A 55795-nucleotide genomic window follows, 5' to 3' on the forward strand; every position below is an offset into this window, starting at 1 on the left:
CAACGAACCCCAGTGACGCGGGCGCACGCAAACTCCTCGGTGAAGCCGACACAAACGCGAGGAGCCTACGCGACGAACCGGATCATGAGGACGAAAAATTCGAGAATTTTTCACACGGGAACCGGGTGATCATGGTTGGGAATTATCCCGCCACCAGGCGATCGTCTACAGTGGACAACAGTGGTACGGACAATCACCCGAAGGGGCGGGAATCATTTCCGGGGGCGCCCTCCCGCAATTCTCGTCCGCGCTCCCACCAGCGCAAACCGCACCTTCAAGGATAGGCTCACCTAAATCCCGCCGAATTGCCGCGCACGCCCGGCGGTGGCATTGTCCGGGGTACCGGACGATGTCCCACCACCCTGTCGTGAGGAGCGGTTATGACCAGCACCGAGATGCCCGCTGTGGCCGAGTGCACCGTCACCGGGTGCTCGTACAACCACGACGGATGCCACGCCTTCGCCATCACCGTCATGGGCGAGAACGGCTCGGCGGACTGCGGCACCTTCGTGCCGCTGAACACCAAGGGCGGCCTGGACCGGGTCGTCGCGCAGGTCGGCGCCTGCTCGCGCACCGACTGCACGTACAACTCCTCGCTCGAGTGCACCGCCTCGGGCGTCCGGGTCGGGCCGGGTACCGGCGGTCACGCCGCCAACTGCCTCACCTACACCCCGCGCTGAGCGCCCGGGACGACGAGGGCACGGCCGCCGCGCGCGGCCGTGCCCTCGTGCTTTTCCCGCGCGCCCGGGCGAGAATCTCCCGGCGGGCTGTCGAGTCAGGGGCATCCCGTTCGTCATCTTCGGATGAGGACGACGGGGAGGACGGATGCGCTACCTGCTGATGATCTACAACTGCGAGCGGCCGCAACCGCCGGATCCGGGCTTCGCCGAAGCCCTGGCCCGGGTGACGGCGTTCGCCGACGAGCTGCGGCGGCGTGGCGTGCTGGTCGCCGGCGACCCGGTGCAGGACGTGCACACCGCGACGACGGTGGCCGTGCGCGAGGGGCGGACGCTGATCACCGACGGGCCGTTCGTGGAGACGCACGAGCACCTGGGCGGCTACTACGTGCTGGACTGCCGGGACCTCGACGAGGCGCTGGAGCTGGCCGCGCTGTGCCCGTTCGCCGAGAGCGGCACCATCGAGGTCCGGCCGCTGGCGCACGTGCCCGGTGTCGGCCACAGCCCCGCGCCCTCCGGTGCCGGCTGAGGCGGTCGGGCGCGTCTACCGCGAGCACCGCGCACGGATGCTGGCCGCGCTGGTCCGGGTGCTCGGCGATTTCGAGCTGGCCGAGGACGCGCTGCAGGACGCGTGCGCGCTGGCGTTGCGCGCGTGGCGGGAGACGGTGCCCGGCGATCCGGTCGCGTGGCTGCTCACCACCGCCCGGAACCGGGCCATCGACCGGCTGCGGCGGGAGCGGGCGGGCCGGGAGAAGGAGGAGCGGGCCGGCGCCGGGTGGCCCGCGATGAGCGAGCCCGGCGCGGAACGCCTGCTCGCCATCGGTGACGAGCGGCTGAGCCTGATCTTCACCTGCTGCCACCCGGCACTGGCGCCCGAGGCCCGCGTCGCGCTCACGCTGCAGGCCGTGGCCGGGCTGACCGCGGCGGAGATCGCGCGCGTGTTCCTGGTGCCGGAGGCGACGCTGGCGCAGCGGCTGGTGCGGGCCAAGCGCAAGATCCGCGACGCCGGGATCAGCTTCGCCGTGCCGGCCGACCACCTGCTGCCGGAGCGGCTGTCCGGGGTGCTGGCGGTGGTGTACCTGATCTTCACGCAGGGCTACACGGCCGCGCCCGCGGAGGCGGGCACGCTGCGCGCCGAGGCGATCCGCCTCGCCAAGCTGATCGCCGCCCTCATGCCGGACGAGCCGGAAGCACTCGGGCTGGTCGCGCTGCTCCTGCTGCACGACTCGCGGGCCGCCGCGCGGCACTCCCCCACCGGCGAGGTGGTCCTGCTGGCCGACCAGGACCGCGGCCGCTGGGACCGGGCCGCGATCGCGGAGGCCGTCGGGGTGCTGGACCGCGCGCTGCGACACGGCACGCCCGGCCCGTACCAGCTGCAGGCGGCGATCGCGGCGCTGCACGCGCAGGCGCGCTCGGCCGGCGAGACCGACTGGCCGCGGATCGCCGCGCTCTACGCCGAACTGCTGCGGGTCGCGCCGTCGCCGGTGGTGGCGCTCAACCACGCGGTCGCCGTCGCGATGACCGACGGGCCCGCGGCCGGGCTGGCGCTGCTGGAGCGGATCGACGGCCTGGACCGCTACCACCTGTTCCACGCCGCCCGCGCGGACCTGCTGCGCCGGCTCGGCCGCGCCACCGAGGCCGCCACGGCCTACCGGCGGGCGCACGACCTGGCCGCGAACCCCGCCGACCGCCGCTTCCTGGCCGCCCGCCTGACCGCCCTCGGCGAGCCGGAGTCCACCTGAGACCGTCCATTCTCGGCCACCGGCCGGGGCTGCCCGGACATCGGCGGCGCCTGCCGTGCCGGCCGGATCCGCGCCGTCCCGGACCGGAGCCGCGGCCGCGCTGAGCACGGTCACCAGCGGCCCGCGTGCGCTCGCCGACGGTTAGGCCGCCGGCGGCCGGGAAGCCACCCCGGTGAACCGACTTCCGGGAGGCAGGACCATGTCGCACACCCCCACCGCCGCGGGCACCGCCCGCACCGTCACCCAGATCCTCGCCGCGGTCGTCGCCGTGGTGTTCCTGCTGGTCGGCATCGCCGGGTTCATCCCGGGGCTCACCACGAACTACGACCAGCTCACCTTCGCCGGCCACCACTCGGGCGCGATGCTGCTCGGCGTGTTCGCCGTGTCGGTGCTGCACAACCTGGTGCACCTGCTGTTCGGCGTCGCCGGGCTGGTGCTGGCCCGCACCGCGCGCGGCGCCCGCGCCTTCCTCATCGGCGGCGGGCTCGTCTACCTCGTGCTGTGGCTCTACGGCCTGCTCATCGACCACGGCTCGGCGGCCAACTTCGTGCCGGTCAACGACGCCGACAACTGGCTGCACCTGGGCCTGGGCGTCGGGATGATCGTGCTCGGCCTGTTCCCGCTCTCGGCGGGCCGTCCCCGCGCCGACACGCGCTGAACCGCGCGGGTGGCACGATGAGGCCATGAGCAATGTCGAGGCGGACCCCGCCGAGCTGGTGTGCGGGGACCGGCCCGCCGCGGCGCGCACCGTGACCGTCCTGACGCCGCGCGATGTCCCGCTGGGCGGGCCACGCGCGATGCGGGTCCGCCGGACACTGCCGCAGCGGCAGCGGTCGCTGATCGGCGCGTGGTGCTTCGCCGACCACTACGGCCCGGAGGACGTCGCCGCGGGCGGCGGCATGGACGTCGCGCCACACCCGCACACCGGGTTGCAGACCGCGAGCTGGCTGTTCAGCGGCCAGATCGAGCATCGCGACAGCCTCGGCACGCACGCGCTGGTCCGGCCCGGCGAGCTGAACCTGATGACCGGCGGGCACGGCATCGCGCACTCGGAGGTGTCCACACCGGACACCACGACGCTGCACGGTGTCCAGCTGTGGATCGCGCTGCCGGACGAGCACCGGCACACCGCGCGGGACTTCCACCACCACGCGCCGCCGGTGGCCGAGCTGCCCGGCGCGGCCGTGCGGGTCTTCCTGGGCAGCCTCGCCGGCAGCACCTCGCCGGTCCCGTCATTCACTCCCCTGCTCGGCGCCGAACTCACGCTCGGCCCCGGCGCGCGCGTCGTGCTGGACGTCGACCCGGCCTTCGAGCACGGCGTGCTGCAGGACCTCGGCGGGGTCACCGTCGCGGGCAGGAAGCTGAGCAACGGCGACCTCGCCTGCCTCGCGCCCGGCGCGGGTGAGCTGGAGCTGGTGAACGACGGCAGCGGCCCGGCGCGGGTCCTCCTGCTCGGCGGCGCCCCGTTCGCCGAGGAGATCGTGATGTGGTGGAACTTCGTGGGCCGCAGCCACGAGGAGATCGCCGCCTACCGGGCGGCCTGGCAGGCGGGGTCGGAGCAGTTCGGCCGGGTCGAGGGCTACCGGGGAGCGGTGTCCCGGCTGCCGGCGCCGGAGCTGCCGCACGCGCGCATCAAGGCGCGCCGCAACCCGCCTGCGCCGGGGTAGTTCCGGCCCGCGGATGGACGGCACACTGGTGACGGGGCGGCCCGCGACCGGGTGCGGAGGTGCGGATGGCTGTGCTCGACGATGTTCGCGCGCTGGGCTCGGAGCTCGAGCGCTCGTATCCGGTGTACGTGCGCGGCCGGTTGAAGTTCCGGGTCCGGCAGATCGTCTACGTCGCGTTCTCCCCCGACGAAACGGTGATGGAGTTCGCGTTCCCCAAGGAGGAGCGCGCCGCGCTCGTCGCCGGCGAGCCGCACAAGTTCCGGCTGCCGTCGGCGCCGGACATGCGGTTCAACTGGGTTCGCGCCGAGCTCGCCGCGCTGGACCCGGCCGAGGCCCGCGAGCTCGTCGTGGACGCGTGGCGGATGGTGGTCCCCCGGAAGCTCTCCCGCGCCTACGACCTCGCCCATCCCGGCGGCCCGGGATGACGGTCGCGCCGGATAACCTGGACGCCATGACGGAAGCCGCGGTCACCCCGGACCCCGACGTCGTCCGCGCGCTGCGGGCGCTGTCCAATCCGGTGCGCCTGCAGCTGCTGTCCTGGCTGCGCGAACCCGAGCGGCACTTCCCGATGGACCAGGCGATCGCCGATCCGGCCGAGGTCGGGGTGTGCGTGAGCCACATCCAGGCCAAGGCGGGGCTCGCCCAGTCCACGGTGTCGGCGTACCTGGCCGAGCTGCAGCGCGCCGGCCTCGTGCGCGCCACCCGCGTGGGCAAGTGGACCCACTACAAGCGCGACGAGCAACGCATCGCCGAGCTGGTCGCGGTGCTCGGCCAGACCCTCTGACGCCCCCCGCTCCCCTGGACGGGAGGCCCACGCACGCGGTCATATCGAGAATCTGCGATACTTCGATACATGGATGACCTGGGCACGTTCGGGATCTACACGTTCGACTTCGAACACCAGCCGGCGGCGCTGATGCGGGAGTCGGTCCGGGAACTGGAGGAGCAGGGCTGGCGCGCCTTCTGGTTCCCCGAGGTCGGCGGCCGCGAGGCGTTCACGCAGGCCGCCGTCCTCCTCGCGGCCACCGAGCGGCTGCGCGTCGTCAACGGCATCGCGCAGATCTGGCCGCACCCGGCGGCCTCGGCACACGGCGCGGCCGCCCTGCTGGCCGACGCCTACCCCGGCCGGCACGTCCTCGGCCTCGGGTTCGGCGGCACGCCCCACCCGGGCGTGAAACCGCTGGCCGCCCTGCGCACCTACCTCGACGAGCTGGACGCGCGGGAGTCCGCGGCTCCGATCCGCCGCATCCTGGCCGCCTACGGGCCGAAGATGCTCGAACTCGCGCGGGACCGGGCCGCGGGCGCGCAGACCTACCACGTCAACGTCGAGCACACCGCCCAGGCACGCGGGATCCTCGGCCCGGACGCGTTCCTCGCCGTCGAGCACGCGGTGCTGTTCGAGACCGACCCGGCGAAGGCGCGGGCGGTCGCGCGGGAGCACCTGCACACCTACCTGACCACGCCGTACAACGTCGCCAAGTTCCGGCGGCTGGGCTACACCGAGGACGACCTCGCCGGCGGCGGCAGCGACCGGATCGTCGACGACCTGGTGTTCTGGGGCGACACCGCGACCATCGCCGAGAAGCTTCGCCGGCACGTGGCGGCGGGCGCGGATCACGTCGCCGTGCAGGTCATCGGCATCCCGCCGGGCTCGACCGCGCGGCCGCGCTGGCGCGAACTCGGCGAGGCGCTCCTGCCCTGACCGGTTTTCCTGTGGACTCTCTCAGGATGGATAGCGTAGCTTCCCGTAGTGGATAGTTACGCTATCCGACTGGGAGGAGAAACCATGACAACCCTGCTCGGCCGGGTCCCGGCCTGGCACCGCCCGATGATGTGGACCGCCGGGCTCATGGCCGGCATGACCGTGGTGTCGCTCGCCGGCCTGGCGCTCGACGACCGGGTCCTGCTCGGCGCGCCGATCTGGCTCAAGCCGCTCAAGTTCGCGATCTCGATCGCGGTGTACTGCGTGACCTGGGCGTGGTTGCTCACGCTGCTGCGCCGGGGACAGCGCCTGGCCGCCGGGGTGTCCACCGCGATCGCGGTGATCGTGGTGGTCGAGTACGCGATCATCGTGCTGCAGGTGGTGCGCGGCCGGGCGAGCCACTTCAACGCCGCGACCGCGTTCGACGCCGCCCTGTTCGCGATCATGGGCGTGTCGATCGCGGCGCTGTGGACGGGCACGCTCGTGCTCACGATCCTGCTGCTGCGCACGGAGATCGCCGATCCGGCGGCGCGGTGGGCGATCCGGCTCGGCGCGGTCGTGTCGCTGGCCGGGATCGGGCTCGGCGCGCTGATGGTCGGACCGACCGAGGAGCAGTCGCGGTCGCTGCGGGACGGCACGTTCGAAGGTCTCATCGGCGCGCACAGCGTGGGCGTGGCCGACGGCGGGCCGGGCATGCCGCTCACCGGGTGGAGCACGACCGGCGGCGACCTGCGGATCCCGCACTTCGTGGGCATGCACGCGCTGCAGGTGCTGCCGCTGTTCGCGCTCCTGCTGACCGTGCTGGCCCGGAGGTTCGCGCGCCTGGAGTCCGGTGTCGTGCGGGCGCGGCTGGTGGCGGTGGCCGGGTTCGGCTACGCCGGCGTGGTCGCGCTGGTGACCTGGCAGGCATTGCGCGGGCAGCCGCTGATCCGCCCCGACGCCTGGACGTCGCTGGCGCTGGCCGGGCTGGTCGTCGCCGTCGCGGCGGGCGCGTCCTGGGCGCTGGCCGCCTCGCGCGACCGCGTGGAAGCGGGGGTCTCGTGAGCACGACGAGCCTGTTCCAGATCACCTTCTACCTGGCCGCGCCGTTCTGGGCGCTGATGATCCTCGCGCCGGGATGGTCCGGCACGCGGCGGGTCATCGCCTCGCCGTGGATCGTCCTGCCGCCCCTGGTGATCTACACCGTGTTCGCGATCGGCGACTTCGGCACGCTGTGGGCGGTGGTGAGCCGCCCGGACCTGGAGACGCTGCGGGCGTTCCTGGGCACCCCCGAGGGCGCGGCGGCGATCTGGGCGCACCTGATCGCCTTCGACCTGTTCATCGGCCGCTGGATGTACTTCGACGCACGGGAGCGGGACGTGCGTCACGCGTTCCTGGCGCCGATCCTGGTGCTGACGATCCTGCTGTCGCCGTTCGGGTTGCTGGCGTACCTGGCGGTCCGCTCGGCGCGAAGTCCACAGAGGACACTTTCGGCGCGGCGATGACGCCCTGGAAGGGCGGGTCCAGCGCTGCTGGCTTCGGGGTGGTGGCCACGTTCGCGGGGATCACCCGCCACCACGACCCCGATCCGGACGAGAACCCGTGGGTGCACGGCCCGCCCGCGCCGGTGACCGTGCGGATCGTGCCCCACGACCCGGCCTGGCCGCGCCGCTACCGGGAACTGGCATCGGGAATCCGCGCGGCGCTCGGGGCGGCCGTCCTGGATCTGGAGCACGTCGGCTCGACCTCGGTGCCCGGGCTGGCCGCGAAGGACGTCATCGACATCGACCTCACCGTCGCCGACCCGCGCGCCGAGGAGGCCTACGTGCCCGCGCTGGAGCGGCGGGGGTACGTGCTCACGATCCGGGAGCCGTCCTTCCACGAGCACCGCTGCCTGACCCTGGCCGAGCCGCGGGTGAACCTGCACGTGTTCGGGCCGGACTGCCCGGAGACCATCCGGCACCGCCTCTTCCGCGACTGGCTGCGCGCCCATCCCGGCGACCGCGTGCGCTACCAGGAGGCGAAGCTGGCCGCGATCCCCGGCGGCGGCACCGTGATGGACTACAACGCCCGCAAGCAGGCCACGATCCGCGAGATCCACGACCGGCTGTTCCGCGCCCACGGGATGCTCTAGATCCCGGCGGTGCTCACGCCACGGGAGCGCCGCCGAAGCCGATCTCGTTGCCGTCGGGGTCGCGGAAGGTGATCTTGCGGACGCCGTTGTCGTAGATCTCGCGCTGGGCCGGTTCCAGCCCGCGTTCGGCGATTCCGGCGACCACCGCGTCCAGGTCGTCGACGAAGATCGTGTGCTGCGCGTGGCCCGCGTGCCCGGGCCGGTGCTCGATGTAGACGTAGCGGTGCTCGGCCAGCTCCCACACCGCCTCGACGTCGTTCGGCTCGAAGGTGATCGGTCCCAGCAGCCGCTCGTACCACTCGCGCGCGGCGGCGTAATCGCTGACCGGGATCCCGGCGAAGAGGTCCATGCGCCGCAGCCTAACCACGACCGGCCGAAAACCGGGTGCCCTCACCCTCCCCGGTGGTGTGTGATCGGCGGTATGACGATCAAACCAGCCGCCGGCGACCTGGCCGGGGCCGTGGCCGCACTGCGGGAGTGGCAGCGCGACGACGCGCCGGTGCAGCTGCATCCGGGCGACGTCGGCTGGTTCTGGCGCTCCGGCGCGGAGGCCACGGCCGCGGCGGTCCGGACCTGGCGCCGGGACGGGCGGATCGTCGCCGCCGGGCTGCTGGACGGACCCGATCTGCTGCGGCTGGCGGTCGCACCGGGCGCGCTCCGGGACGAGGAGCTGGCCCGGCAGCTGGCCGGCGACCTCGCCGACCCGGCGCGTGGTGTCCTGCCGCCGGGCAAGGTGTTCCTGGAAGCCCCTCCCGGCGCGCTGGTCCGGGACCTGCTCGCCGAGGACGGCTGGCGCGCCGGCGAGGCGTGGACGCCGCTGGTCCGCGACCTGACCGAGCCGGTGGCGGACCCGGGCCTGCGGATCGAGGTGACCGGGCCGGAGCAGGCTCCCGCGTGGAGCGCCGTGCTGCGCGCGTCCTTCGACGGCTCGACGTTCACCGAGCAGCGCTGGCACGCGATGGCGGCGGGCGCCCCGTTCGCCGACGCCCGCTGCCTGCTCGCCTACGACCGGGGCACGGCGGTGGCGGCGGTGGCGGTCTGGTCGGCCGGCCCGGGCAGGCGCGGGTTGCTGGAGCCGGTGGGCGTGCACCCCGGCCACCGGCGGCACGGCCACGGCCGGGCGATCACCCTCGCCGCGGCGGCCGCACTCCGCGAACTGGGCTCGTCGAGCGCGCTGGTCTCCACCCCGAGCACCAACGTCGCCGCGGTGGCCACCTACCGCTCGGCCGGCTTCCGGCAGCTGCCCGAGCGCCTGGACCTCTACCGCGACGCCTAGGGAGTCTTCTCAGCACACTGCCGGGCGCGGAAAAAGGGGGGCTGCACGGCCGCTTCCGCGGCCCGGCCACCCGCCGAGCGCGCCGCCTACCACCGCGACGCCTAGGGCCGCCGCAGGCCCCAGCCGACCAGGTCCGCCGCCAGCGCCAGCAGGCCGGCCAGTCCGCGTTCGTCCTCGCGCAGCTCGTCCGGGCGCCAGGCCAGGCTGATCACGCCGTTCCAGCTCGACCACAGGACCTTCGCCGCCTTGCGCGCGTCCAGCGAGCGGATCGTGCCGTCGGCGATGCCCCGTTCGATCGCGTCGATCATGCGCGCGTTCTGCTCGTCCACCCGGCGCGCCAGCCGCGCGGCGGTCTCGGCGGCGGCGTCGTAGTTGCCCAGCGGCGCGGGGAAGGCCAGCATCCGGAAGAACTCCGGCTGCTCCAGGTAGAACCGCAGGTACTGCTCGGCGGCGGCCTCCAGCTGCTCGACCGGCGAGCGGTCCGGCGTGTAGGCGCGGTCCATGTACTCGCGGTCCACGTCCAGCGCCCGGTCGACCACCGCGGCGTGCAGGCCGGCCTTCGAACCGAAGTTGTTGTAGATCGAGCCGACCGCGACCCCGGCGCGCTCGGCGATCTCCTCGACCGTCACCTCCTCGACCGGGCGGCGGGCGAAGACCTGTTCGGCGGCTTTGAGGAGGGCGTCGATCGTGCGCTGCTTCCGCGGATCCCGTGCCTTGACGTCGCCGGTGGCCATGCCGGACACCCTACGCGTTCCTGCATCCGTTGCAAGAACTCCGCGCGCCTGCTACTGTGAGCCCACTTTTGCAACGATTGCAGGAACTACGGAGGCAGGGATGACGACAACCTGGGCCCGGGACATCTCCTGGAAGCTCGGTCCGCGCCGGTACCCGGCCCAGGAGGAAACCCATGTCCCAGCCCGCTGAGATGCGGTCGGTGCGAGTCGACGGCGCCCGGCTCGCCTACCTGGACCTCGGGGACCCCGCCGCGGAACCCGTCGTGCTGCTGCACGGCTATCCGGCCAACCACCGCTCCTGGCGCCACCAGATCCCCGCACTCGCCGAGCGCCATCGCGTGCTGGCCCTCGACTGGCTCGGCTGGGGCGCCTCGGAGCGCCGGACCGATCTGCGGTTCGACTACGACACCGAGGTCGCCCGCCTCGGCCGCGTCCTGGACGCCCTCGGCATCGGCGAGTGCAACCTGTTCGGCCACGACTACGGCGGCTTTCTCGCCCTCGGCTTCGCCCAGCGCCACCCCGCCCGCGTGCGGCGGCTGGCGATCCTCAACAGCCGCGCCCACCGCACCTTCGTGCCCGCTTGGTACGCCGTGTTCTCCCTGGTGGGACTGCTCGGCCGCAGCCCGCTCGCCGGCCCGTTCGCCAAGATCCTGCCCGTGGCCGCGATCAACCGCGCGGGCCTGCGCACCCCGCTGCGGGAGGACGTGATCGACCGCGGCACCCTCGACGACTACCTCGGCTGGATGCGGGGCACCGACGGGGCCCGCTGGCTGCTGCACTACTTCAGCGACTACCGCGTCCCCGCCCGCCGCGATCTCGCCGAGGGCCTCGGCCGCATCCCCTGCCCCACGGCGATCGTGTGGGGCACCGGCGACGACTACCTGCGCACCACGATCGCCGAGGAACTCGCCGCCGGGATCCCGCGCGCCGAACTCACCCTGATCGCGGGCGCCGGGCACTTCGTGACGGAGAAGGCACCGCGGGAGGTCCTCGCCGCCCTGCGCCACCTCCTGGACCGGGACCGCGCCGGCGCCAAGATCCACGACGGCGCGTGAGGGCGGACTTGTCACACCGGTGAGGGTCCGGTCGCGGGATGCGACCGGGCTCCTTGACAAGCGTTTCGCGGATGCCCGACGATCAGCTACCTACTCGTCAGTAGTTTCGGCACCCGTCAACGACGCCCGGGAGAAGCCATGCCTCGCCGCCTCGCCGTCCTCCTCGCCGCGGCCACCGCGGCCGCCACCCTCGCCGCACCCGCCGCCCACGCCGAATCCCTGGACTACGTGGCGCTGGGCGACTCCTACAGCGCCGCCTCCGGGGTGCTCCCGCCCGATCCGGCCGCCTCGCCGCTGTGCCTGCGCTCCAGCCGGAACTACCCGCACGTCCTCGCCGCCGAGACCGGCGCGCACCTCACCGACGTCACCTGCGGCGCCGCGGAGACCAAGCACTTCACCACCGCCCAGTACCCGGGCGTGCCGCCGCAGCTCGACGCCGTCGGCGCGGACACCGACCTGATCACCATGACCATCGGCGGCAACGACAGCGGCGTGTTCATCTCCGCGATCCTCGCGTGCGGCTCGGCCGGCATCCTCACGCTCGGCCAGGGCAGCCCGTGCCGCGACATCCACGGCTCCAGCTTCGAGGACACCGTCCGGACCAAGACCTACCCGGCGCTGGTGACCGCGCTGCGGGCGGTGCGGGACAAGGCCCCGGACGCCGAGGTGGCAATCCTCGGCTACCCGTGGATCCTGCCCGCCACCGGCGGCTGCTTCGACCGGATGCCCATCGCCGCCGGCGACGTGCCCTACCTGCGCAGCCTCCAGGCCACGCTGAACGACGCCGTCGAACGCACGGCCGGCGAAACCGGCGCGACCTACGTCGACCTGTCGGCGGCCTCCGAAGGCCACGACGCGTGCCAGGCGCCGGGCGTGCGCTGGATCGAACCGGTCCTGCAGGGCACCAATCCGGTCGTGGTGCACCCGAACGCCAGGGGCGAGGCCGCGATGGCCGCCCGGACGCTCGCGGTGCTGGGCCTGCGCTGACCTGAACGCCGCCCGCCCGGGCGCCGGATCACGTGCGGCGGGAGCGCAGGCGGCGGCGCCTGCGCTCGTCGCCGGTGCGCTCGTCGTGGATCTCGGCCAGCGAGCGCAGCATCTCGCGCTCCCGGATCACCAGCGGATCGGTGCGCAGATCCCGGTACAGCGCCACGCACAACCCGATCATCACGACGACGAACGGCACCGCCACCAGGATGGTGAGGTTCTGCAGGCCGGTCAGCGCGTCCTCGCCGCCGACGAGCAGCATCACCGCCGCAACCGCACCGGTCAGCACACCCCAGAAGATCACCGCGTTGCGGTGCGGGTTGACCGAGCCCTTCTGCGACAGCGTGCCCATCACCACGGACGCGGCGTCGGCGCCGGACACGAAGAAGATCGACACCAGGATCATCACCAGGATCGCCATCGGCACGAACCACGGCAGGTGCTCCAGCAGCGTGAACGTGGCGGACTCGGAACTGCCCGCGCCCGCGATGTCCACACCGGACCGTTGTTTCTCGATCGCCGCGCCGCCGAAGATCGCGAACCACACGAGGCTCACCACGCTCGGCACCGCGATGACGCCGATGACGAACTGCCGGATCGTGCGGCCGCGCGAGATGCGGGCGATGAACATGCCGACGAACGGGGTCCAGGAGATCCACCACGCCCAGTAGAAGACCGTCCAGCCGGACAGCCAGGTCTGCATCTCCGCGCCGCCGGTCACGCCGGAGCGGCCGGACATCTCGGCCAGCTCGCGGAAGTAGTCGCCGATCGCGCTGGGCACCAGGTTGAGGATCAGCACGGTCGGGCCGACCACGAGCACGAACACCGCGAGCAGCGCGGCCAGCACCATGTTGATGTTGGACAGCCACTGGATGCCCTTGGCGATGCCGGACACCGCGGAGGCGATGAACGCCACGGTGAGGATCGCGATGATCCCGACCAGCAGGCCGGTGCCCGGGTTGTCGATCCAGCCGACCGACGCCATGCCGCCGCCGACCTGCAGCGCGCCCAGGCCGAGCGAGGCGGCCGACCCGAACAGGGTCGCGAAGATCGCCATCACGTCGATCGCCTTGCCCAGCGGCCCCTCGGTGCGGCGCCTGCCCAGCAGCGGCGCGAACACCGAGCTGATCAGCTGGCTGCGGCCGCGCCGGAACGTGCTGTAGGCGATGGCGAGCCCGACGACCGCGTAGATCGCCCACGGGTGGACGGTCCAGTGGAACAGGGTGGTGGCCATCGCGGTGTGCACGGCCTCGTCCGAACTGGGAGCCGCGGTGCCCGGCGGCGGGCTGGCCAGGTGCGACACCGGCTCGTACACGCCGAAGAACATCAGGCCGATGCCCATGCCGGCGCTGAACATCATCGCGATCCACGAGGCGGTGCGGAACTCGGGCTTCTCGTCGTCGCGGCCCAGCCGGATGCGCCCGTAGCGGCTCACCGCCAGCGCGACGACGAAGACCACGAACCCGCTCGCGGCCAGCACGAACGCCCACCCGCCGTACGGGATCACCGCGTCGTTGAGCACGGTGCCGGCGACGTCGGCCAGGCTGCCCGGCGAGGCGACCCCCAGGCGATGATCGCCAGCGCCAGCGCGGCGGCCACCCCGAACACCGTGCGATCGGTCCGCGGCGGCTCACCCGCCGCGCCGACCGGAGGCACGTGCTCGTCCGGGAGGTGCCCGGCGATACCGGTCTCCTCGGGAACCCTTGCGCGGGCCTCGGCTTCAGAGTCAGCAGACATACTCACGCGCCTTCGCGAGGGGCGCGGCCTCCCTTCCGGTGCGGTAACCCGAACGGGTCAAACCTAAATCATTGGTCGACCTACCGTTGCCGATGGGTCGGAAATGAGCAACCTCACGGGCCCGTTTCCGGGTGCCGGTTGGCGTGTCCACCTGCGGAATGGCAGGTTCGCCACAGTCCGGACACGAACGGCTCAAGAACGGCGTTCAAGAGCGGTCCGTCGCGGCGCGGTCGATTTCGGCCATGTGCGTCTCCGCCCAGTTCCGCACCACCGCGAGCGCCTCCTCCAGCGACAACCCCAGCGCGGTGAGCCGGTAGTGCACGCTCGGCGGCACGGTCGGCTCGACCCGCCGTTCGGCGAGGCCGTCCCGCACCAGGCTGCGCAGCGTCGTGGACAGCATCTTCTGCGAAACGCCGGGCATCCGCCGCCGGAGTTCGGCGAACCGCACCTCGCCCGGGGCCGCCTCGGCGAGGACCTTCACCGCCATCGACGTCCACTTCGTGCCGATCCGGTCCAGCAGCGCGCGGGTCGGGCAGTCCGGATCGAACAGATCACCCCGGGGAGACGTGGTCACCTCGAACTCACCACCTGTGCCGAAAGTGCGGTCTTCCCGGCTCACCGCCGGTTACCTACGTTGACGTGGTCACCAATGGTAACCCCAGGAGGAGCCCGTGGACCTGCACCGCGTCCGGACCAACGGCATCGAGACCACCGTCACCACCGCCGGAGAGGGCCCGGCCGTCCTGCTGCTGCACGGCTTCCCGCACACCAGGCACGTGTGGCACGGGATCGTGCCCGCGCTCGCCAGGCACCACCGCGTCATCGCGCCGGACATGCGCTGGACCGGCAGCGACGCCGCCGGCGGCTACGACGCCGGCACGCTCGCCGCCGACGCGCTGGGCGTCCTGGACGCGCTCGGCGAGGACACCGCCGCGGTGGTCGGCATCGACGCGGGCACAACACCCGCCGCACTGCTCGCCCTGCGGCACCCCGGCCGGGTCCGCCGCCTGGCCGTCATGGAATCGCTGCTGGGCACCCTGCCCGGCAGCGGGGACTTCCTCGCCGCCGGGCCGCCGTGGTGGTTCGGCTTCCACGCGATGCCCGGCCTGGCCGAGGAGGTCCTCACCGGTCACGAAGCCGCCTACCTCGGCTGGTTCCTCGCCGCCGGCACGCGCGGGCGCGGCGTCCCGGCCGCGGTCCGGGACGCCGTCGTCGCCGCCTACACCGGGACCGAAGCCCTGCGCCGCGCGTTCTCCTACTACCGCGAGCTGCCGCGCAGCGCCCGGCAGATCGAGGCGGCCGTGCGCGCCCGGCGCCTGACCGTGCCCACCCTGGCCATCGGCGCGCACCCGGTCGGCGACGCGCTCGCCCGCCAGCTCCGGCCGGTCACCGACGACCTGACCAGCCACCTCATCGAAGACTGCGGGCACATCATCCCGCTGGACCGGCCGGCCGAGCTGCTGTCAGTGCTGGAGCCCTTCCTGCGCCGGTGACGCCGGAGCCGCCGACGGCGCCTCGCGCTTGCCCGAGCCCAGCAGCAGGATCGCGCCCAGGCCGAGCGCGGCGACGACCGCGAAGAAGTAGAAGCCCCACGGGTAGGCCACCCCGGCGGTCACCAGCGCGCCGGTGACGAACGGGCCCAGGATCGAGCCGAGCCGGCCGATCGCCGAGGTCATGCCCAGCGCCGTGCCGCGCGCCTGGGCCGGGAAGGCGTGCGCGACGTAGCCGTAGATCAGCACCTGCGCCGAGAACACGAACACACCGGTCAGCAGCACCAGCCCGTTGAGCACGAAGGCGTTGCCGATCTTCAGGCTCAGCAGCGCCAGCAGCACCGCGCCGGCGCCGAACCAGATCCGCGCGATCGGGCGGATCCCGAACCGGTCGGCGATGGTGCCGGCGAGGACGAGCCCGATCACCGCGCCGATGTTGAGCACCAGCAGCAGCGTGATCGACGTGGACAGCGGGTAGCCGGCGGTGCGCATCAGCTGCGGCAGCCACGTGTTCAGCCCGTACACCAGCAGCAGGCCCATGAACGAACCGGTCCAGACGGCGATGCTGATGCGGCGGAACTTCGGGCCGATCAGGTCGCGGAAGCCGAACTTCGCGGCGTCCTGCTTGGCCTCCAGGTAGGCGGCCGACTCGGGCAGCTTCCACACCATGATCGGCACCACGAGCAGCCCGGCGATGCCGCCGCCGTAGAACAGCACGTGCCAGTTCTCCACCGCGGCCAGCGCGAGCACCGAGGTGAGCACCGCGCCGACGTGGTAGCCGGTCATGGTGAACGTGGACGCGCTGGCCCGGCGCCGCGCGGGCAGGTTCTCCGACATCACGGTCAGCGCGACCGGCATGCACGCGCCCAGCCCGAGCCCGGCGACGAACCGGAACACGCCGAAGGTGGCGACGTTCGGGGCCAGCGGCAGCACCAGGGTGAACACCGAGAACAGCAGCACCGAGCCGATGAGCATGATGCGGCGGCCGAACCGGTCGGTCAGCGGGCCGAGCGCGGCGGCGCCCACCGCGACGCCGATCAGCGACACGGTCGCCACGGCGGTCGCGCCGGCGGCGGTGAACCCGAGGTGCCCGGTCTTGAGCAGCGTCGGGATGGTGGCGCCGAGCGCGACCAGGTCGTAGCCCTCGAGCAGGACGGTCAGCCAGCACAGCACCGCCGTCCAGACCGAGCGGGCGGGAGACGTCGTCATTGCCGTTCTCCTTGTGGGGTGGGGGAATCAGGGAGTGGTCGGTTCGGTGTCGACCTGGATCAGGCGCGGCCCGGCCGGAGCGGTCTTCAGCTGGGCCCGCAGATCGTCCACATCGGACACCGTGGTGGCCGGCACACCGTAGCCGGCGGCGATCGCGGTGAAATCCAGGCCCGGGATCTCGGTGCCCGGCACGTCCGTGGTGCCCAGCAGGTCCGCGAACCAGCGCAGCGCGCCGTAGGTGCCGTTGCGCAGGATCACGAACGTCACCGGCACCCGGTAGTGGGCCGCGGTCCACAGCGCGGTGATGCCGTAGTTCGCGGAGCCGTCGCCGATCACGCCGACCACCGGGCGGCCGGGCAGGCCCATCGCGACCCCGACCGCGGCGGGCATCCCGAATCCGAGACCGCCCGCGGCGGGCCAGAAGTACGAGCCGGGGCGGCGCAGGTCCATCTGCCGCCACCAGGCGGAATTGGTCGACGTGGACTCCACGACGTAGGCGGTGTCGGCGGGCTGGGTCTCGCGCAGCGCGGCGAACACCTGTTCCGGGTGCAGGGCCCGCTCGCCGGTGGCCGGCTCCGGGGTGGGCGCGAACGCGGTCTCCCCCGCCTCGCGCGCGGGCAGCCGGGCGAGCAGGCCGTCCAGGACCGGCCCGGCGGCGGCGACCAGCGACTCCCCCATCGGCGCGCGGGCCGCCTCGCCCGGGTCGTCGGTGACCTGGACCAGCGCCGCGCCGTCGGGCAGGAACGGGCCGGGCACGTGCTGGTGGTACCGGAACACCGGCGCGCCCAGCACCAGGATCAGGTCGTGCCCGTCGAGCCGCGACGACACCGAGCCGATCCCGGCCGGCAGGACGCCGCGGAACAGCGGGTGCCGGTTGGGGAACGGCAACCGGTGCGGCGACGGCGCCACCCACACCGGCAGGGCGAAGTGCTCGGCGAAGGCCACCGCGCGGTCGAAGAGGCCGAGGGCGTCGATGTCGCCGCCGAGCACCAGCACGGGATTCCGCGCGGCGGCGAGCCGTCGCGCGAGGTCGTCCAGCTGCGCCGCGTCCGGGGACAGGCCGCGGCGGACCGCGCGGTCGAGAACCGGGTTGTCGTCGATCTCGGCGGACCAGTCGTCGTAGGGCACGGACAGGTAGGTCGGGCGGCGCCGCAGTTCGGCCTCGAACACCGCCTGCGCGAGCGACCGCGGCACGTCGCCGGGGCAGCTGGGTTCGCCGGACCAGCCGGCCAGTGGCCGCATCAGGGAGGTGGCGTCGACGTTGGCGAGCATCGCCTCCAGGCCGATCGCCGAGCGGACCTGCTGACCCGCGGTCAGCACCAGCGGCGAACGGGAGTAGACGGCGTTGGTCAGCGCGCCCATCGCGTTGCCCGACCCGGCGGCGGCGTGCAGGTTGACCAGCGCCGGGCGGCCGGTGGCCTGGGCGTAGCCGTCGGCCATGCCGACCACCACGCCCTCGTGCAGGCCCAGCACGTAGGTGAAGCTCGCGGGCAGATCGGCCAGGAACGGCAGCTCGTTCGAGCCGGGGTTGCCGAAGATCGTGGTGAGGCCACGGCGTTCGAGGAACTCGTGGGCGATCTTCCGGACGGTCGGCATGCTCGGTGTCCTCCTCGGCAACGGGGTGTCCCGAGGGTGGCAGATCATCCGGTCGTGCTCCAATCAATGTTGCCGACCGCCCTCATAGACAGGATCGATGATGCGGGACTTCGACCTCAACCTCGTGCGCGCGTTCGTGCTGCTCTACGAGACGCGTAGCGTCACGGCGACCGCGGAGTCGATGCACGTCACGCAGCCGACCGTGAGCTACAGCCTGCAGAAGCTGCGCCGGCGGTTCTCCGACGAGCTGTTCCGCCGCACCGGCGGCGGGCTGGTGCCGACCACGACCGCGCAGGCCCTGTACCCGCCGCTGCACCACGCGCTGGCCGAGATCGAGTCCACGCTGAGCGGCGCGCACTCCTTCGACCCGGCGACCGCGTGCGCGCGGTTCACGCTGGCCCTGTCGGACCTGGGTGAGGTGACACTGCTCCCCCGGCTGATGGCGGCGCTGGCGGCGCGGGCGCCCGGGGTGACGCTGACGGTGCGGCCGCTGGACGTGGACAGCGCGGTGGACCAGCTCGGCCGCGGCGAGATCGACGCGTTCGTGGCCTCACCGCTGATCAGCTCGCAGCGGGTGACGCGGATCCCGCTGTTCTCCGAGGGCTACGTGGGCATGGTCGCGCGGGACCACCCCCGGCTGCGCGGCGCTGCCATGTCCGTGGCGGAGCTGACCGCGGAGCGGCACATCACGGTGTTCGGCCCGACCGGGCACCACGGCCCGCGCCGGGCCCTCGAGGCGCGCGGCCTGCTGGACCGGGTGGTACTGGAGGTGACGCGGTTTTCCACGCTGCCCTACCTGGTGCAGGACAGCGAGCTGGTCGCGATGGTGCCGAGGCTGGTGGCGGACGCCTTCGCGAGCGGTCACCGCGTGCGGCTGCTGGAGCTGCCGTTCGACATCGAGCCCGCGCAGGTCTCGGTGTACGCGCGGCACAGCCACGCCCGCACCCCGGCGCAGCAGTGGCTGACCGGGTTCATGCACGAGACCCTCGCCAGGCCGGGGGCCGCGCCGGCGCAGCCGTGACCGGCGGTGCCGCTCGGCGGCACCGCCGGTCACGAGTTGCGGGATCAGGGCCGGCCGGCTCCCGGGCGGTAGGCCACCGCGGTGATCTCCACGCGGAGGCCGAACGGCAGCGCGGCGACGCCGACCGTCGTCCGGGTGGGCAGCTGGCGGTCACCGAAGAACCGCCGGTAGGCGGCGTCCATGGCGGCCCAGTCGTCGATGTCGGCGAGATAGCAGGTCACGGCGACGAGGTCGTCCACCGTGGCGCCGGCCTCGGCGAGGATGCGCTCCAGATTTCCCAGCGCGGTCAGGGTTTCGCTCTCGATGCCACCGGGGACGATCGCGAAGTCCGCGTCGAATCCGCCCTGGCCGGACACGTACAGGAGGTCACCGGCGACGATGAGCGGGGTGTAGGCGCCCTTCGCGGTGCCGGGGTCAACGTTGGTGCGCATGTGCGGCTCCCGTGCTGGGTTCGTGGTGGTCGAGCACGCCGTCGAGGAAGGCGCGCAGGTTGTCGTGCAGGACGGCGTCGCACTCGGCGGGTGACCAGCCGCGCGCCCGCATCCGCTCGGCGAGGTGGGGGAAGTCCGCGGGTCCTTCGAACCCGTCCACCGCCGCGTCGAACGTCATCCCGTCCGGCATGATCACGTCCGGCGGGATGTGCAGCGCCCCGGACCGGACGATCTGGCGGGAGAAGTCGGACCCGATCGCCAGGTGCTTCACCCCGACGACCTCGCGGGCGTGGTCGAGGTGGTCGACCGCCTTGTCGAGCGTCGCCGCACCGCCTTCGACGCCGAGCGTCACCGGGTGCGGCATCACCCCGATGAGCCCGCCCGCGCCGGCCACGGCGGTGAGCTGCTCGTCGCTGAGGTTGCGCGGGCTGTCGTACACCGCGCGGCACGCGGCGTGGCTGACGAGCACGTGCCCGTGGGCCGCCCGGTCCAGGACCTGGTCGAGCGTGCGGGGGCTGGCGTGGGCGAGGTCGATGGCGACGTGCCGGTCCACGAGCGCGTCGACCAGGGTGCGGCCGAGCGCGCTGAGCCCGCCGTCGCTGTCGTGCTCGCCCAGGCCGTCGGCGAACGGGTTGCGGCGGTTCCAGGTCAGCCCGACCATCCGCACGCCGAGCGCGACGAACGGCTCGAGCAGGGCGGGCGTGTACCCGAAGGGCTCGGTTCCTTCCATGCTCAGCACCAGGGCGACCCGGCCGCTGCGTTCGGCCTCGGCGAGGTCCCCGGCGCCCCGGGCCCAGACCAGATCCTCCGGGTTCTCCCGCAGCGCCCGGTGGAAGGCGCCGCACTGGGTGAGCGCCGCCCGCAGGCCGCCTTCGGGCAGCTGCTCCAGCCCCGCGCTGACCGGGCACACCGTCAGCGCGACCTGTCCCCGCCGCAACTGGCCCAGCCAGTACCGGCCGAACGGGTTCGGCAGGTGCGCGCGATGGGCGACCTCGTAGAGCAGGTCGTTGTGCGCGTCGGCGAACCGGGTCATCGAGCACCACCGGCGCGCAGCGCCTCCGTGCTCTTCTCGTCGACGCGCCACGCGCCGGATTCCTGACGGACCCGGACCCCGTAGAGGAATTCCGCGTCCTCGGCGCTGAGCAGCTCCTCGCGGACGTCGCGCAGCACCGCCGCCGGATCCCGGTCGAACGGGTCGCCCAGCCCGCCGCCACCCGAGGTGACCGCGGTGAACGAGTCGCCCGGCCACAACCGGTGCGCGCTGTTGTGCCTGGTCACGACGACCTCCCGGTCGGTGCCGGGACGCACGACCACCCGCGCCGGCTTGCCCGGGCGGCCACCGTGCGCGCCCCGGCCCATCACGTCCACGGTGTTCTCCACCATCACGTTGAGGTTCAGCCCGTTGTCCAGGATCCGGTAGTCGCGGCGAACCCCCGCGCCACCGCGGTGCCGCCCGGCCCCCGCGACGTACGGGGCGTACTCGAACCGCTCGATCCGCACCGGGTACCGCGTCTCGATGATCTCCACCGGGGTCGTCGGCACGTCACCGTTGCCCATCACGTTCAGCACCGCGCCGTCCCCGCCGGGCCGTCCGCCGGTGCCGCAGTCGACCGGGTCGCTGAAGATGAACGGCATGCCGTCGCGCGGGTCCGAGCGGGACAGCACGATGCCGGTCAGCTGCGAACCGCCCGCCGGGCACCAGTCCGGCACCGCCTCGGCCAGCGCCCGCACGCACAGCTCGACGACGGTGACCACCGAGTACCCGTAGGAATCGCACGGCGCCGGGCGCTCCGCGGTCAGCGCCGTGCCCGGGGTGAGGTCGAAGTCCAGCGCCCGGAAGTGGCCCGCGTTCGTCGGGTCGGTCGGCATGGTCAGTGCCTTGAGCGCGATCCGCACCGCGCTCCCGGCGACGATCGGGTTGAGGTTGACCGGGCCGGTCCGGGCCGGGCTGGTGCCCTCGAACGACGCGGTCATGCGATCGCCGTCCACGCGGAGGTTCACCGCGAGCCGGACCGGGTCGTTCTCCACCACACCGTCGGAGTCCAGGCACATGGCCGCCCCGTACTCACCGTCCGGGATCTCCGCGATCTTCCGGCGGACGGCGGCGTCGGTGCGCTCGATGACGAACGCCATCGACGCGGCGACCACGTCGGCGCCGTACTTCTCGCACAGGGCCTGCACGCGCAGCGCGCCCTGGCGGGTGGCGGCCAGTTTGGCTTCCAGGTCACCCATCACCAGGCCGGGGAACCGGACGTTCGCGGCGATCAGCTTGAACAGCTCGGCGTTCCGTTCGCCGCCCGACACCAGCTTGAGGTGGGTGAAGCAGATGCCCTCCTGGTAGATGCTCGTCGAGTCGCGGCACCAGCCGCCCGGCTCCTTGCCGCCGATGTCGGCCCAGTGCGCGGTGGCCGAGGAGAACGCGACGAGCCGGCCCGCGTGGAAGACCGGGCGGTAGATGGTCGTGTCGGAGATGTGCGTCCCGCTGAGGTAGGGATCGTTGACGATGAACACGTCACCCTCGCCGAACGCGTCGAGGCCGAGGCCGGCGACACCGGTGCGGATGGTGTCCCCGAGGCAGCCGATGAAGGCCGCGACACCGGGCGCCTCGCCCCACATCTCGCCCTCCGGCGAGACGATGCCGAGCCCGAAGTCCTGCGATTCGAACAGCAACGGGTTGTACGCGGTCAGCCGCAGGGTTCTGGCCATTTCCAGCGCCGCGGAGGTCATTCCGTTGCGGATGATCTCGGCGGTGACGACGTCGATGCGGTCCGGCCCGGTCACGGCTGGTCCTCCGTTCGCGTGATGATCATGGTTCCGAGGTCGTCGATTTCGAGCGTCCAGCCGGGCGGCACGACGGTGGTCGTGGTCCATTCCTCGACGATGGCCGGTCCCGGCACGCGCTGGCCGGTGGCGAGGGCGTCGCGCTCGTAGATCGCGGTGTCGGTGAAGCCCTGCCCGAAGTACACGGGACGGATCTCGCGTGGTTGCGCCGGTTCCCGTGGGGTCCACACCGGCCAGTCCGGTTTGGTCACCGGCCCCACGACCCGGGCCCGGCAGTGCACGAGTTCCAGATCCGCGTCCGCCGCGCCGTGGCCGTACAGCCGGCGGTGGGCGCCGACGAAGCTCTCGCGCACCCGGGGCAGCAGCGCGTCGCCGGAGTCCAGCCACTCCCGCTCCACCGGCACCGGGATGGTGGCGTCCTGGCCCGCGTAGCGCATGTCGAGCTGGAACGTGGTGATCAGGGAGTCGCCGGTGAACCCGTACTGCGCCACCTGGTCGGCGGCCTGATCGGCGAGCGAGGTGAGGATCTTGACGACCTCGGCGCGGCGGGTCTCCTCCCACGGCAGCACCCGCGTCAGCACCGCGTCTTCCCGGTAGTCGGAGCTGAGGATGCCCCACGCCGAGAAGTTCGCCGGCGCCCGGGGGATGACGACCTTGCCGACCTCGCAGTGGCCGGCCACCGCCGCCGCGAACAGGCCACCACCGCCACCGTAGGAGTACATGACGAAGTCGCGCGGGTCGAGACCGCGTTCCACGGTGATCGCGCGGATGGCGTAGGTCATGCTCGTCTCCGCGATGGCCAGCGTGCCCGCGGCGGCCTCTTCCACCGACAGGCCGAGGGGCCCGGCGATCTTCGACCTCATCGCCGCGGCCGCGGCATCCACCGAGAGCCGCATCCGGGAACCGAGGAAGCGCTCCGGATCGATCCGGCCGAGCAGCAGGTGGGCGTCGGTGACGGTCGGTTCGGTGCCGCCGAGCCCGAAGGCGGCCGGCCCCGGATGGGCCCCGGCGCTGCGCGGTCCCACCTGCAGCACGCCGCGGTGGTCGATCCAGGCGATCGACCCGCCCCCGGCGCCGATGGACACGATGTCGATGGTCGGGCCGAGGATCGGGCGCCCGGCCACCGCCGTCTCGGACCGCTCGAGGATCTGCCCGCCTTCGATGAGGGCGACGTCGTAGCTGGTGCCGCCGACGTCCGCGCAGATGACGTCCCGGTGGCCCAGCCGCGCGGCCAGCGCCGCCGCGCCGATCACCCCGCCGGCGGGCCCGGACTCCAGCGTCCGGATCGGCTTGCGCGCGGCGAGGTGCTCGGCGATCACGCCGCCGTTGGACTGCATGAGCGCGACCGGCCGGTCGTAGCCGTGCGACCGCAGGTTCCGGACCAGGTCGCCGATGTAGCGCTCGAACCCGGGCTGGACGTAGGTGTTGAGCACGGTCGTGGACGTCCGCTCGTACTCGCGCCACTCGGTGATCAGCTCGCTGGAGGCGGTCACCGCGACGCCGGGGTGCGCCTCCCGCACCAGCTCCGCCGCCCGCCGCTCGTGCTCCTGGTTGGCGTAGGAGTGCAGGAAGCAGATCGCGATCGCCTCGGCGCCGCGTCCCACGAGCAGGCCGGCGGCCGCGAGCACCCCGGCTTCGTCGAGCGGCTCGATGATCGTGCCGTCCCCGGCGATCCGCTCCCGGACCTCCGCCCGCATGTCGCGGGGCACCAGCGAACGCACGGGTTCGTAGCACAGGTTGTAGATCTCCGGGCGCCCGCCGCGGGCCAGCGCGAGCACGTCGCGGAAGCCGCCGGTGGTGATGAGGCCGACCGCCACCCCGCGCTCCTGCAGGATGGTGTTGATCGCGACCGTGGTGCCGTGGAAGATCCGCTCGATCGCGCCGATGCCGACCGGCAGCCTGCCGAGGCCGGTGAGGAACTCCTCCACCAGCTTCGACGACGTCGACGGCTGCTTTTCGATCACCAGCTCGCCACTGGCCTCGTCGAGCATGACGAAATCGATGAACGTCCCGCCGACGTCGACGGCCACGCGGGTTCCAGGTGTCTTGCTTGGTGCAGGCACTGGGACTCCCTTCGTCCGATGTGCGCCCAGTATGTGAAGCCGGAACCCGGCCGTCTTCGGGTCGATCGCACGGTTTTGTGGTCGCGTTCGTGCACAACGCACAGCATCATGGAGGGATGACGACGGTCGGCGAAGTGCTGCGCGACCCCCATCTGGCCGGGCTGGTGACCCGGCTGGCACCCGGCGGCGAGGTGTCCGGGGTGCCGGTCACCGGGGTGTCGATCGCCGAGGACGTCACCGGGATCGCGGGTGCCGGCGCGGGCACGGTGGTGATCCTGACCGCCCGCGCGTCGGCGGATCTGACCGGTTACCGGCTCGACGTGGCGCTCCGCGTGGCGGCCGAGCACGCGGTGGCGGCGGTGGTCCTGCTGACCGCGGAACCGCCCGTGATCGAGCCCTCGGCGTCCGCGATCGCGGTGTCCGGCCCGGTCGTGGTGCTGCACGCCGATGCGCGGACCTCGCCGGCCGAGCTGGTGGTGGCGGTGGACCGCAGGCTCACCACCGGCGCCGCGGCCGCGCTCGAGCGGGCCCACCACGGGCTGACGCGGCTGTGCGGCCTGCTCGCGGAGGGCGCCTCACTGGACGATCTCCTCGCCGCGGCGGGGACGATCGCCGGACCCGTCGCGTACCGCCCGCCGGGACCGGGCGAACTGACGGCCCCGGTGCTGGTCGACGGCCGCGAGGAAGGAGCGCTGAGCGCCGCCCGGACGGGCGACCGCGCGGACGACATGGCGCAGGAGCTGGTGCTCGCGCTGTGCGCCGCGGCCGTCGGCGAGGTCGTCCGGCGCACCCGGCGCGCCGAGGAGGCGCCCGAGCAGCGCCGTGCCGAGCTGCTGACCGAACTGCTGTCCGCCGAACGGGCCGGCGCCGAACGGTTGCTCGACCGGGCGCGTGCCCTCGGCATCGACATCGACGGCTGGTACACGGCGCTGCTGCTGGACACCGGTGACCCCGGCGCGGACGACCTGCGGGAGAGCGCACGGTTCGACCGGGCCACCGAGGTCCGGCGCGTCGCCTTGGAAGTCGCGCGCGACGCCGGGGGCGTGTGGCAGCGGGCGCGCAGCGGGGCCGCGCAGCTCTTCGTGCGGATCGACCCCACCGATCCCGGGCTCGGCGCGGTCCCCGCGGTCACCGCCGTCGCCAGGGAGATCGTGGCGGGCGCGGCCGATCTGGGCATCCCGGCGCGGGCCGGCGTGGGCAGCGCGCATCCCGGCCCGGAGGGGATGCGGCGCTCGGTGGCGGAGGCGCGGGGGGCGCTGGCCGCCCGGGAGGATCCGGTCGTGGCGTTCGATTCCCTGGGCACCAACCGGTTCCTGGCCGAGTGGTCGGCGTCGGCGAGCGGCCGGGACATCAGCCGGACCCTGCTCGCTCCGCTGGACCGGCTGGATCCGGAGCGGTGCGCGACGGCGGTGCGCACCCTGGCCGCCTACCTCGACCACCACGGGTCGCTGCTGCACGCGGCCGAGGCGCTGCACCTGCACCGCAACTCGCTGTCGTACCGGATCCAGCGGATCCTCGCGATGCTGGACGTCGACCTCGACGACCCGGACCAGTGGATGATGCTCCAGCTGGCCTGCCGGATCCGGCTGCTTCAGGAAGGCCGCACGCGCAGCTGAGGCGGTCCTTCGACGCGTGCCCGGACCCGGACCGGGCTGTCCGGCAGGTAGGGCAACGGCAGCTCGCTCACCTCGACGACCGAGATCGCGTCCGGGTCGGCGCCGTGGCCCACCGCTCGCTCGACGGCCCGCCGGGTGAGCGTGGCGCGCCGCTCACCGGCCGGGGTGCCGCGGGGCAGGATGGCCTCGGCGGTGGCGCCGACCGGCGCCAGCGCCGCGCCGAGGGCCGCGGCGAACTCACCCTGCCGGGGGCGCAGCACGTCATCGAAGCCGGGCAGGCCGGCCGGGAGGTCATCGGGCGGACCGACCACCACCAGCTGGTCGGGCGCCCCGCGGTCCCGCATCGGCTCGATCGCCCGCAGGAACCGGGACCCGGTGGCGGCGCGGGCCGTGACCACCTGCGGGACCGCCACGGTCGTCGGCACCCCGGCGATCATGCGTCGTCCCGGGGTCAGGCGCGGACGGCCGGCGCGCACCACGCCGACCGCCACCCCGCCGCGCGTGACCCGGCAGACGAACGCCTCGGCCACGCCGGTCAGCAGGGCGCCGCCGCGCAGCCAGGCCGCGTCGCAGCCGGCGTGGGTCAGCAGCGGGAAGCGGGCCGCGTGTTCGGCGAGCATGAGTGTCCCGTCGGTGCGCACCACGAAACAGGGAGCGTGCACGCCCCGCTCGCGCGAGGCCGCGGCCACCGCGTCCGTCACGCGGCGCCCCACCCCGGTCAGCGCGGCGTTCAGCACCGCGGTGTTCTCGCGTTCCAGCAGTCCCAGGACGCCGAAGTGGTGGCTCAGCACCACCGGAAGCCCGGGCAGCGCGGTCTCGATGATCCGCTCGGCCGCCCGCTCGTCCGCATCCGAAACCCCGGAGAACGTGCCGGTGACCGATACCGCCGCCGCCGTGGCGCCCGCGTGTGCCAGGGCGTCGCGCAACCCCGTCCGGTCGAGCGGTTCCGGCGCGCTGCCGTCGACGGTGCGCCCGCCGGAGACGATCACCTCGCCGGCCGAGACGGCGGTCCGCAGCGCCTCCGGCCAGCCGGCCAGCGGCGGGAAGGCCGATCGTGGCGAGGCCGCCAGCCGCACGGCCAGGACGGGGCTCAGCTCGCCGAGCCGGTGCAATCCCGTCGCCGCCCAGTTCCCCGCGACCACGACGGCCGCCACCGCACCGGGCCGGACCGGCCCGGCGGCCAGCAACCGGGCCAGCGCCGCGTCCACGTCCGCCGCCGCCGATCCCGTGGCGGCGGTCTCGACGGCCGCGACCGGGTGGCCGTCCGGCGTGACCGCCGCGGCTTCGGTCCGCTGGTTGCCCAGGGCGACGGCCACCCGCACCGGCCCGGTCGTCATCGCGGCGCCTCCCCGGCGAGATCGAACCCGAAGGCGGCCGGCCCGGCGAGCGCGAGGCCCTCCGGTGTCCGCCAGGCCGCGGGCCCGTCCGCGGCGATCGCCGTCACCAGCAGGTCCTCGCGCAGCTCGTCGATCAGCAGCGGACGGCGGGTTTCCGTGGCGAACAGGACGATGGTGTCCGGAGTGGCGGCCACGACCCGGCCGCCGTCGAGCGCCAGCAGGAACTCCTCCTGGAACTCGACGCGCAGCGACCGGTCCCCGTCCGCGCTGTCGATCATCAGCGAACCACCGGTGCGCTGCTCGGGTCCGTGGTGCCGGAGGTGCCGCACGTGGCCGCGGACCAGGACACGACCACCGCCGAGCGCGGATTCGACGCTCCCGGCCCTGCCGAGCGCGGCGCGGCCGATGGCGAGCGCCCGGGACACCGTGCCGCGGAGCGCGGCCCGCCGGGCCACCGCCGCCTCCATCAGCTCGAACGCGAACGCGCCGAGACCGCCGACCCCGGCGAGCACACCGAACGCGGTGGTCACGAACCGTTCCCGGGTGCGGGCCCGGATCGTGATGCTCTGGCCGGCGCCGTCGACCACGAACGCGGGCGTCGGCGGCACCCCGGCCAGGCCCATCACGGTGGCCATGTTCGGCATCGGGCGCCCGGTGCCGTCGGCGTCGGCCAGCGGCAGTCCCAGCACGGCGGCCCAGGCCAGGGGAATCAGCCCGTTCGCGCCGGCGAGCTGGAAGGGCATCAGCGCGTCGACCGGCCGTCCGTGGACGTCCCGCACGGCGGCGGCCAGCTCGGCCGGTTCGTCCCCGGTGGGCAGGCGCTCCTCGAACACCAGCGGGGAGCCGAGCATGCCGCACGGCATGACGAGCGCATCGGGTGGCAGCTCGTCGAGATCCACCACGCGGACCGGGCCGGACCGCTCGACCGCGTCGCGCGCGAGCCGCTCGGCGAGCGTCACCCCGCCCCCGCCGCCGCAGCCGAGCACCGCGCAGCCGCGCGCGAACGCGGCCACGTCACGGCGGCCGATCCGGCGAGGCAGCGTGCCCGGGCTCATCGCACGAGTATCCACGCCGCGGCCCCTCACCACGGGTGGGACACTGCTGGACCTGGCCGCCGGGCGCGCGCCAGGGTGGGGGCATGCTGACGACGCGTCTCGACACGGCCCGGATCCGGGCCGCCCGCCAGGTGATCGACCCGCTGTTCCTCGGCTCCCCGCTCTACCGCTGCGTGGCGCTGGAACCCGGCCTCGGTTGCGCGGTCAGCATCAAGCTGGAGACGGCGAACCCGGTGCGCAGCTTCAAGGGCCGCGGCACCGAGGTGATCGCGAGCGCGCCCGGCGCGGATGCCGTGGTGTGCGCCAGCGCGGGGAACCTCGGCCAGGCACTGGCCTGGTCCGGCCGCAACCGGGGGCTCGACGTCACCGTCGTGGCGTCCCGCTTTGCGCCGGTGACCAAGCTCGACCGCATCCGCGCCCTGGACGCCCGGCTGGAGCTGGTGGACGGCGACTTCGAGCTGGCCCGCGAGCGGGCGGCGGACATCGCGCGGCACGACGGGATCCGGCTGGTCGAGGACAGCCTCGACATCGAGACGTGCGAGGGCGCGGCGACCATCGGCCTGGAACTGGTGGACGCCGCGCCGCCGTTCGACGCCGTGCTGATCGCTCTCGGCGGTGGCGCGATGGCGACCGGGGTGGGTCACGTCGTGAAGGACTGCCTGCCCGGCGCCGAGGTGATCTGCGTCCAGCCGCTGGGCGCACCGGCGATGACGCTGTCCTGGCGCGAGCGGCGCGTGGTCACCACCGATGCCACCGACACGATCGCCGACGGCGTCGCCGGGCGGTGCCCCATTCCCGCGGTGCTCGACGACCTCCTCCGGGTCGCCGACGACGCCGTCCTGGTCCGGGAGGAGTCGATCATCGCCGGGATGCGGATGCTGCTCGACCACGCCGGCCTGGTCGTCGAACCGTCGGCCGCGCTGGGCGTGGCGGCCATCCTGGAAGACCGCGAGCGCTTCGCCGGGCGGCACGTGGTCACCATCGTGTGCGGCGGCAACGTCGACCCGGAGGCCCACCGCCGCTGGACCGGCGGATAATCTCGCCCGGAATATTCTTCCGCGCGAGACGTTCTACCGGCCGGGGACACCAGATCAGCAGGAGGCTGTCATGCAGTTCGGGATCTTCTCCGTCAGCGACGTGACCACGGATCCGACGACCGGCCAAACTCCGGACGACACCCAGCGCGTGCGGTCGATGCTGACCATCGCCCAGCACGCCGACCAGGCCGGGCTCGACGTCTTCGCCACCGGCGAGCACCACAACCCGCCGTTCGTCGCGTCCTCCCCCACCACCCTGCTCGGCTACCTGGCCGGGGTGACCAAGAACATCATCCTGTCCACCTCGACGACGCTGATCACCACCAACGACCCGGTGAAGATCGCCGAGGACTACGCGATGCTGCAGGTCATCTCGGGCGGCCGGATGGACCTGATGATGGGCCGTGGCAACACCGGGCCGGTCTACCCGTGGTTCGGCCAGGACATCCGGCAGGGCATCCCGCTCGCGATCGAGAACTACGCCCTGCTGCGCCGCCTGTGGGAGGAGGACGTCGTCGACTGGGAGGGCAACTTCCGCACCCCCCTGCGCGGCTTCACCGCCACCCCGCGTCCGCTCGACGGGGTTCCGCCGTTCGTCTGGCACGGCTCGATCCGCAGCCCGGAGATCGCCGAGCAGGCCGCCTACTACGGCGACGGCTTCTTCCACAACAACATCTTCTGGCCGATGTCCCACACGAAGAAGATGGTGCACTTCTACCGGCAGCGGTTCGAGCACTACGGCCACGGCCCGGCCGACACCGCGATCGTCGGGCTCGGCGGGCAGGTCTTCATGCGCAGGAACTCCCAGGACGCGTGGAACGAGTTCCGCCCCTACTTCGACAACGCCCCGGTCTACGGCCACGGCCCGTCGATGGAGGACTTCACCGCGACGACCCCGCTGACGGTCGGCAGCCCGCAGCAGGTGATCGACCGGTACGCGGCGATGCGCGAGGACGTCGGCGACTACCAGCGCCAGCTGTTCCTCATCGACCACGCGGGCCTGCCGCTGAAGACCGTGCTGGAGCAGATCGACCTGCTCGCCGAGGAGGTCGTCCCGGTGCTGCGCAAGGAGATGGAGGCCAAGCGGCCCGCGCACGTGCCGGCGAACCCGCCGAGCCACGCCGAGCGCGTCGAGGCGGCACGGGCGAAGGCGGCTTCCTGAGCCTCCGGCGAACCGGACGAACGTCACATCGCGACCCTACGGAGAAGTAACCTACGGTCCCGTAACCTGACGGGATGGCAGAGCTCGTGTACCCACCCGTCGTCCTGTTCGCGAAGACCATGTTCCGGGTCCTCGACCTGAAACTGCGCGTCGAGGGCAGCGAGCACATCCCCGCCCGCGGTGGCGCGGTCATCGCCTGCAACCACGTCTCCTACCTGGACTTCATCTTCTGCGGCCTGGGCGCGCAGCCGGCGAAGCGGCTGGTGCGGTTCATGGCGAAGAAGGAGGTCTTCGACCACCGGATCTCCGGCCCGCTGATGCGCGGCATGGGCCACATCCCGGTCGATCGCGCGGCCGGGCGCGGCGCCTACGACGAGGCGGTCGCCCGGCTGCGCGGCGGCGAGGTCGTGGGCGTGTTCCCGGAAGCCACGATCAGCCCGTCGTTCACGGTCGAGGAGGTCAAGTCGGGCGCGGCGCGGATGGCGGCCCAGGCCGGGGTGCCGCTGATCCCGATGGCCGTGTGGGGCTCGCAGCGGCTGTGGACGAAGGGCCGGCCGCGCCGGCTCACCCAGCGGCACGTGCCGATCTCGATCCTGATGGACGAGCCGCTGCGCCCCGGCCCGGCCGACGACGCCGACGCCGTCACCCGCGAGCTGCGTGACCGGATGAGCCTGCTGCTCGACCGGGCCCAGGCGGAGTACCCGGAAAAGCCCGCCGGCCCGGACGACCTCTGGTGGCTGCCCGCCCACCTCGGCGGCACCGCGCCCCAGCCCTGACCCGCCGCCGCTCGCCCGCCCGGGTTTGGCCGACCGGACGCCGACCGCGCGGGGATCAGCCGACCGGCGCGGCGGGCAGCGGGCGGACGCCCAGCGCGAAGTCGGCCGCGGCCTCGGCGTGCAGGCGCGTGGTGGGGAACACCGGCACGGCACTGTCGGCCTCGCCGACCAGCAGTTCGAACTCGGTGCAGCCGTACACGACGCCCTCGGCACCGGCCGTCACCAGCCGTTCGATCACGCCGCGGCAGGCCGCGCGGGACTCCTCCCGCGTCACGCCCCGGACCAGCTCGTCGTAGATGATCCGGGGCACCAGGTCGCGGTCGGCCGCTTCGGGCACCAGCACGTCGAGCCCGTGCGCGGCGCGGCGATCGCGGTAGAACGGCTGCTCCATGGTGAACCGCGTGCCCAGCAGGCCGACGGCCGGCGTCGGTGATCGCGGCGGCGGTGGCGTCGGCCAGGTGCAGCATCGGGATTCCGACCGCGTCCGCGATCGTCCCGGCGACCTTGTGCATGGTGTTGGTGCACAACACGACGACGTCCGCGCCCGCCGCCTCCAGCGCCCGCGCCGCCCGGGCCAGCTCGGCGCCCGCACCCGCTCGTCGGCCAGCCGGTAGTACTCCACAGAGGACTCCCAGCTCATGCCGCCCGGCAGACCGATCACCTCCACGGCGACCAGTCTGCCGGGCGGGTGATCAGGCCTTGCGGCGGGCGCGCACCAGGAACACCAGCGCCGCGCCGCCGAGGACGAGGGCCGCGCCGAGGCCGATCAGCCAGCCGCCGTCGAAGCCGGTGTGCGCCAGGTCGGAGGCGTCGCGCGCGGTGGCCTTCGGGGTTTCGCTGGTGGCCGCCACGGCGGCGGCGCCGGCCGGGGAGCTGCTGGCGGTGGTCCCGGCGGTGGACCGCGACGGGGTGCTGGTGCTGACCGCGCTGGTGGACGTGGCCGGGGCGGTCGTCGTGGTGCTGGTCCTGGCCGCCGAGGTGCTGGTGCTGGTGGTGGTTTTCCCGATGCCGCAGACGAACCAGTGGCTCAGCTGCGGGATGTTGTCGTTCTTGCCGGTCGCGGGGGCGCGCAGGTCCGTCCACGGCGGGGTGTTCGAGAGGCCGAGCTTGCCCGGCTCGTAGACGTTGTAGGCGTTGCCGCCTTTGACGACGATGCCGGTCACCGTGATGTCCGGCGACACGGAGACGATGTCGAGGTACTGGTCGTCGTCGAGCTTGCCGCGGGTGAAGGTGTAGTCGCCCGGCGCGGTGAGGGTGGTGCCGGCGAGTTTGGCGCCGGCGCAGGTGCTGGCGTTGCCGTCGTGCCGCGTGGCGCGGGGGTCCTCGGCGGCCGCGTGGGCCGTCGCGGTGCCGAGAACGAAACCGGTGGCCAGCAGGGCCCCGGCGACGGCCGCGCGCAGCGACCGGCGTCGGATGAGCGTCATCGTGCGAACTCCAGGGGGTCGGGAGAGGGCGCGCGCCGATCCCACGGCCGGCGCGACGAGCAGGCGCACGCTACCCCGAACGGAGGAGCAAGATCACCCCCGATCGCGCTCGGTGACCGTTTCGAGGCCGTTCGGTGCCCAATCCGAAGTAGAACAGCGGTAACCGTGCGGTGGACCGGCGAGGCGGGGCCGCTGCCGCCGTGGTACCGGCGCCGGAGCACCGTGATCACGGTGAGCGCCTGCGCGACGGTGGTCGCCGTGGTCGTGGCGGCCGCGACCCTCCGGTCCGGCTGGGAGGGCCTCCTCCGCCTGGCCATCCAGGCGGCGGCCATCGCGCTGCTGACTGTCCTCACCACGCCGAAACTGCTGGAGAACGGCTCGATCGCGTCGGTGCGCAGTTCTTCCTGCGGCGCACCCGCAACGCGCCCCGCCCCGAGGAGGACCCGGCCGTGGCCCGGCAGTCGGCGACGTCTTCGCCCTCACCGAGCTGTCCCTGGCGGCGCGGGATGCGCCACCGGCTACCGAGCTACCACGTGCGGGCCTCGCGCAGCAGGAGGTCCCGCACGTGCTCCACCGCGGGGTTCGCCCCGGCGCCCGGCCGCTGCACCAGGAACACCGTGTTGATCGGGGCCTCCTCCGGCTCGTGCAGCGGGACCAGGGTGCCGGAGGCCAGCTCGGCGGCGCACAGGTACCTCGGCAGCACGCTGTACCCGGCGCCGGCGGTCACCGCGGCCACCACCCCGCGCAGGTCGGGCATCGTCACCGCCGCCTCGGCGGTCAGCCGCTTGCCGAAGACGTCCCGCCAGTACCGGCGCGCGATCGGCAGGTCCTCGGCGTAGGTCACCAGCGGCATGCCCGCCGTCGCGCCGCAGACGTCGTCACCGGCCCGCGCCGCCCACGACGGCGCCGCGACGAGCACGTAGTCCTCGTCCATCAACGGGTAGGCCACCAGCGCGCGGCCGCGGGGACGGCGGGTCGAGACCACCAGGTCGTGGTGGCCGGCCCGCAACTGCTCCAGCAGCGGATCGGTCAGCCCGGTCGCCACGCGCAGCCGCACTCCCCCGGCGACCAGCGGTGCCAGCGCGGGCATCACGCGCACGCACAGCAGCTCGGCCGGCCCGGCCAGGTACACCGGCTCCGGCGGTCCGGAGTGGACGATGTCCGTCCCGGCGACGGCGGCCAGCGCGTCGACCGGCCCCGCGACGCGCCCCGCCAGCTCGTGCGCCAGGTGGGTCGGCTCGGCGCCGCGCGGGACACGGGTGAACAACGCGCGGCCCAGCTGCTGTTCGAGCGTGCGCACCTGCGCGGTCACCGTCGGCTGGGACAGCCCCAGCAGCGGCGCGGCCGCGGTGAACGAGCCCGACCGGTAGACCGCGAGGAAGGTGCGCAACAGGTTCAGGTCCACCCGGACAAGGTATCGGAAAACCGATGGCAGCGATCGCCTCTTCTATTCGATTTCCGATGACAGCGCGCCTACCGTCGAGGACATGGCGAACATTCTCTTCGTGATGACCGGTGCCGACCGCTGGACGTTCGCGGACGGCACCCAGCACCCGACGGGCTTCTGGGCCGAGGAGGCCGTGGTCCCGTTCGAGACGTTCACCGCGGCCGGCCACCGGGTCACCGTGGCCACGCCCGGCGGTGTCGTGCCACCCGTCGACGAGGCCAGCCTCACCCCCGAGGCCACCGGCGGCGCCGAGACCGCCGCACACCTGCGCGAGGTCGCGGCCACCGCCTTCGCCCACCCGGTCGCGCTGGCCGACGTCGACCCGGACGGCTTCGACGCGGTCTACGTGCCCGGCGGCCACGGCCCGATGGAGGACCTCGCGTCCGACGCCGGCTCCGGCCGCCTCCTCACCCGGGCGCTGCGGGACGGCAAACCGATCGGCGTGGCCTGCCACGGCCCGGCCGCGCTGCTGGCCGCCACCGACGAGGGCGGCAACGCCTTCGCCGGATACCGGATCACCGCCTTCAGCAACGCCGAGGAGGAGCTGGCCGGCAACGCCGCCAAGGCACGCTGGCTGTTGCAGGACCGCCTGACCGAGGCGGGCCTGAAGGTCGAGACGGGCGAGCCGTTCGCCCCGCACGTGGTCGTCGACCGCACCGTGGTCACCGGGCAGAACCCGGCGTCGTCGGCCCCGCTCGCGGCGGAACTGCTGAAGCTGCTGCCCTGATCGCGAAGGTCCACACCGGACCGTGGCAGCATGGGGTGGTGACCGAACACCACGCCGACGACGCCCCGCTGACCCTCTACCTGGTCAAGAGGCTGGAGCTGGTGATCCGCTCGCTGATGGACGACGCGCTGCGCCCGTTCGGGCTGACCACCCTGCAGTACACCGCGCTGACGGCGCTGCGGCACCGCAACGGCCTGTCGTCGGCGCAGCTGGCGCGCCGCTCGTTCGTCCGGCCGCAGACCATGCACACCATGGTCCTCACGCTGGAGAAGTACGGGCTCATCGAGCGTGCGGAGGACCCGGCCAACCGCCGGGTCCTCCTCGCCACCCTCACCGAGCGCGGACGGCAGGTCCTCGACGAGTGCACCCCGCTCGTGCGCCAGCTCGAGGACCGGATGCTGGCCGGCATGGACGCCGGCAGCCGCGCCGCCTTCCGGCAGGGCCTGGAGGACGGCTACGGCATGCTCGCCTCGCACGCCAACGCTCAGCGCGCGTTGACGAACGGCGGCGGCGAGTAACGCACGAACGCCGCGTCCCCGATCGCCGACGCCACGTCCTGCAGCCGCTCCGGCCGCGCGGCGTCCGACCAGGCGCCGGTGCGGATGCGGTGCTGCACCGCGAACACCCCGGCCAGGTACTCGGCCGGGGTGAACGCGCAGTGCCCCACCCGCTGCACGTAGGCCTGCCGCAGCAGGGCGCTCTCCCCGGCCCCGGCCACCCGCAGCGCGTAGTCCCGCTGGTACTCCACGGGCGCGAGCTGGTCGGCGATCGTGTGCAGGGTCAGCTCCGGCACCCGCAACCGTCCCGTCGGCGTCGAGGTGCGCCGCATCCACGCCACGGCTGCGGAGTCCGGCGCGATGTCCGCGGCGCGGGTCAGCGTGCCCAGGTCGGCGTGCAGGTCCAGGCCCGCCTCCCGGTACAGCGCCGCGACCTGCGGCAGCCGCGCGGACCGGTGCATCAGGCGCGCGTAGTCCACGCCGGTGTTCCAGCCGCTGTCGCCGCCGGCGACGGAGACGATGCTGACGCGGGACGGGATCACGAACGGCAGCGTCTGCAACAGCCACGTGTACTGGGCCTGCTGCCGGGCGGCGTGGTCCGTCGGCGGCTGCGGCCCGGCGGCCCAGATCGGCGTGTTCATCAGCGACGCGGCCAGCGCGATCCGCGCCCGCCCCGCCGGGGTTTCCTGCGCCCGCCGCACCGCCGTGGTGAGCGCGGCGACGGTCGCGGCCGCCTGCGCGGGCGTGGTGAACCCGGTCAGCTGCACATCCTGCCCGGGCAGCAGCAGCTCGGCCAGGGCGTGCTCGCCGTCGAGCTGGTAGTTGTTCAGGTTGATCCCGCCGCCGACCAGGCCGCACGTGGTCAGGACACCGTCGACGCGTCCGGCCGCGCGCTCGGCGAGCAGCGCCGACACCAGGCCGCCCATGGACTGCCCGAGCGCCACGACCTCCCGTGCCGGGCCGATGCGGTCCTCGACCGCGGCGAGCGTGCCGAGCTGGTCGGCCACCGCGGTGTCCAGCGCCCAGCCGGCGTGGGCGTAGGACGAACCGGCGAGCGCGTAGCCGCGGTCCAGCAGCGCCTGGGCGGTTGCCGGGTCCGGCGCGTTCGCGGCCGGGTTGTCCGGGCCGGGGCGGAAACCGTGGCTGAACAACACGAGCGTGCCGTTCCAGCCGTCCGGCACGTCGGCGATCCAGGTGGCGCCGTCCGGCAGCGTGCCGCTCAGCCGGGTCGCCGCGCTCGCGGGCGCCGCGGGCAGGACGGCGGCGAGCACGAAGGTCAGCAGCGCGATCCCGAGGCGGCGCATCACGCGTCACCCCGCGGCGTCAGCGCGACGGCGACCAGCGCCAGCAGAGCCATCCCGGCCAGGTACACGCCGACCAGCAGCGAGCTGCCGGACGCGGTGAAGATCGCGGTCGCCACCACCGGCGCGAGGCCGCCGCCGACCACGTTGCCCAGCTGGTAGCCCAGCGACACGCCGCTGTAGCGGATCCGGGTCGGGAACTGGTCGGACAGCAGCGCGGGCAGCGGCCCGTACTGGGCGGACACGGTGATCACCGCGACCACGCACGCCACCAGCGCCAGCACGAACACCCCGGTGTCGAACACCAGGAAGAACAGCAGCGCCGCCACCGCCTGGGCGATCGCGCCCGCGGCGATCACCTTCCGCCGCCCGAAGCGGTCCGCCAGCCCGGACAGCCCGTAGATCGCGCCGAGCTGCACCACGCTGGTGAGGATCACGACGACCAGCAGCGCGTTGCGCGAGTAGCCGATCTCGGCGGTGCCGTAGGACAGGATGTAGGTGAGGATGATGTAGCCCATCGCGGTCGACGCGCCGGTCACGAACACCGACCGCACCACGGCCAGCGGGTGGTCGCGCAGCACCTCCAGCAGCGGCACGCGGGCCGGGCGCTGCCGGGCCGCCTGCTCGAACAACGGGCTCTCGGTGAGGCGGCGGCGGATCACCAGGCCGAAGATCACCAGCACGAAGCTGACCAGGAAACCCAGCCGCCAGCCCCACTCCACGAACGCCTCGCGGGTGGACGTGGAGGCCACCAGCAGCACCAGGTTCGCGGCGATCGCGCCCGCGGGGACACCCAGCTGTGGCGCGGCGCCGTAGAGCCCGCGGCGCGACGGTGGCGCGTGCTCCACGGCCATCAGCGCCGCGCCGCCCCATTCGGCGCCCACGCCCACCCCCTGGGCCAGGCGCAGGACCACGAGCAGGATCGGCGCGGCAACCCCGATCTGGGCGTAGGTCGGCAGCAGCCCGACCAGCACGGTGGCCGTGCCCATGATCAGCAGCGAGATGACGAGCATCCGCTTGCGGCCGATCCGGTCGCCGAAGTGGCCGGCGACGATCCCGCCGACCGGGCGCGCCAGGAACCCGACCGCGAACGTGGTCAGCGACGCGAGCTGGCTGACGGCGGGGTTGCCGGACGGGAAGAACTGCGGCCCGAAGACGAGCGCGGCGGCCGCGCCGTAGAGGAAGAAGTCGTACCACTCGATCGCGGTGCCCACGAAGCTGGCGACGGCCACTCGCCGGGCTTCGCGGGTCCCGGAGCCCGGCGCGGAGACGGCTTGCTGGTGCGTCATCGAACCACCAATCATCAGAGCCTCTGATATGCCGTCGAAGAATGGCATTCCGGGCCGGGCCGGTCAAGGCTCTTGACTGAGTACTCACTCAGGGGCAGTCTCGGCGGTGACCCGCGACGGCGCGGGAGACGAGGAGACTCACACGATGGCGGGACGGGTTGCGGGCAAGATCGCGTTGATCACCGGCGCGGCACGGGGTCAGGGCCGGGCGGACGCGGCGCGGCTGGCGCAGGAGGGCGCCGACGTGATCGTGGTGGACATCGCCGCCGAGCTGCCCAGCGTCACCTACGCCTCCCCCACGCCGGCCGACCTGGACGAGACCGTGCGCCTGGTGGAGAAGACCGGGCGGCGGGCGGTCCGGGTGCAGGCGGACGTGCGGGACCTGGCAACGCTGCGCGCGGGCGTCGACGCCGGTGTCGCGGAGCTGGGTGGGCTGGACATCGTGGTGGCCAACGCCGGGATCTGCGTGCCCGCGCCCTGGGACGACGTGACCGAGGAGATCTTCGACGACACGATCGGCGTGAACGTGCGCGGCGTGTGGAACACCGTGATGGCGGGCGCGCCGCACCTCGTCGAGCGGGGCGGCGGGTCGATCATCCTGATCAGCTCGGCGGCCGGGATGAAGGTGCAGCCGTTCCTGGTGCCCTACACGACGAGCAAGTGGGCGGTGCGCGGGATGGCGAAGGCGTTCGCCACCGAGCTGGCGCGGCACAACATCCGCGTCAACAGCGTGCACCCGACGGGCGTGAACACCGGGATGACCGGCGAGGGACTGCAGGCCGCGTTCGCCAAGGGGTTCGAGCGGGACCCGAAGCTGGCCGGGATGCTGACGAACCTGCTGCCGGTGGCGATCACCGAGCCCGAGGACGTCGCCGACACGGTGCTGTTCCTGGCCTCGGACGAGTCGAAGTACGTCACCGCGCACGAGCTCGCCCCCGACGCCGGCGTCACCGAGTTCTGACCCCGGTGGACGGACCCGCCTCCTCCGGCCGCGACCGCATCCTGGCCGCGGCCGAGGAGCTGTTCGCCGAACGCGGCTACGCCCGCACGTCGACCGCCCGCCTGGCGACAGCCGCCGGGGTGCCGCAGGGGCTGATCTTCTACCACTTCGGCACCAAGGAAGGGCTGCTGCTGGCGCTGATCCGGGAACGGTCGACGCGGACCCTCGCCGATCTGGTCCCGTCCCCGGTGCCGGCCGATCCGCACGCCGCCGTGGTGGAGTTGTGGCGGCGGCTGTCGCGGCTGCTGGGCGAGCAGACGCCGATGCACCGGATCGTGTTCCGGGAGAGCGAGCACCACCCCGAGCTGCGGGCCCGGGCCCGCGAGATCCACGACACGATCACCGCGGCCGTGAGCGGCTATCTCGCCGAGGTGACCGGCCACGCGAAGGCGACGCCGCGCCACCACGCGGCGGCGCGGATGCTGGTGGCCACCTCCTCGGCCAGTTCGGTCGCTCCCGGCGGTCCGGTGCCGTCGGCGAAGGCGGTGGCGGATCTGTTGCTGGACGGGCTGGGCCGGGCTACCAGGTGACCGGCCACGCGAAACCCACCCCGCGACACCACACGGCAGCGCGCAAGCTGCTGACCACCTCCTCGGCCGGCTCCTCACACCCAGCCGACCAGCACCGCCGGCAAAGACAGTGGCGGATCTCCTGCTGAACGGACTACGCCGCGCGCCCAGGTGACCGGCCACGCGAAGGCGACGCCGCGCCACCACGCGGCGGCGCGGATGCTGGTGGCCACCTCCTCGGCCAGTTCGGTCGCTCCCGGCGGTCCGGTGCCGTCGGCGAAGGCGGTGGCGGATCTGTTGCTGGACGGGCTGGGCCGGGCTACCAGGTGACCGGCAGCTCGTAGACGCCGTAGACGGAACCGTCGTGCTTGAACGGGATGTCCTCGATGCCCGCGGCGAGCGCTAGCGTCGGGACGCGGCGGTACAGCGTGCCGTAGACGATCTGCAGCTCCAGACGCGCCAGCTGCTGCCCGAGGCACTGGTGCACGCCGAACCCGAAGGCCACGTGCCGCCGCGCGTTGCGGGTGATGTCGAGCCGGTCGCCGTCCGGGAAGACCGACGGGTCGCGGTTGCCCAGGTCGTTGGCGAGGATGATGCCCTCGCCCGCGCGGATGACCGTCCCGCCGATCTCGATGTCTTCCAGGGCCACCCGGCGGCGGCCGTTGTGCGTGATGTTCAGGTACCGCAGCAGTTCCTCGACCGCCGAGGCCACCAGCGCGTCGTCGCCCTCGCGCAGCAGCGCCAGCTGGTCCGGGTGCTGCAGCAGCGCCAGCGTGCCCAGCGCGATCATGTTGGCCGTGGTCTCGTGACCGGCGATCAGCAGCAGGACGCCCATCTGCGCGGCGTCCATTCTGGACAGTTCACCGGCGGTGACGCGCTCGGCCAGCCCGGACAGCAGCTCGTCGCCCGGCCTGGTGAGCTTGTCCCCCATCAGCCCGTCGAGGTAGTTCACCAGCCCGGCCGAAGCGGCGGACCGCTCCTCCGGCGCGGCGTCCCGGCGGATGATGGTCCTGCTGTGGTCCTGGAAGAACTCGTGGTCGGTGTAGGGCACGCCGAGCAGTTCGCAGATCACCAGCGACGGCACCGGCAGCGCGAACGCCTCGACCAGGTCCACCGGATTGGGCCCGGCGAGCAGGTCGTCGACGAGGTCGTCGACGATCTGCTGCACCGCGGGCGCCATCGCGCGCACGCGTTTGACCGAGAACGGCGCGGTCACCATGCGGCGCAGGCGGGCGTGGTCGGGGTCGTCCATCAGGATGAAGCCGATCCCGCTGCCGCCCGGCTGCACCGGCGCCGGGCTCGGGTAGCCGGGGCGCGTGATGTCCGCGCTGACCCGGGGATCGGCCAGCAGCGCGCGCTGCTCGTCGAAGCGGGTCACCAGCCACGGGGTGCTGCCGTCCCACAGCCGCACGCGGGCCAGCGGGCCCTGCTTCATCAGCTCGATGCCCGCGGGCGGCGGGTCGAACGGGCACCGCGCCGCGCGCGCCATGGGGAATGCGGGAACGGTCATCGCGAAACTCCAGTCCAGGGCGTTTCCGGCGGCGGGGTCCAGCCGGGGACCGGCCGTCCACAACGGACACCGGCGTCCTCCGCCGGGCCCTCGCCTCGGTGACCAGCTAACCGGGCCCGGCGTGCTAAGTCAAGCGATTGATTTAACTCTGGTCACACGAGTTGCCGGTGCTCGGCGGCGACCGCGGCCACGATGCCGACCGCACGCTCCCAGCTCATCTCGTCCAGGCCGGCGTGGGTCGTGATGCGCAGCCGGGAGACGCCGTCCGGCACGGACGGCGGCCGGAAGCAGCCCACCCGCACTCCCGCCGCGAGGGCGCGGGCCTGGGCGGCGAGCGCGATCCGCGGGGAGGGCATCGGCACCGACAGCACCGCGCCCGCCGAGCGCGGCACGCCCAGCCGGTCGGCCAGTGCGGCGCCGCGCTCGTGGATCCGGGACGGCAGGCCGGGCTGCCCGCGCAGCACGCGCAGCGCCGCCAGGGCTCCGGCGGCGGGGGCCGGCGCCAGACCGGTGTCGAAGATGAACGGGCGCGCCCGGTTGACGAGGTGGTCGATCAGCGCGGCGGAGCCGAGCACCGCCCCGCCCATGGCGCCCAGCGATTTGGACAGCGTCGCGGTCATCACCACGTGCGGGTGGTCGTGCAGGCCGAGGCCGTGCAGCAGGCCGCGGCCACCGTCACCGGCCACGCCGAGCCCGTGGGCCTCGTCGACGACGAGCAGCGCGGCGTGGGCGGCGCAGGTCTCGGCGAGCTCGGCCAGCGGTGCGGCGTCGCCGAGGACCGAGAAGATCGACTCGGTCAGCACGAGCGCCCGCCTGCCCCCGGCCGCGGCGAGCGCGTCCCGCACGGCGGTGACGTCGTTGTGCGGGACCACCCGGATGACGGCCCGGGACAGGCGCGCGGCGTCGATCAGGGAGGCGTGCACGTGGGCGTCCGAGACGATCACCGTGTCCCGGTCCGCCAGCGCGGTCACCACCGACAGGTTGGCGTGGTAGCCGGTCGAGAACACCAGCGCCGCCGCGCGGCCGGTGAACCCGGCCAGCTCGCGCTCCAGCTCGGCGTGCAGGGTGGTCGTGCCGGTCACCAGCCGGGACGCGCCGGCGCCGGCGCCCCAGACCAGGGCGGCCTCGCCCGCCGCGCGGCGGACGTCCGGGTGGCCGCTCAGTCCCAGGTAGTCGTTGTTCGCCAGGTCGATCGCCTCGTCCCCGGCCGCCCGCGGGCGCAGCACGCGCTGCAGGCCGGCGGCCTCGCGCGCGGCGCGCTGCCCGGCGAACCACTCCGCCCAGCTCATGCGACCGCCGCCGCGGCCGCGATGCCGCGGCAGATCGCGGCGATGTCGTCGTCGGTGCACACGTAGGGCGGCATGGTGTAGATCAGGTCGCGGAACGGGCGCAGCCACACACCCTCGGCCAGCGCCGCCTCGGTCGCCTTGTCCACGTCGACCGGGTGATCGAGCTGGACCACGCCGACCGCGCCGAGCACGCGCACGTCGGCGGCCTCGATCCCGTGCAGCGCCTGCAAACCCGTGTTGATCCGGCGCACGTCGCCCCGCCAGTCCCCGGTGGACAGCAGATCCAGGCCGGCCGACGCGATCGCGCAGGCCAGCGGGTTGCCCATGAAGGTGGGCCCGTGCATGAGCACACCCGACTCGCTGGCGGACAGTCCATCCGCGACCTCGCTGGTGCACAGGGTCGCGGCCAGGGACAGGTAGCCGCCGGTGAGGGCCTTGCCCACGCACATCACGTCCGGCGCCACCCCGGCGGCGTCGGCGGCGAAGAGGGTGCCGGTGCGGCCGAAACCGGTGGCGATCTCGTCGAAGATCAGCACCAGCCCGTGCTCGTCGGCCACCTCCCGGAAGACGGTCAGGCAGCTCGCCGGGTAGGGGTGCATGCCGCCGGCGCCCTGCAGCAGCGGTTCCACGATCAGCCCGGCCAGCCGGCCGGCGTGCTCGGCGGCGAGCGCGCGGAAACCCGCGGCCCAGGCGGCGACGTCCGCCTCGCTCCGGGGTGGGCGGTCCCCGAACACCTGCTCCGGCAGGACACCCGACCACATCGCGTGCATCCCGCCGTCGGGGTCGCACACGCTCATGCAGTCGAAGGTGTCGCCGTGGTAGCCGCCGCGGACGGTGAGGAACCGGGTCCGCTCCGGGTGGCCGATGCCGCGCTGGTACTGCAGCGCCATCTTCATCGCCACCTCGACGCTCACCGACCCGGAATCGGCGAGGAACACGTGCTCCAGCCCGGCGGGGGCCAGGCCGATCAGCCGCGCGGCCAGCTCGACGGCGGGCTCGTGGGTGAGGCCGCCGAACATCACGTGCGACATCGTCGCCAGCTGCCGGCGCGCCGCCTCGTCGAGCGCCGGGTGCCGGTAGCCGTGGATCGCCGACCACCACGACGCCATCCCGTCGACCACGTCTCCGGCGCCGTCGAGGGTGATCCGGCTGCCGGACGCGCCGGTGACCAGCCGCGCCGGCGCCGGGTCGGTCATCGAAGTGTACGGGTGCCACAGGTGCTCGCGGTCGAAGGCGAGCAGGTCCTCGGGTGACATCAGGCGTTGGGGACGAGGCCGGTGCCGGCGCCGCGGCGGCGGATCGGCGGGTCCACCGGTTCGGTCCGGGCCCGGTCCTCTTCTGAGCCCAGCACGACGAACCCGTTGTCCCGGATCATCTCCAAGTCGGCCTGAGCCGCCTGTCCCTCGGAGGTGAGGTAGTCGCCGAGGAAGAGCGAATTGGCGACGTGCAGCGCGAGCGGCTGCAGCGAACGCAGGTGCATCTCGCGGCCACCGGCGATGCGGATCTCCTTGTCCGGGCACACGAACCGGGCCATCGCCAGGATCTTCAGGCACCGCAGCGGGGACAGCTCCCAGGTGTCCGCCAGCGGGGTGCCGTCGAAGGGCATCAGGAAGTTGACCGGGATCGAGTCGGCGTTCAGCTCCCTGAGCGCGAACAGCGCCTCGACCAGCTGCTCGTCGGTCTCCCCCAGCCCGGCGATGAGGCCCGAACACGGGGACAGCCCGCCGTGCTTCGCCTTCGTCACGGTGTCCACCCGGTCGGCGTAGGTGTGGGTCTGGACGATCGCGTGGTGGTGGCTCTCGGCGGTGTTGATGTTGTGGTTGTAGGCGTCCACCCCGGCCTCGGCGAGACGCTCGGCCTGCCCGTCGGAGAGCAGGCCGAGACAGGCGCACACCTCGACGTCCGGGTGTTCCTCCTTGAGGGCGCCGACCATCTCGGTGACGCGGTCGATGTCCCGGTTGGACGGTCCGCGCCCGGAGGAGACCAGGCACACCCGGGCGGCGCCACCGGCGATCCCCGCGCCGGCCTGCTTGAGCGTCTCCTCTTTGGACAGCCAGGAGTACTTGAGGATGGGCGCGGCGGAGCCGAGCGCCTGGGAACAGTAGTTGCAGTTCTCCGGGCACAGGCCGGACTTCAGGTTCACCAGGTAGTTCACCTTGACGGTGTTGCCGAAATGCGCGCGGCGCAGCCCGCCCGCGGCGGCGACGACGGACATCACCTCGGCGTCGTCGGCAGCCAGCACGGCGAGCGCGTCACCGGGCCCGGCGGGAACCCCGGCGAGGACCGCGTCGGCGAGCTGCTCGAACCTGGAGCCCATCACTTCTCCTGACTCTGCGTGACCGTTCGATTACAACCTGAACGATGTTCGGTTGCGGCGCCGACGGTACACTGGGCGCCGCGAACGGGTCAACGGGAGGAGTCGGCGTGCGCTACCACCGGCGCGATGTCGTCGAGCGCGCGATCGAGGTCCTCGACGAGTACGGCTTGGAATCGCTCACCATGCGCCGGCTGGCCGCCGAACTCGGCCTGCAGCCGAGCGCGCTCTACCACCACGTGCCCAACAAGCAGACCTTGCTGGCCGCGATCGCCGACGAGATCCTGGCGCGCGGCAAGCGCGAACGCCGGGCGGCCGAGTGGGACCGGCGGGTGGTGGAGATCTGCGCCGAACTGCGCGACGCGATGCTGGCCTACCGGGACGGCGCCGAAGTGGTCGCCACGGCGCACACCTTCGGCCTGGGCGCCAGCGAACCGGCGACGCAGCTGCGGGAGGCGCTGCGGGACGGCGGCCTGGACGGCGACCTCGTCGAGGTGGGCACCCGCGCGTTGCTGCACCTCGTCTTCGGGCACACGGCGGAGGAACAGGCCGCGCTCCAGGCCGCCAGCGCCGGAGCGATCGACCGGGACCCCGGCGGCCCCGGCGACTTCGAGCAGGGTATCGAACTCCTGCTGGACGGCCTGCGCTCGCGGGTGCGCCGCTGACGACGGCCGCGGGCCGCCAGCGGACGGCCCGTGGTGGACGGGCGCCATGCGATCACGCCGCGCGAACCCGGCGAGCGCGGCGGGCGGCAATCCCCGAACCCGCCGCCCCGGCCGGCCACCGCACCACGTCGCGGCGGCCGGCCGGGCCGGCCGCCGCGGCCGCTACTCCGGCCGGCTCGTCCTGCGCCGGGACCGGCCCGGGGTCACCAGTCGTGCACGGTGCCGTCGCCGAGACGGTTCGTGGGCAGGTACGCCGGCTCGTAGGGGTACTTCGCCGCCAGGTCCTCGTCGAAGTGGATGCCGAGCCCGGGCTCCTCGCCCGGGCGCAGCCCGCCGTCGGCGAAGGTGAACGTCGGGCCGAACACCGCCATCGTCTCCGGGCTGTGCAGCATGTACTCCTGGATCCCGAAGTTGTGCACCGCCAGTCCCAGGTGGACACCCGCCGCGAGGCCCACCGGTGACACGTCGGTCGGGCCGTGCATCCCGGACTTCACCTGGTACATCGCGGCGTAGTCGATGATCCGGCGCACCCCCGTGACGCCTCCGGCGTGCGTGACGGGCGAGCGGACGTAGTCGATGAGCTGCTCCCGGATCAGCGTCTGGTAGTCCCACACGGTGTTGAACACCTCGCCGATCGCCAGCGGGGTCGTGGTGTGCTCGCGGACCAGGCGCAGCGCCTCGGGGTTCTCGGCCGGCGTCACGTCCTCCAGCCAGAACAGGTCGTAGGGCTCCAGCGACTTGCCGAGCCGCGCCGCCTGGACGGGCGTGAGCCGGTGGTGCGCGTCGTGCAGCAGGATCAGCTCGGGGCCGAACTCGTTGCGGACCGCCTCGAACACCGAAGGCACGTGCCGCAGGTACGCGCGCGTGTCCCAGGACTCCTCCGCGGGCAGGGCGGCACGGCGCGCCGGTTCGTAGTCGTACCGGCCGGAGCCGCCCACCGACGCGGCCGAACTGCTCGCCACGCCGTACACCGAGTCGAGACCGGGCACGCCGGTCTGGATCCGGATCGCGCGGAACCCGAGTTCGAGGTGCTCCCGGATCGAGTCGTGCAGCTCGGGGATCCCGCGCCCGCTGGCGTGCCCGTAGACCAGGCAGCGGTCCCGGCTGGCGCCGCCGAGCAGCTGGTACAGCGGCATGCCCGCGACCTTGGCCTTGATGTCCCACAACGCGGTGTCGACCGCGGCGATCGCGGCCATGGTGACCGGGCCGCGCCGCCAGTAGCCGCCCCGGTAGAGGTACTGCCAGGTGTCCTCGATGCGATGGGCGTCCCGGCCGATCAGCAAGGGTGCGACGTGGTCGCGCAGGTAGCTGGCGACCGACAGCTCCCGGCCGTTCAGCGTCGCGTCGCCCCAGCCGACCACCCCGTCCGCGGTCGTGATCTTCAGCGTGACGAAGTTCCGCCCCGGGCTGGTGACGATGACCTCGGCGCTCTCGATACGCACTGGTTCTCCGTTCATGACTCGACCAACTGGTTCCGGCGCCGCACGACCTCGGCGGTGATCTCGCGGAGCCGCTTCTCCGTCAGCGGGTAGCCGATCATGATCACGACCGCGATCACCGTGCAGGCGGCAGGCACCAGGCCCGCGGCCGCGCGGATGCCCCACAGCGCCCCGTCGCTCTGCACCCGCGCGCCGCCGGCATACCCGGCGAGGGCGATCGTGTACGCGGCCGCGGCGCCGCCGAGCGCCTGGCCGATCTTGCGGACGAACGAGAACACCGCGTACGTCGTGCCCTCCGTGCGGGCGCCGGTCTTCCACTCGCCGTAGTCCACGGTGTCCGCCTCCAGCGACCACATGAGCGTGTTGACCAGCCCGGTGCCCGCGCCGATCAGCACGAAGAACCCCAGCGACACGAACGGGACCGAGGCCGGCGCGAACAGCACACCGAGCGCGCCGACGACCATCACCACGCCACCGGCGACGTAACTGGGTACCTTGCCGAAGCGGCGCACCAGCTTCGGCACGAGCGGCGCCAGCACGAACATCAGGACCAGCTGCGGGGCGGAGATGGCGATGTAGAGACTCGGGTTGCCGAGCACGTCCCGGGCGTAGTACACGCCGATCGTCTGGATCGAGAACATGGCGGTCAGGAAGAACAACGAGCTGACGCACAGCATCATCAGCGGCTTGTTCCGCCGCAGCGTGCGCATGCTGTCCTTGAAGCCGACCTTGGCCACGGCCCGCGGCACCGTCTCCCTGGCCGTGACGAACGTGAACAGGTACAGGGCGGCGCCGACGACCACGAAGGCGAGTGTGGTCAGCAGCAGCGACCGCTGCAGGTTCTGCGAGTCCTTGATCTGCGGCGAGACCACGAAGGTCAGCATCAGCATCGTCGCCGCCGCCCCCATCCCGCGGGCGCTGGCGAGCTTGGTGCGTTCGACCGGATCCTGCGTCATCGCGGCCGCGAGCGAACCGAAGGGGATGTTGACCAGGCTGTAGGCCGTGCCCATCGCCGCGTAGGTCAGGTACGCGTAGACGATCTTGGCCGTCATCGGCCAGTCCGGTACGGCGAAGGTGGCCACGCTCAGCAGGAGCAGTGGCACCGAGGCGTACAGCAGCCAGGGGCGGAACTTCCCGAAGCGGGAGCTGGTCCGGTCGACCAGCCTGCCCGCGGCGAGATCGGCGAAGCCGTCCCAGATCCGCACGACGAGGAAGATCGTGCCGGCCGCGGCGGCGGGGATCCCGGCGATGTCGGTGTAGTACAGCAGCAGGAACATCGACGACATCGAGAACGCCAGGTTGTTGCCCGCGTCGCCGGCGGCGTACCCGAAGAGCTGTCTCATGCGTAGTTTCACGGCCGCCTCCAGCGGCGCCGCAGGGTGAACGCGCCCGCCTTGGGTTTGCGGTCGCGCGTGAACACGCCCTTCTTGTTGCCCTCCACCCGGAAGACACCGGCGGAGGTCGCGAAGTCGGCGAAGTTCCACACGTGCTCGCCGGTGACGGCGTCCACGCGGTCGAACACCCGGTGGTACATGTCCAGCAGCTCGGCCTGGTACTCCTCGGTCCACGGCTGCGGGACGACCGAGTGCAGGCCCGCCACGGTGTCCGCGCCGTACTCGGTGACGAGGATCGGCTTGTGGTGCCGGGCCGCCCACGCGGTCAGGTCGGCTTCCAGTTCGCGCTCGGCCGCGGCCAGGTCGCCGGTCTGGGTGTACCAGCCGAAGTACCGGTTGATCATCACCACGTCGGCCAGGTCGGTGACCAGGCACTGGTCCGACGGCGACAGCATCATGTTCACGAAGCCGACCGGGCGGGTGGGATCGAGCCGCCGCGTCTCGGCGAACAGCGGCTCGAAGTACTTCCGGGACTCCTCGGTGTGCGATTCGGGTTCGTTGGCGATGCTCCACAGCACGACGCTGGGGTGGTTCTTGTCCCGGGCGACCAGCTCGCGGATCGCCTGCAGGTGCGTGCGCCGCGCGGCGTCGGAGACCGTCTCGGCGGAGAACGTCGGCTGCCGCGCACCCTGCAGGATGCCGCCGCCGATGCCGAGGTTGAGCCCCACCGCGGCGGTTTCGTCGATGACGACGATGCCCTTGCGGTCGGCGTAGTCGAGGATCTCCTCGGCGTAGGGGTAGTGCGAGGTCCGGAACGAGTTGGCGCCGATCCAGTCCAGCAGCGCGAAGTCGTGGACCATCGACACGTCGTCGTGGCCCTTCCCGCGGACCGCGTGGTCCTCGTGCATGCCGAACCCGGTGAAGTAGAACGGTTCCCCGTTGATCAGGAACCGGGTGCCCTCGATCGCGACGGTGCGGATGCCGACGTCGAGCGAGTAGCGGTCGGCGGGCGAGCCGTCCTGCCACAGTTCGACGTCCATTGTGTACAGATAGCCCTCGCCGGGACGCCAGGGGTGCGCGCCGGCCACGGTGAGCGTGCCGGAAGTCCCGACGCCGCTCGCGACCTCGGTGCCCGACGCGTCACGCAGGACCACGCGCGTCCCCACCTCGCCGTCACCGGCGATCGTCACGTCGTAGTCCACCGTGCCGGTGGTGCCCGACAGTCCGGTCCGGACGGTGACGTCGCGGACGTGCGTCACCGGCGTGGAGTACAGCCACACCGGCCGGTGCAGCCCGGCGTAGTTGAAGAAGTCGTGGTAGTACCGCTGCCGGGGCCCCTCCGCGGTCTGCTCGACGTACCCCGGCGGAATCGACTCCCAGCTGAGCCGGTTGTCCACGACCACGGTGACCCGGCTGGTCTCCCCCGGCCGCACGAGGGCGGTCACGTCGGCCTCGAACGGGGTGTACCCGCCTTCGTGCTCGGCGACCCGTTCGTCGTCCACCCACACGACCGCGCGGTGGGTCGCGGCGTCGAACCGCAGCACGACGCGCTCCCCCGCCCAGCCCGCGGGCACCGGCACGTCGGTCTGGTACCACACGTCGCCGACGTGCTCGCGGATCGCCGGGTCCGGGATCACGTCGTTGTAGCTGGCCGGAACCGGCATCTCGACGCTGCCGGGAAGCGGCTGCTGCCACCACTTCCGGTCCCGGCCCACTCCGCCGGGATCGACGGCGAAGCGCCAGAGCCCGGTGAGGGTGCGGCGATCTCGCCAGGTGTTGACGATCGGTCGAAGCATCGTTGCTTCCCTTCTGGGCAACAAGAGGTATCGCCCGAAGGTAGGAGGCCGCCGGTAGCATGACAATTTGTTGCCAGCTGTTGCCACGATCACCGGAGGGCAGGGCGTGGACGAGGGACGGGTCACCATCTACGACGTGGCGCGGCACTGCGGGGTCGCCGCGTCCACCGTCTCGCGGACGTTCAGCAATCCGTCGCGGGTCAACGCGGCCACCCGCGAGCGGGTCCGGGCCGCCGCGCGCGCGATCGGTTACCAGCCGCGGCCGCTGGCCCGGGCCGGATCGCCGGGCCGCGGCCGCACGCTGATGCTGGTGGTCACCGACATCGCCAACCCCTACTACGCACCGCTGATCAAGGCGGCGCAGGCGCGGGCGATCGAGCGGGACTTCACCCTGGCGCTGACCGACAGCGACGAATCGCCCGAGGTCGAGGCGCGCAACCTCCGGCAGCTGCTCGCCGCCACCAGCGGCGGGATCCTGGCGACGTCCCGCCTGTCCGACGACGTGGTGCGCCAGCTCGCCCAGCACCGGGCGCTGGTCGTGGTCAACCGGGAGATCCACGGCCTGCCGAGCCTGGTCGTGGACACCGCGGGCGGCATGCGCAAGGCGGTGCGCCACCTCGCCGCGCTCGGCCACCGCCGCATCGCCTACCTGTCCGGGCCGCGCAGCTCCTGGGTCAACGGGCAGCGGTGGCGCGCCGCCCGGGAAGAAGCCGGCGCGCTCGGCATCCGGGCCGGGTTCCTCGGCCCGTTCGCGCCCAACCAGCAGGGCGGCCACGAGGCGGCCGACGCGCTGATCCTCGACGGGGCGACGGCGGCGATCGCCTACAACGACCTGATCGCGCTCGGCACCCTGCAACGCCTGCAGCTGGCCGGGATCCGGCTGCCCGGGCAGATCAGCCTGATCGGCTGCGACGACATCTTCGGCGCCGGCCTCACGGTGCCCGCGCTGACCACGATCGCCGGCCCGGCCGCGAAGCTGGGCCGGTCCGCCGTGGACGCCCTGTGCGCGGATCTCACCGGGCGCGGCGGCCACGAGGTGACGCAGCGCTTCGACGCCCACCTGGTCGTCCGCGGCTCGACCGGCCCCGCGCCCGTGGCAACTGGCGGCAACTAGTTGCACGGGGCGGGCGCCGGCGGCGAGCCTGCGGGAATGCACCGTGGCTCGACAGGGATCGCCCTCGCACCCCATCCGGACCGGCTCCTGCCCAGCGACCCCGCCGAGCGGTCGATCGCCCGCAGGCTCTACGAGAGCGTGCGCGACCTGCCGTTGGTCAGCCCGCACGGGCACGTCGACCCCGCGCTGCTGGCGCAGGACATACCGTTCGGCAACCCCGCCGAGCTGCTGGTCACCCCCGACCACTACGTGACCAGGCTGCTGCACGCACACGGCGTCCCGCTGCGCGACCTGGGCCTGCGCGACCCGGAAGGGCGTACCGCCCCGCCTCGTGAGGTGTGGCGCACCTTCTGCACCCACTGGCGGTTCTTCCTGGGCACGGCGTCCCGGCAGTGGCTGGAGGCCGAGCTGCACGACGTCCTCGGCGTGACGGTGCACCCCTCCGAGGCGACCGCCGACGCGTTGTTCGACGAGCTGTCCGAGCGGCTCGCCAAACCCGGCTTCCGGCCCCGGGAGCTGTACGAGTCGTTCAACCTCGCCGTGCTCGCCACGACCGACGACCCCGCCGACGACCTGCGGCACCACCGCGCGCTCGCCGCCGACCCGGCGTGGCGGGGCCGGGTGGTGCCGACCTTCCGGCCCGACCGTTACCTCGACGCCACGAACCCCGGCTGGCCGGCGGCGCTGGACCGCCTCGCCGAGGCGAGCGGCATCGACACCGGCAGCTACCGCGGCACGATCGCCGCGCTGGAGCAGCGCCGGGAGTTCTTCCGCGCACACGGCGCCACCGCGACCGACCACAGCGCCCCGGACGCGCGCATGGAGTTCCTGCCCGAGGCGCAGGCGTCGCGGTTGTTCGACGCGGTGCGCGCCGGCACGGCCGGGCCCGGGGACGCCCGGACGTTGTCGCGGCACCTCCTCGGTGAGATGGCCCGGATGTCCAGTGAGGACGGGATGGTCCTCGCGCTGCACACGGGCGTCGACCGCAACCACCACGAGCCGACCTTCGCCCGGTACGGCGCCGACACCGGTCACGACATCCCGGTGCGCGCCGAGTTCACGCGGGCGCTCAAGCCCATGCTGGAGCGGTTCGGCACCCATCCGGTGTTCCAGACCGTGGTGTTCACGCTCGACGAGACGGTGTTCTCGCGGGAGCTCGCCCCGCTCGCCGGTTTCTACCCCACGGTCTACCTCGGCGCGCCCTGGTGGTTCCTCGACGCCCCGCGGGCCATGCGCCGCTTCCGGGACGCCGTCACCGAAACCGCCGGGTTCCACCGCAGCGCCGGGTTCATCGACGACACCCGGAGCTTCTGCTCGATCCCGGCCCGGCACGACACCGCGCGCCGGGTCGACGCCGCGCACCTGGCGAGCCTGGTCGCCGAGCACGTGCTCAGCGAGGACGACGCCCACGACGTGCTGCGCGACCTCAACGACCGCCAGCCGCGCAAGGCGTTCCGGCTGTGACGCTGACTCGCGCCGGGGAACCGGCGCCCGTCCGCGCTGTCCACTTGGGACTCGGGGCGTTCCACCGGGCGCATCAGGCCTGGTACACCGCCGCCGATCCCGCGTGGGGCATCGCCGCCTACACCTTCCGCAGCACCGAACTGCCGGAGCTGCTCACCCGGCAGGGCGGGCTGTTCTCCCTGCTCGTGCGCGAGGACTCCGGTGATCGGGTGGAACCGGTCGGCTCGATCACTCGCGCGCACGCCGGGGCGGACACCCGGCAGTGGCTGGCGGACGTGGCCTCCCCCGAGGTCGCGCTGATCACCCTCACGGTCACCGAGGCCGCATACACCGTCCCCGAGCCGGGTGCCGACTCGGCGGTGTCCCGGCTGGTGGCCGGGCTGCGGGCGCGCTTCCACGCCAACGGGGCCCCGATCACGCTCGTGCCGTGCGACAACCTCGCCGGCAACGGGGACGTGCTGCGCTCGGTGCTGCGCAAGGTGTGCGCCGAGCCCGGGTTCGCCGCGTGGGTGGAAGACGAGGTCGCCATCGCCGGCACGGTCGTCGACCGCATCACCCCGGCGACCACGGCACGCGACGTGCGACGGGTCGCGGAGATCAGCGGGGTGCGGGACCTCGCGCCCGTGGTCACCGAACCGTTCACCGAGTGGCAGATCGCCGGCACCTTCCCCCGCGGTCGCCCGGCGTGGGAGCGGGCGGGGGCGCGGTTCGTCGACGACATCGAGGTGTACCAGCAACGCAAGCTGTGGTTGCTCAACGGCGCGCACTCGCTGCTGGCCTACACCGGGCTGGCCCGCGGGCACGCCACGGTCGCCGAGGCCGCGGGCGATCCGGTGCTCGGCGAGCTGGTCGAGTCGTGGTGGGACACCGCGGCCCCGTACCTGTCCCCCGCCGGGATCGCCGGCTACCGGCACCGGCTGCGGGAGCGGTTCGCCGCGCCCGGCATCCGGCACCTGCTGAGCCAGATCGCCGCGGACGGCTCGCAGAAGATCCCGGTCCGCATCCTCCCCGTGCTGCACCGCGAGCGGGCGCGGGGACGGCTGCCGCACAGCGCGGTCGCCGGCCTGGCCGCGTGGCTGGCGTACCTGCGCGGCCACGAGGTGCGGGACGCGCGTGCCGCGGAGCTGATCCCCTTGGCGCGCGCGGAAAAACCCGCGCACCGCGTCCTGCCCGCGATGGACCCCACCCTGGCCGACGACGGAGAACTACTCACCGCGATCAACACCGAACTACCACGACACCCGGCCCGCAGCACGTGACCCGTCCGACGCCCGGCCGGGGCCACCGGCTGATCCCTTCGGCGAGAGAGGTCGCCCGGGCGAGGCGGTGATCCGTGGCGAGAACCCGGGCGTGCAACCGCCCGGCGAGTTCGACGTAGAGCGCATCAGCGAGACGCAGATCCGCACGGCGCGCCCAGGCCCCGGCCGCGAGTTCGACGACGGGATGCCGCGTGAGGGGGATCGTCGCCAGCGCACCCAGCGCCGCGCCCACCTCGGACGCGGGCAGCTGCCCGACACGCTCCAGGCGGCTCAGCGAAGAGAGCACCTCGGCATCCAGGTGCGCCGGCGCGGGCAGAACGGTACCCGCGAGCCGCTTCTTCGCGGCGGGCGCGTAGCCGGTGCCGGCCAGCAGGTCCACGAGAACGGAAGCGTCCAGGACGGCGATCTCGGCGGGCGCGTCACTCATCCTCGGCACCGGCCAGTTCCGCCCGGGCGCCGTCCAAGGCCTCGACAGCCGCGTCGTGCGAAACCGTGCGCCGCGGCGACGGCAGCGCGTCCAGCCAGGCGGTGGTAGCCGGCGTTGCAGCTCGTCCGCGATCGCGGCCTGCACCAGAGCGGACACGTTCAGATCCACGGCCTTGGCGCGTTGGGCCAGCTCATCGGGCACGTAGACGTTCAGCCTCGCCATACACACCCTATACACACGTCCCGGTGTCGGTGACCGCCGCGGCGCGCCCTGCGGACGATGCCGAGCTCGCAAGGAAAGCCGACAGCGTCAGTCCCGATCGGCGCGGCGGGGCAGTCCCGCCGAGTTCGTGTCCCGCCGCTCACTCAATCAGTAACATTGAGTAGTCACGGAACGACTCATGGGTTGTCGGCTGGACCGACGTGCCCGTGGGCCGGCGCCCGAAAACTGTCGGTCATGGGGCCTATCGTTCGAGCCGTGGCCGGAGGGGGCGACTGGGAGGTTGCATGAGCAGGGTTCTCGGTGAGCTCACACGGGCACAGGACGCACTTGCCCGTCCCACACTGCGCCTCCTGGACGGCAAGTGGGCGGCATTCCGAGTCGCGGTGTTCCGTTGTTCGTTTTCCCGCGATCGCCGGTCGGTCCAGACGGACGTGCTCCACACCCAGATCGACACGTATCTGACCGAGCTGCAGCGCGACGGCATCGATGTTCCGCCGAGCATGAACGGACGGGCACTGTGCAACCTATGGGTCAACGACCAGTGGCTGTTCCGGGACAACGCTGCAGATGACAGTCTTGTCTATTCGCTGACCTCGTCGGCGTTGGAAGCGCTCGACCTGGTGCAGAACCTGTCTCGTGACCGCGTGCTCGTGTCGGAGTCGCGGCTGACGACGATTCTGGACACGGTCCGCCGGTGGGCACTGGAAGCATCGCCTGATGCTCAGGCCCGCATCGAGCGGCTGAACAGCCAGATTCGCGAGCTGGAAGCCGAACGTGATCGCCTCGAAACGGGCGGCGACGCGGCTACAGCGTCGGACGAGCGGATGCTCGACGGGTACACGAACCTCATCGATCTGATCGGCCAGCTGCCCTCGGACTTCAAACGGGTCGAGGAATCCGTGCTGGACATGCATCGCAAGATTCTTCGCGACTTCCGCGACGAGGACCGCCCTGTTATCGACGTCCTCGACGAGTATCTCGCGAGGCAGGACGAGCTGGTGAAGGAGACGCCGGAGGGACGAGCGTTCGATGGAGCGTTCGTTCTGCTTCGCGACGACGCGCTCCTGCTGGAGCTGCGGGAGAACGTTCAGGCACTCCTCGCGCACCCGGCGGCGGAAGTCCTCGACACGAGAGACGTCAGCGAGATCCGCGGGGCGGTGACGATCATTCGCCAGGGCATGAAGGACGTGCTCGCCCAGCGCCGGCGGCTCACCGCGACGTTGAAGGAGCACATCGTCAACCGCGACGTGCTCCAGGAGCGCGAGCTCGACCGGGTGTTGCGAGGGATCGAGCGTGAACTGGCGAAGTGGATGGAGACCGCGGGTCCGCGAGCCACGGTTCCGGTCGAACTGCTGCCGCCCGTGGCGAAGGTGGGCCACCTGCGTACCCGGCTCTGGGATCCCGCCTCGGCCGAACCCCCGCCGCCACTGGAACGGGTCGACGACGACGGTCTGGAGCCACCCACGGTCGAGGAGCTGCGAATGCAGGGCGGGCCTTCGCTTGA

The 55795-nt window shown here is 72.9% G+C and carries 54 protein-coding genes and 2 pseudogenes (2 of these 56 running past the window's edge); 30 read left to right on the plus strand and 26 right to left on the minus strand.

Features of this window, described 5'->3' with window-relative positions:
* Positions 1-27, minus strand: the beginning of a protein-coding gene (locus tag L1857_RS21090; protein WP_233156990.1) for an N-acetylmuramoyl-L-alanine amidase. Its footprint begins 2046 nt before the window's first position; 27 of the gene's 2073 nt are visible here — the first part of the coding sequence; the start codon lies at positions 25-27; the stop codon falls past the left edge of the window.
* 353 nt (positions 28-380) lie between these two features.
* On the opposite strand from L1857_RS21090, the gene L1857_RS21095 reads away from it, so the two are divergent.
* The 11 genes from L1857_RS21095 (at position 381) to L1857_RS21145 (ending at position 7901) form a co-directional block, all read left to right on the plus strand.
* Positions 381-680: a DUF1540 domain-containing protein gene (locus L1857_RS21095; RefSeq protein WP_094002779.1), complete on the plus strand. Its 300-nt coding sequence runs from the start codon at positions 381-383 to the stop codon at positions 678-680.
* A 145-nt stretch (positions 681-825) separates the two neighbouring features.
* Positions 826-1206: a YciI family protein gene (locus tag L1857_RS21100; RefSeq protein WP_094002778.1), complete on the plus strand. Its 381-nt coding sequence runs from the start codon at positions 826-828 to the stop codon at positions 1204-1206.
* A gap of 37 nt (positions 1207-1243) precedes the next feature.
* Positions 1244-2419, plus strand: a complete 1176-nt coding sequence (locus L1857_RS21105; protein WP_233157001.1) for an RNA polymerase sigma factor — start codon at positions 1244-1246, stop codon at positions 2417-2419.
* Positions 2420-2618: 199 nt separating this feature from the next.
* Entirely contained in the window at positions 2619-3077 is a 459-nt protein-coding gene (locus tag L1857_RS21110; protein ID WP_094002776.1) for a DUF4383 domain-containing protein, read from the plus strand.
* Between the two features lie 25 nt (positions 3078-3102).
* Entirely contained in the window at positions 3103-4086 is a 984-nt protein-coding gene (locus L1857_RS21115; protein WP_094002775.1) for a pirin family protein, read from the plus strand.
* Between the two features lie 65 nt (positions 4087-4151).
* Complete coding sequence (locus L1857_RS21120) at positions 4152-4511, plus strand: MmcQ/YjbR family DNA-binding protein (RefSeq protein ID WP_116109646.1); 360 nt, start codon at positions 4152-4154, stop codon at positions 4509-4511.
* 26 nt (positions 4512-4537) lie between these two features.
* Positions 4538-4870, plus strand: coding sequence for an ArsR/SmtB family transcription factor (locus tag L1857_RS21125; protein ID WP_094002773.1), 333 nt, complete (start codon positions 4538-4540; stop codon positions 4868-4870).
* A gap of 69 nt (positions 4871-4939) precedes the next feature.
* On the plus strand, positions 4940-5788 hold the full coding sequence (locus L1857_RS21130) for a TIGR03620 family F420-dependent LLM class oxidoreductase (RefSeq protein WP_116109648.1): 849 nt from the start codon (positions 4940-4942) through the stop codon (positions 5786-5788).
* Positions 5789-5872: 84 nt separating this feature from the next.
* A complete protein-coding gene (locus tag L1857_RS21135) occupies positions 5873-6832 on the plus strand; it encodes a hypothetical protein (protein ID WP_116109649.1) in 960 nt (319 codons plus the stop codon).
* Positions 6829-7272 carry an ABA4-like family protein gene (locus L1857_RS21140; protein ID WP_116109650.1) on the plus strand — a complete coding sequence of 148 codons (444 nt, stop codon included), beginning with the start codon at positions 6829-6831 and terminating at the stop codon, positions 7270-7272. The genes L1857_RS21135 and L1857_RS21140 overlap by 4 nt, the downstream gene beginning before the upstream one ends.
* Positions 7269-7901 carry a GrpB family protein gene (locus tag L1857_RS21145; protein ID WP_240323071.1) on the plus strand — a complete coding sequence of 211 codons (633 nt, stop codon included), beginning with the start codon at positions 7269-7271 and terminating at the stop codon, positions 7899-7901. Before L1857_RS21140 ends, L1857_RS21145 begins: the two co-directional genes overlap by 4 nt.
* Positions 7902-7914: 13 nt before the next feature.
* On the opposite strand, the gene L1857_RS21150 is transcribed toward L1857_RS21145, so the two are convergent.
* A complete protein-coding gene (locus L1857_RS21150; protein ID WP_094002769.1) occupies positions 7915-8250 on the minus strand; it encodes a VOC family protein in 336 nt (111 codons plus the stop codon).
* Between the two features lie 72 nt (positions 8251-8322).
* On the opposite strand from L1857_RS21150, the gene L1857_RS21155 reads away from it, so the two are divergent.
* On the plus strand, positions 8323-9177 hold the full coding sequence (locus tag L1857_RS21155; RefSeq protein ID WP_116109651.1) for a GNAT family N-acetyltransferase: 855 nt from the start codon (positions 8323-8325) through the stop codon (positions 9175-9177).
* Positions 9178-9278: 101 nt separating this feature from the next.
* On the opposite strand, the gene L1857_RS21160 is transcribed toward L1857_RS21155, so the two are convergent.
* Complete coding sequence (locus L1857_RS21160) at positions 9279-9911, minus strand: TetR/AcrR family transcriptional regulator (RefSeq protein ID WP_116109736.1); 633 nt, start codon at positions 9909-9911, stop codon at positions 9279-9281.
* A gap of 173 nt (positions 9912-10084) precedes the next feature.
* On the opposite strand from L1857_RS21160, the gene L1857_RS21165 reads away from it, so the two are divergent.
* Positions 10085-10966, plus strand: coding sequence for an alpha/beta fold hydrolase (locus tag L1857_RS21165; protein WP_162830964.1), 882 nt, complete (start codon positions 10085-10087; stop codon positions 10964-10966).
* Between the two features lie 138 nt (positions 10967-11104).
* Entirely contained in the window at positions 11105-11953 is an 849-nt protein-coding gene (locus L1857_RS21170; protein ID WP_116109652.1) for an SGNH/GDSL hydrolase family protein, read from the plus strand.
* 28 nt (positions 11954-11981) lie between these two features.
* Here the strand turns inward: L1857_RS21170 and L1857_RS21175 are convergent.
* Positions 11982-13690, minus strand: a pseudogene (locus L1857_RS21175) (BCCT family transporter).
* Between the two features lie 205 nt (positions 13691-13895).
* Entirely contained in the window at positions 13896-14264 is a 369-nt protein-coding gene (locus L1857_RS21180) for a winged helix-turn-helix transcriptional regulator (RefSeq protein ID WP_249465992.1), read from the minus strand.
* Positions 14265-14361: 97 nt separating this feature from the next.
* Between L1857_RS21180 and L1857_RS21185 the strand changes: the two genes are divergently transcribed.
* Positions 14362-15183, plus strand: coding sequence for an alpha/beta fold hydrolase (locus tag L1857_RS21185; RefSeq protein ID WP_249465997.1), 822 nt, complete (start codon positions 14362-14364; stop codon positions 15181-15183).
* Here the strand turns inward: L1857_RS21185 and L1857_RS21190 are convergent.
* Together L1857_RS21190 and mdlC are read right to left on the minus strand one after the other, a co-directional pair.
* Positions 15154-16389, minus strand: coding sequence for an MFS transporter (locus tag L1857_RS21190; RefSeq protein ID WP_249466001.1), 1236 nt, complete (start codon positions 16387-16389; stop codon positions 15154-15156). The two genes, L1857_RS21185 and L1857_RS21190, sit on opposite strands and share 30 nt — an antisense overlap.
* Before the next feature lie 27 nt (positions 16390-16416).
* Entirely contained in the window at positions 16417-17985 is a 1569-nt protein-coding gene (gene mdlC / locus L1857_RS21195) for a benzoylformate decarboxylase (RefSeq protein ID WP_116109656.1), read from the minus strand.
* 97 nt (positions 17986-18082) lie between these two features.
* Between mdlC and L1857_RS21200 the strand changes: the two genes are divergently transcribed.
* A complete protein-coding gene (locus L1857_RS21200) occupies positions 18083-19006 on the plus strand; it encodes a LysR family transcriptional regulator (RefSeq protein ID WP_233156987.1) in 924 nt (307 codons plus the stop codon).
* A 44-nt stretch (positions 19007-19050) separates the two neighbouring features.
* Here L1857_RS21200 and L1857_RS21205 read toward each other — a convergent pair whose 3' ends face one another.
* Genes L1857_RS21205 through L1857_RS21220 form a run of 4 tightly spaced genes read right to left on the minus strand, consistent with a single transcriptional unit; the run spans position 19051 to position 24248 of the window.
* A complete protein-coding gene (locus tag L1857_RS21205; RefSeq protein ID WP_094002759.1) occupies positions 19051-19437 on the minus strand; it encodes a RidA family protein in 387 nt (128 codons plus the stop codon).
* Positions 19421-20470 (minus strand): dipeptidase, encoded by a 1050-nt coding sequence (locus L1857_RS21210; protein WP_249466005.1) that lies wholly within the window; start codon positions 20468-20470, stop codon positions 19421-19423. Before L1857_RS21210 ends, L1857_RS21205 begins: the two co-directional genes overlap by 17 nt.
* On the minus strand, positions 20467-22218 hold the full coding sequence (locus L1857_RS21215) for a hydantoinase B/oxoprolinase family protein (protein ID WP_249466012.1): 1752 nt from the start codon (positions 22216-22218) through the stop codon (positions 20467-20469). The genes L1857_RS21210 and L1857_RS21215 overlap by 4 nt, the downstream gene beginning before the upstream one ends.
* Positions 22215-24248, minus strand: a complete 2034-nt coding sequence (locus L1857_RS21220; RefSeq protein ID WP_116109660.1) for a hydantoinase/oxoprolinase family protein — start codon at positions 24246-24248, stop codon at positions 22215-22217. Before L1857_RS21220 ends, L1857_RS21215 begins: the two co-directional genes overlap by 4 nt.
* Before the next feature lie 149 nt (positions 24249-24397).
* On the opposite strand from L1857_RS21220, the gene L1857_RS21225 reads away from it, so the two are divergent.
* Positions 24398-25897 (plus strand): PucR family transcriptional regulator, encoded by a 1500-nt coding sequence (locus tag L1857_RS21225; RefSeq protein ID WP_249466021.1) that lies wholly within the window; start codon positions 24398-24400, stop codon positions 25895-25897.
* On the opposite strand, the gene L1857_RS21230 is transcribed toward L1857_RS21225, so the two are convergent.
* Positions 25873-27234, minus strand: coding sequence for a hydantoinase/oxoprolinase family protein (locus L1857_RS21230; RefSeq protein WP_249466029.1), 1362 nt, complete (start codon positions 27232-27234; stop codon positions 25873-25875). The genes L1857_RS21225 and L1857_RS21230 overlap by 25 nt on opposite strands.
* Positions 27231-28289, minus strand: coding sequence for an S-methyl thiohydantoin desulfurase family protein (locus tag L1857_RS21235; RefSeq protein ID WP_249466036.1), 1059 nt, complete (start codon positions 28287-28289; stop codon positions 27231-27233). Before L1857_RS21235 ends, L1857_RS21230 begins: the two co-directional genes overlap by 4 nt.
* Positions 28290-28372: 83 nt before the next feature.
* Here L1857_RS21235 and L1857_RS21240 point away from each other — a divergent pair, with 83 nt between their 5' ends.
* From L1857_RS21240 to L1857_RS21250, 3 genes are all read left to right on the plus strand, one after another.
* On the plus strand, positions 28373-29326 hold the full coding sequence (locus L1857_RS21240) for a threonine ammonia-lyase (RefSeq protein WP_116109664.1): 954 nt from the start codon (positions 28373-28375) through the stop codon (positions 29324-29326).
* A gap of 70 nt (positions 29327-29396) precedes the next feature.
* Positions 29397-30488, plus strand: a complete 1092-nt coding sequence (locus tag L1857_RS21245; protein ID WP_094002751.1) for an LLM class flavin-dependent oxidoreductase — start codon at positions 29397-29399, stop codon at positions 30486-30488.
* Positions 30489-30562: 74 nt separating this feature from the next.
* The gene (locus L1857_RS21250) at positions 30563-31264 is read left to right on the plus strand and encodes a lysophospholipid acyltransferase family protein (RefSeq protein WP_249466039.1); all 702 of its coding nucleotides are present in this window, start codon (positions 30563-30565) and stop codon (positions 31262-31264) included.
* A gap of 55 nt (positions 31265-31319) precedes the next feature.
* On the opposite strand, the pseudogene L1857_RS21255 reads toward L1857_RS21250, so the two are convergent.
* From L1857_RS21255 to L1857_RS21265, 3 genes and pseudogenes are all read right to left on the minus strand, one after another.
* Positions 31320-31931, minus strand: a pseudogene (locus tag L1857_RS21255) (aspartate/glutamate racemase family protein).
* A 25-nt stretch (positions 31932-31956) separates the two neighbouring features.
* Positions 31957-32688, minus strand: a complete 732-nt coding sequence (locus L1857_RS21260; RefSeq protein ID WP_249466045.1) for a hypothetical protein — start codon at positions 32686-32688, stop codon at positions 31957-31959.
* A 526-nt stretch (positions 32689-33214) separates the two neighbouring features.
* Positions 33215-34093 carry a LysR family transcriptional regulator gene (locus L1857_RS21265; protein ID WP_249466050.1) on the minus strand — a complete coding sequence of 293 codons (879 nt, stop codon included), beginning with the start codon at positions 34091-34093 and terminating at the stop codon, positions 33215-33217.
* Positions 34094-34175: 82 nt separating this feature from the next.
* Here L1857_RS21265 and L1857_RS21270 point away from each other — a divergent pair, with 82 nt between their 5' ends.
* Both L1857_RS21270 and L1857_RS21275 read left to right on the plus strand, forming a co-directional pair.
* Positions 34176-34862, plus strand: coding sequence for a type 1 glutamine amidotransferase domain-containing protein (locus L1857_RS21270; protein WP_094002747.1), 687 nt, complete (start codon positions 34176-34178; stop codon positions 34860-34862).
* Between the two features lie 35 nt (positions 34863-34897).
* Positions 34898-35380, plus strand: coding sequence for a MarR family winged helix-turn-helix transcriptional regulator (locus L1857_RS21275; RefSeq protein WP_094002746.1), 483 nt, complete (start codon positions 34898-34900; stop codon positions 35378-35380).
* Here the strand turns inward: L1857_RS21275 and L1857_RS21280 are convergent.
* Together L1857_RS21280 and L1857_RS21285 are read right to left on the minus strand one after the other, a co-directional pair.
* Positions 35347-36663: an alpha/beta hydrolase gene (locus L1857_RS21280; protein ID WP_249466055.1), complete on the minus strand. Its 1317-nt coding sequence runs from the start codon at positions 36661-36663 to the stop codon at positions 35347-35349. The two genes, L1857_RS21275 and L1857_RS21280, sit on opposite strands and share 34 nt — an antisense overlap.
* Positions 36663-37949, minus strand: coding sequence for an MFS transporter (locus L1857_RS21285; protein WP_094002744.1), 1287 nt, complete (start codon positions 37947-37949; stop codon positions 36663-36665). The genes L1857_RS21280 and L1857_RS21285 overlap by 1 nt, the downstream gene beginning before the upstream one ends.
* A gap of 145 nt (positions 37950-38094) precedes the next feature.
* Between L1857_RS21285 and L1857_RS21290 the strand changes: the two genes are divergently transcribed.
* From L1857_RS21290 to L1857_RS21300, 3 genes are all read left to right on the plus strand, one after another.
* Positions 38095-38910 carry a mycofactocin-coupled SDR family oxidoreductase gene (locus L1857_RS21290; RefSeq protein WP_094002743.1) on the plus strand — a complete coding sequence of 272 codons (816 nt, stop codon included), beginning with the start codon at positions 38095-38097 and terminating at the stop codon, positions 38908-38910.
* A gap of 5 nt (positions 38911-38915) precedes the next feature.
* Positions 38916-39479, plus strand: a complete 564-nt coding sequence (locus tag L1857_RS21295) for a TetR/AcrR family transcriptional regulator (RefSeq protein WP_094002742.1) — start codon at positions 38916-38918, stop codon at positions 39477-39479.
* A gap of 150 nt (positions 39480-39629) precedes the next feature.
* Positions 39630-39788: a hypothetical protein gene (locus L1857_RS21300; protein WP_205413177.1), complete on the plus strand. Its 159-nt coding sequence runs from the start codon at positions 39630-39632 to the stop codon at positions 39786-39788.
* Here the strand turns inward: L1857_RS21300 and L1857_RS21305 are convergent.
* The 4 genes from L1857_RS21305 to bioB all read right to left on the minus strand — a co-directional run bounded on the left by L1857_RS21305 (position 39778) and on the right by bioB (position 44574).
* Entirely contained in the window at positions 39778-40968 is a 1191-nt protein-coding gene (locus L1857_RS21305) for a cytochrome P450 (protein ID WP_249466058.1), read from the minus strand. The two genes, L1857_RS21300 and L1857_RS21305, sit on opposite strands and share 11 nt — an antisense overlap.
* 152 nt (positions 40969-41120) lie before the next feature.
* Positions 41121-42257: an 8-amino-7-oxononanoate synthase gene (locus tag L1857_RS21310; RefSeq protein WP_116109670.1), complete on the minus strand. Its 1137-nt coding sequence runs from the start codon at positions 42255-42257 to the stop codon at positions 41121-41123.
* Positions 42254-43513, minus strand: coding sequence for an adenosylmethionine--8-amino-7-oxononanoate transaminase (locus L1857_RS21315; RefSeq protein ID WP_249466067.1), 1260 nt, complete (start codon positions 43511-43513; stop codon positions 42254-42256). Before L1857_RS21315 ends, L1857_RS21310 begins: the two co-directional genes overlap by 4 nt.
* Positions 43513-44574 (minus strand): biotin synthase BioB, encoded by a 1062-nt coding sequence (bioB, locus tag L1857_RS21320; RefSeq protein ID WP_116109672.1) that lies wholly within the window; start codon positions 44572-44574, stop codon positions 43513-43515. The genes L1857_RS21315 and bioB overlap by 1 nt, the downstream gene beginning before the upstream one ends.
* 107 nt (positions 44575-44681) lie before the next feature.
* On the opposite strand from bioB, the gene L1857_RS21325 reads away from it, so the two are divergent.
* Positions 44682-45236, plus strand: coding sequence for a TetR family transcriptional regulator (locus L1857_RS21325; protein ID WP_116109673.1), 555 nt, complete (start codon positions 44682-44684; stop codon positions 45234-45236).
* Positions 45237-45439: 203 nt separating this feature from the next.
* Here the strand turns inward: L1857_RS21325 and manD are convergent, their stop codons facing one another.
* From manD to uidA, 3 genes are read right to left on the minus strand one after another with little or no spacing between them, the layout of a single operon-like run.
* Complete coding sequence (gene manD, locus L1857_RS21330) at positions 45440-46678, minus strand: D-mannonate dehydratase ManD (RefSeq protein ID WP_094002737.1); 1239 nt, start codon at positions 46676-46678, stop codon at positions 45440-45442.
* An 11-nt stretch (positions 46679-46689) separates the two neighbouring features.
* Positions 46690-48018, minus strand: a complete 1329-nt coding sequence (uidB, locus tag L1857_RS21335) for a glucuronide transporter (protein ID WP_116109674.1) — start codon at positions 48016-48018, stop codon at positions 46690-46692.
* An 8-nt stretch (positions 48019-48026) separates the two neighbouring features.
* On the minus strand, positions 48027-49805 hold the full coding sequence (gene uidA / locus L1857_RS21340; RefSeq protein WP_116109675.1) for a beta-glucuronidase: 1779 nt from the start codon (positions 49803-49805) through the stop codon (positions 48027-48029).
* A gap of 67 nt (positions 49806-49872) precedes the next feature.
* Between uidA and L1857_RS21345 the strand changes: the two genes are divergently transcribed.
* Genes L1857_RS21345 through L1857_RS21355 form a run of 3 tightly spaced genes read left to right on the plus strand, consistent with a single transcriptional unit; the run spans position 49873 to position 53642 of the window.
* A complete protein-coding gene (locus L1857_RS21345; protein WP_240323075.1) occupies positions 49873-50919 on the plus strand; it encodes a LacI family DNA-binding transcriptional regulator in 1047 nt (348 codons plus the stop codon).
* Between the two features lie 36 nt (positions 50920-50955).
* Positions 50956-52383: a glucuronate isomerase gene (uxaC, locus tag L1857_RS21350; protein ID WP_116109677.1), complete on the plus strand. Its 1428-nt coding sequence runs from the start codon at positions 50956-50958 to the stop codon at positions 52381-52383.
* A 44-nt stretch (positions 52384-52427) separates the two neighbouring features.
* Positions 52428-53642, plus strand: coding sequence for a mannitol dehydrogenase family protein (locus L1857_RS21355; RefSeq protein ID WP_205413178.1), 1215 nt, complete (start codon positions 52428-52430; stop codon positions 53640-53642).
* On the opposite strand, the gene L1857_RS21360 is transcribed toward L1857_RS21355, so the two are convergent.
* On the minus strand, positions 53602-54291 hold the full coding sequence (locus L1857_RS21360) for a PIN domain-containing protein (RefSeq protein ID WP_249466072.1): 690 nt from the start codon (positions 54289-54291) through the stop codon (positions 53602-53604). The genes L1857_RS21355 and L1857_RS21360 overlap by 41 nt on opposite strands.
* A gap of 284 nt (positions 54292-54575) precedes the next feature.
* Between L1857_RS21360 and L1857_RS21365 the strand changes: the two genes are divergently transcribed.
* Positions 54576-55795, plus strand: partial view of a DUF3375 domain-containing protein gene (locus L1857_RS21365; protein ID WP_116109679.1) — the 5' portion only. The gene runs 289 nt beyond the window's last position; 1220 of the gene's 1509 nt are visible here — the first part of the coding sequence; it begins with the start codon at positions 54576-54578; the stop codon falls past the right edge of the window.

This window comes from Amycolatopsis thermalba (assembly GCF_023376025.1).
Taxonomy (GTDB): domain Bacteria; phylum Actinomycetota; class Actinomycetes; order Mycobacteriales; family Pseudonocardiaceae; genus Amycolatopsis_E; species Amycolatopsis_E thermalba.

Excerpts from the sequence above, each read along its gene's own strand:
- L1857_RS21095 (WP_094002779.1), top strand. The coding sequence starts at position 381 with ATGACCAGCACCGAGATGCCCGCTGTGGCCGAGTGCACCGTCACCGGG.
- L1857_RS21100 (WP_094002778.1), top strand. The coding sequence starts at position 826 with ATGCGCTACCTGCTGATGATCTACAACTGCGAGCGGCCGCAACCGCCG.
- L1857_RS21105 (WP_233157001.1), top strand. The coding sequence starts at position 1,244 with ATGCTGGCCGCGCTGGTCCGGGTGCTCGGCGATTTCGAGCTGGCCGAG.
- L1857_RS21110 (WP_094002776.1), top strand. The coding sequence starts at position 2,619 with ATGTCGCACACCCCCACCGCCGCGGGCACCGCCCGCACCGTCACCCAG.
- L1857_RS21115 (WP_094002775.1), top strand. The coding sequence starts at position 3,103 with ATGAGCAATGTCGAGGCGGACCCCGCCGAGCTGGTGTGCGGGGACCGG.
- L1857_RS21120 (WP_116109646.1), top strand. The coding sequence starts at position 4,152 with ATGGCTGTGCTCGACGATGTTCGCGCGCTGGGCTCGGAGCTCGAGCGC.
- L1857_RS21125 (WP_094002773.1), top strand. The coding sequence starts at position 4,538 with ATGACGGAAGCCGCGGTCACCCCGGACCCCGACGTCGTCCGCGCGCTG.
- L1857_RS21130 (WP_116109648.1), top strand. The coding sequence starts at position 4,940 with ATGGATGACCTGGGCACGTTCGGGATCTACACGTTCGACTTCGAACAC.
- L1857_RS21135 (WP_116109649.1), top strand. The coding sequence starts at position 5,873 with ATGACAACCCTGCTCGGCCGGGTCCCGGCCTGGCACCGCCCGATGATG.
- L1857_RS21145 (WP_240323071.1), top strand. The coding sequence starts at position 7,269 with ATGACGCCCTGGAAGGGCGGGTCCAGCGCTGCTGGCTTCGGGGTGGTG.
- L1857_RS21150 (WP_094002769.1), bottom strand. The coding sequence starts at position 8,250 with ATGGACCTCTTCGCCGGGATCCCGGTCAGCGATTACGCCGCCGCGCGC.
- L1857_RS21155 (WP_116109651.1), top strand. The coding sequence starts at position 8,323 with ATGACGATCAAACCAGCCGCCGGCGACCTGGCCGGGGCCGTGGCCGCA.
- L1857_RS21160 (WP_116109736.1), bottom strand. The coding sequence starts at position 9,911 with ATGGCCACCGGCGACGTCAAGGCACGGGATCCGCGGAAGCAGCGCACG.
- L1857_RS21165 (WP_162830964.1), top strand. The coding sequence starts at position 10,085 with ATGTCCCAGCCCGCTGAGATGCGGTCGGTGCGAGTCGACGGCGCCCGG.
- L1857_RS21170 (WP_116109652.1), top strand. The coding sequence starts at position 11,105 with ATGCCTCGCCGCCTCGCCGTCCTCCTCGCCGCGGCCACCGCGGCCGCC.
- L1857_RS21190 (WP_249466001.1), bottom strand. The coding sequence starts at position 16,389 with ATGACGACGTCTCCCGCCCGCTCGGTCTGGACGGCGGTGCTGTGCTGG.
- mdlC (WP_116109656.1), bottom strand. The coding sequence starts at position 17,985 with ATGCCGACCGTCCGGAAGATCGCCCACGAGTTCCTCGAACGCCGTGGC.
- L1857_RS21200 (WP_233156987.1), top strand. The coding sequence starts at position 18,083 with ATGATGCGGGACTTCGACCTCAACCTCGTGCGCGCGTTCGTGCTGCTC.
- L1857_RS21205 (WP_094002759.1), bottom strand. The coding sequence starts at position 19,437 with ATGCGCACCAACGTTGACCCCGGCACCGCGAAGGGCGCCTACACCCCG.
- L1857_RS21210 (WP_249466005.1), bottom strand. The coding sequence starts at position 20,470 with ATGACCCGGTTCGCCGACGCGCACAACGACCTGCTCTACGAGGTCGCC.
- L1857_RS21225 (WP_249466021.1), top strand. The coding sequence starts at position 24,398 with ATGACGACGGTCGGCGAAGTGCTGCGCGACCCCCATCTGGCCGGGCTG.
- L1857_RS21230 (WP_249466029.1), bottom strand. The coding sequence starts at position 27,234 with ATGACGACCGGGCCGGTGCGGGTGGCCGTCGCCCTGGGCAACCAGCGG.
- L1857_RS21235 (WP_249466036.1), bottom strand. The coding sequence starts at position 28,289 with ATGAGCCCGGGCACGCTGCCTCGCCGGATCGGCCGCCGTGACGTGGCC.
- L1857_RS21240 (WP_116109664.1), top strand. The coding sequence starts at position 28,373 with ATGCTGACGACGCGTCTCGACACGGCCCGGATCCGGGCCGCCCGCCAG.
- L1857_RS21245 (WP_094002751.1), top strand. The coding sequence starts at position 29,397 with ATGCAGTTCGGGATCTTCTCCGTCAGCGACGTGACCACGGATCCGACG.
- L1857_RS21250 (WP_249466039.1), top strand. The coding sequence starts at position 30,563 with ATGGCAGAGCTCGTGTACCCACCCGTCGTCCTGTTCGCGAAGACCATG.
- L1857_RS21260 (WP_249466045.1), bottom strand. The coding sequence starts at position 32,688 with ATGACGCTCATCCGACGCCGGTCGCTGCGCGCGGCCGTCGCCGGGGCC.
- L1857_RS21270 (WP_094002747.1), top strand. The coding sequence starts at position 34,176 with ATGGCGAACATTCTCTTCGTGATGACCGGTGCCGACCGCTGGACGTTC.
- L1857_RS21280 (WP_249466055.1), bottom strand. The coding sequence starts at position 36,663 with ATGCGCCGCCTCGGGATCGCGCTGCTGACCTTCGTGCTCGCCGCCGTC.
- L1857_RS21285 (WP_094002744.1), bottom strand. The coding sequence starts at position 37,949 with ATGACGCACCAGCAAGCCGTCTCCGCGCCGGGCTCCGGGACCCGCGAA.
- L1857_RS21290 (WP_094002743.1), top strand. The coding sequence starts at position 38,095 with ATGGCGGGACGGGTTGCGGGCAAGATCGCGTTGATCACCGGCGCGGCA.
- L1857_RS21305 (WP_249466058.1), bottom strand. The coding sequence starts at position 40,968 with ATGACCGTTCCCGCATTCCCCATGGCGCGCGCGGCGCGGTGCCCGTTC.
- L1857_RS21310 (WP_116109670.1), bottom strand. The coding sequence starts at position 42,257 with ATGAGCTGGGCGGAGTGGTTCGCCGGGCAGCGCGCCGCGCGCGAGGCC.
- L1857_RS21315 (WP_249466067.1), bottom strand. The coding sequence starts at position 43,513 with ATGTCACCCGAGGACCTGCTCGCCTTCGACCGCGAGCACCTGTGGCAC.
- bioB (WP_116109672.1), bottom strand. The coding sequence starts at position 44,574 with ATGGGCTCCAGGTTCGAGCAGCTCGCCGACGCGGTCCTCGCCGGGGTT.
- uidB (WP_116109674.1), bottom strand. The coding sequence starts at position 48,018 with ATGAGACAGCTCTTCGGGTACGCCGCCGGCGACGCGGGCAACAACCTG.
- uidA (WP_116109675.1), bottom strand. The coding sequence starts at position 49,805 with ATGCTTCGACCGATCGTCAACACCTGGCGAGATCGCCGCACCCTCACC.
- uxaC (WP_116109677.1), top strand. The coding sequence starts at position 50,956 with ATGCACCGTGGCTCGACAGGGATCGCCCTCGCACCCCATCCGGACCGG.
- L1857_RS21360 (WP_249466072.1), bottom strand. The coding sequence starts at position 54,291 with ATGGCGAGGCTGAACGTCTACGTGCCCGATGAGCTGGCCCAACGCGCC.